The following is a 57,671-nucleotide window of genomic DNA, read 5'->3' on the forward strand; positions in this document are numbered from 1 at the left end:
ATTGATCACGGCCTTCATAGGCCAAAAACTCGACAGCGTTGATCTGCGATGCCTTGAAGTCGGTGAAATACGTTTGAGAAGGAGTGATGACTCGAGCGCGAATGATCGTTTGGTTGTAATCGAGATGATATGCCATAGCGACATCGTCGCCCGACGAGCCAAAGATGGTGATCTTGCCGTTGGCCATGGTGACTCCCGCCATGAGTTGGCGACCTTCAAGCGTTTCGAGTTGCAGGCGGCGGTTGTGGCAATGCATGGCGGCAGTCTTTCGTTGCGAGTGGTGAATACCGGCGAATGGGCCGGGCATACTTACTAACTCAACAAGCGAGACCACGACCCGACAGGCCTTTTCCGAGTTTTTGCAAGTCCTTGTAGCGCAATAGCTTGCGCCCGATATTGACGGGCTTCGCACTGGGCGAGTCGTATTATTGCGTCCCGCCAGTAGGTCGCTTGATTCAAACGGCGCTGCCGAGCACGCGATCGTTGCGATTGTCGCCGTAGACTGAAGTGCAAAACGCTCGAACAACGCGACCTGATAGCTGGCAGTAACATGAGCAACGGGATCGCCGTCAGCTCCACTACCTGCTCGACTTTGCTTCATGGCTTGATGTGGTACGACTTGCGACGCGTCATTTGGCAGGAGAGGGGCATTGTCTGAACGCAGCGCTACATCAAACTAGTCCAGCCTCACTCGGCAGTTGGGAAGTGCCGCGCGAAACGCAGCGAGCCCTTCGGGAGAAACGCGAGTTTTCGTGAGTTCAATTCCTTGCAGCGTTTTGCAACCATAGATCGGCGATAGGTCAGCAACGGGAGTGCCAGCCAGCGTTAAGCCTTCCAAGGGCATTCCTTGCAGTGGCGAGAGGTCGGTTGTCAGCAGTCCATTGCAACTTAGGTTGACGATCGGGATTCCCTTGAGCGGCGCTAGATCGGCGAGCTTCCAGCAATTGTTCAGGCTGAGGCTGGTGAGGGGCATTCCTTGCAGAGGGGAAATATCCGTTACCGGATTCGAGTTAAATATCAGCCTAGTGAGCTTCATCCCTTTGAGCGGCCCCAGGTCCGTAACCCGACTGTACCCAAAACTGAGTTCCGTCAGTTGCATTCCCCGTAAGGGACCAAGGTCCGATAGCTTGCCGTTGACGTACTTGACCGCTCCGCTCCCGCCACATTTCAGCCGCTTCAATCCCGCAAGGGCTCGCACCGGTGAAATGTCGGCAATCTGATCGGTATCGAAGTCGAGAGCGACCACGATTCCATTTTCGATCGTTCCTGTCGGCTGGCCGGTGTAGTCAGGATTCAGTTCGACGAGCTTCTTCTGAACTTCTTCGACCTGCTTCTGCGCGGGCAGTTTGGCAACGTCTTTTAACCACTGCTCGAAGGCTGGATTAAGGGAGCTGCTATTCGGTGGTGCAGCCGGTTTCTCAGGTAGTGGTTGGACATCGATGTGCGTCTTGGGAAGCGCAGCTTTCAGTTGTTCTACGCCCGCGCTGGTGATGCTGGTCCTGTTTAGGCGAAGCCTGCCAAGTTGCTTGAGTTGCGAGATGCCCGGCACGGCGCTGTCGTCTGTTCTTTTCCCGTACATGCCGAGATAGTGCAGCTTTGAGAGTTTCGCCAAATGCTTCCACTGGTCCTCCGTGTAGGTCAACTCGTCGGGAAGGGCCAGACTTTCTAATGTTGGAAATTGGTCGCCAATGACCTGCAGCACATCGCCAGTGAGGCGCCGGTAGCTCCCGCCATGGAACGTAATTTGTGTCAGCCCCTTAAACTTGCTTAGTGCTCCCAAGCCTGAGTTTGACACGTTGAAATTGTTGTTCATCCAGAAGGACTTTAGTGGAAGCGAAGCAGGAACCTGTTTCAGTTCCTCGTCGGTAACTTGTCCGACGAGACCGAGGCCATTCAAACTACTGAACTTGCTCAGGGTCTCAAGGTCGCCGGCCAGTAGCCGACTGGGATTGAAACTAAGGGTGGTGAGATGGGGATGTTGCTTGCCCAATTCCTCCAGGAACGCACGATCCACCAGAATGTCTGATATCAAAGTCTGCAACTGTGGAAACTGAAGTGCGGAACGGATGCCGGTAGCTGTCAGCTTCGTGTCGATGAGTTCCAGGCTACGGACTTTGGGAAGTGTCTTGAGCCGCAGGAACTGATCGTCGGTGAGTGGATGGACGTTGAAGGTCATCCACTCCAGTTCAGGTAGTCCATCAAGGATTGAAAAGTCCATGGGTGGAGTATTAACGCCGACAAACTTGAGGCCGACAAGGCGAAATTCTCCGCTCGGCAAATCGTCAAGCTTGCTGACTGCGATCGATGACGGACCCCCTTGTTTGACAAAGGCCGTTCCCGCGGCGCGAACCACTGCTTCAGCTGCGGCACGGTCACGTGAAAATGAAAGGGGAGTTACGCTGGCCGAGCGAACCCATTCCGCGCCCACGATCTTGCCGTGATGATTGTTGCTGGACGAATCCTTCAGCACGTCGCCAATCCCTTCATCGAAGTGGTACAAGGCAATCGTTTCTGCATCAGGAGTGAAATTAGCGTCCGGCAAGAAGTCGGCTGTGTAGCGGGCCGTCTTGGATATGCGAACTTCGTCGAGGATTCCGGCGAATGGAAACGCGTCTTTGCCGGTGCCATTCTGGCTGCCTAAGCGCGCTACAGCCAATATGGCTCGAACGGCGGGATTAGTGGGAATATTTCGCTTCAGCAACTTGCCATCCACAAACGTGGAAGCCTCGCGACCGTCCCAAACCCCCGCCAGGTGGACCCGCTTGCCAACAATGACGCTGTCGCGGGGCGTGGCATGCTTCATAGTGCCGTTCGTGGCACCCAATTCCATAGCCCAGTCGGCGGAACTTGATTGCCCCAGACTGGCACGCAACCGCCCACCAATGTGAATCATCGTCTGGTACTTAGTATCTCCTTCTCCAAGTCGGGCAGGTGTGACGTACATCTCAATGGTGTACGGGCCATCGTCATCGCGACCGAGCGTTGGAATCTCGACAAAATCATTCTCACCGTCGAATCGCAAAGCGAAGTCATTGTCAGCGTTAGCTACTGGCGGAACCGGGCCGGCTGGCACGCCAACTTTTCGTTTTGGCAGCCCGGACACAATGAACAAATCGCTGTCCTTGACTGCGGGATTCGCATCTCGTGAGAACACCAGCACTCCACGTTGAGGATTGTAGCGGGGGCTTCGACCGCGCAACTGCTCGCCGTCGATGTTCAGCGTTCGATAGGCACCGAAAGGTTCGTCGAGCGTTTTACGTTCGGCAATATACACCTCGGGATTGCGGTCCCCGCCGTGGCAGAAGCTGAGCGACAGTCCGTCCTCGCTGAGGAATGGCCACGTCAAAGCGTCCGTCAGGGTTGCGTCTGTTTTCAGCGGGAGGAGCTGAGGTTCTGACCAGGGCTTGTCGCGTGCGGTACGGCGGCAGATCACGAACTCCGTATCTTTCCCCGGGTAGGTTTCTGCTGTCCTCGCCCGCTGGAAGACCAGCGATAAACCATCGCCGCTTAGTGCCGGACTCTTCATTCCCTTTTGGGTTGCTAAAACGTCGATGAGGCGCGGTTTGCTCCAGGCGTCACTGCTGGTGGGGCGCGACATCTCGTATAGTTGCGAAGCTGGATCGTACTTTCCTGGGAGGACAACCGCATAGGTTTCGTCTAAGGTCGGCATGAAGTGCCGCCCGGCAACAACCGGCTGTTCCGAGTAGAGGTAATCGAAGCCCCGCTTGGTTGCTCGAATGGTCTGCGCGTTCTCCCCTGGCACTTCGCGAGTGAAGTAGAGTGTCAATCCGTCCGGGCTTTCCCAAGGCGCAGCTTCGTCCGAGCCGGCAGTGCTCACGCTTCGGAGCAGCTGCAGTTCTGGTTTTTGTACCCAAGGAAGGGGAACATAACGTTGTGGCGGTGGGATAGGAGTGGGGATATTGCCCAGCGTCCTGACCACGCGCAAGCCAATCATGTTTGTCGCTTGTATTGGATTGCCCTGAACCCGAGCCGCCGATCGCGCAGCCAATTCATGGTAGTACCAGCAGCCGCCACGCATGGCAGGCACGGGACCAGCGTCGACGTTCAGCGGGTTCTGCGTCGGCGCAGTGCGATACCAGTCATAACTGCACAAGTCGGCGCACCACTCGAACAGATTGCCGTGCATGTCGAACAGTCCGAATGGATTGGCGAGCTTGCTGGCCACCGGCAACACCTGCGCTTTGTTGCCAGCGACGCTACCATGCTGATCTATGTCGCGCGAATTATCACCAAAGGAAAAGAGCGTGGTGGTTCCGGCTCGGCAAGCATATTCCCATTCCGCTTCCGTCGGCAGCCGATAGCCATTTGCGGCAGGCTGAATCGACCAAGACGCGACATCACGTATCATGCCTCCGCTGGACTTTTCATACGCGGGCGTCAGTCCTTCTTGTGTACTCAGCCAATTGCAGAACGCCATAGCGTCGAACCAATCGACGCTCGACACCGGGTAGTCTGGTCCGGAGGGGCTTTCTTCCCGCCAGGTTTGGTTCGTGGTCCAATTCCGCTTCTCCTTGGCAGCTGGATCCTTCGCAAACAACTTCTCATCAGCAGTTTGATATTTGGCTGCATCGGCAAACTGGCGGAACTGCTCGTAGGTAACCTCCGTGGCACCGATGGCGAAGGGCCGCGAGATGCTGACCCGACGTTGCGGCAGCTCATTCAAATAATCGTTTGACAAGTCTCGCTGCTGGCGAAGTCCTGCTTGCACCGCCGCTTCCACTTGCTCGGGCGTACTCCCCATCAGGAACTCGCCCGGCGGAATGAGCACCATCTTTGCGCCCAAGGTGTTGGTCGTTTCGACTTTCGTTCCCAGATATCCGGCCCAGGCCGCTTGGTGAGCTTTCGCTTCGGCTGCGTTGAAAGGAGCTTTGGCGATTGCTGGTCGCAATTCAGTGCCGCGGATTTGCGGGATGTCTGCGCGCGGTGGCGGAATCTCCAGATTCCGCACGACTCGAAAGCCATGACCGCTAAAGCGTCCGTATGGCAGGTATTGGTAGCGAAAAGCACTGCGACACTGGGACGCGCTGCCGGCCCAGAGGCCGCCGCGGAGCACACGATTCGAGTCAGGATTGACTCTTTGCGGACCATCGGCACCTGGCGTTTCATACGACTTTTCGTCGTAGAAGTCTTGGCACCACTCGATCAAGTTGCCGTGCATATCGTGCAGGCCGAAGCTATTCGCTGGCTTGGTGCCGACGGCATGGGCTCGGCCGCCGGAGTTCGTGCTGAACCAACCGTATTGTTCCAACAAGGCGACGTCGTCGCCAAACGAATACGTTGTCGCCGTCCCCGCCCGGCACGCGTATTCCCACTCGGCTTCGGAAGGCAGGCGATAGCCGTTCTTGCCCGGCAAGAAATGCCACGTATTCACGTCCTGGCGATAGCAGGGTTCAAGGTTCTCTTGTTCCGAAAGCCAATTGCAGTACGCGACGGCCTCGTTCCAGACGATCTGAGAAACAGGCGAGTCATCGGCCACGGCATAGCCGGGGGCTCTCCAGTTTAGTCCTTTGTTCCCCTGATAAACCTTGTCGGTTAGCACTTTCTCCGTGGAGTTGCCAAAGCCATATTGCTCGGCCTCGGTGACGTACTTGATTGCTTCGACGAACTTGCGGAATTGGCCGATCGTCACTTCGGTCGCACTCAGCAAGAACGGTTTGGTGATGCCGACCTTATGTTGCGGTCGCTCGTTTTTCTGAATGCGATCTTTGGTCGGTTGGTCGGCTTTGATTTCTTCGGCCGCCTTCAATGCCGCTTCGACTTGTTCATCGGTGCTGCCCATCAGAAACTCGCCAGGCGGAATGAGAATCATCTTCGCGCCGACGCTATTGATCGTTTCAACTTTGGTTCCCAGATACTCGGCCCAGGCCGCTTGATGAGCTTTGGCTTCGGCTGCGGTGAAGGGAGCTTGGGCAGGTGGCGGTGCGATTGCGGCCGACGGTGGTGAAAAGCTACGAATCCGGAGATTGCGATACCAGACTGTGCCGTTGAAGCTCTGTAGGACGATGCGACCCTTCAGGACTTTGTCGTAGGTCGGTCGCTTCACGAAGGCGGGCATCTCGGCAATCCGCTGCTTCCACTTGTCGCTTTGCAACTCATAGCTGACGACAAGATTGCCATTCAGAAAGTGCTCAACCTGGTTGCCCCGGGCAACGATCCGGGAACTGTTCCACTCGCCCGCATTGTTGGTGTAATCTCGCAGGGCCGGATAAATGCTGTACAGGCTGCCACAGGCGGTATATTGGCTGCGGCCGTTGCGATGCCCCACGTTATCGACGATTTGATACTCGGCGGCAGCGGGAACCATTCCATCCGGACCTTCGTCACGCTGCTCGCCATTCCAGCGATAAAATACACCTCCGTTGGCGCCATCAGCCACTTTCCAATCGAGTTCCAGGTCGAAATTGTCGTATTCGGCGTCTGTCGCAATGCACGACTTGTTGCCCGGTCCGACAATCGCACCCTCTCCCACTGTCCACTCGGTCGGAACATCTGGCTGGCTTTGCCCGCGCCAGCCTGCGAAGGACTTGCCGTCAAAGAGGGGGACGAAGTCCGTGCCTGGTAACTGTGGCTTGCTGGCTGCACCAACTTTGGTCGGCTGGGGCTCAGGACCGTCGGGTTGCACGGTAACTGAGCCTCCTTCTGGCACCTTGAACCAGCCAGTGATCTTGCCATCTTTGTCCCGGATGATGACCGTTACTCCGAGCGCGATCAGCAGCAGCGCGCCAAAGCCGGCGGCAATCAAGGCGGTGCGAGTGGGCCCGCGGGGCGATCGAGGTTTCGGTTCTGCCTTCTCCTGGACAACGATGCTGGGGGATGATTGATCTCGGCGAAACTCCACCGTCGGCGACGTGAGCTGACTGTTCGTCTCGTGCGTGGCGTTGTTGATGCCATTCGCGTTGCCCGTAGGTATTGCGTGCGGGTCATCGATGGCCAGATCGAGTTTGCGCAGGGCCCTTTCTACCTCCGCCATCTTTTGAAAGCGGTCTTCCGGTTTCTTGGCCACCATCCGGACGAAGATCTGTTCGAGCTCTGGCGGGACGTCGGGCCGAATCGAATGAAGCGACGGGATGGGCTGCTGCTGATGTGCCATCAGCTTTTGCACCATGGTTTCGCCGTCGAACATGCTCTGCGCGGTCAGCAGCCGAAACAGCGTGCAACCCAGGCTGTAGATATCGGCGCGGGTATCGGCACTGCGGGTATTGAGCGCCTGCTCGGGGGCCATGTAATCGACGGTCCCCATCACTTCGCCCGATTGCGTCAGCCCGGCTGCCGTTGGGTCTTCGAACCGCGCGAGCCCCATATCGAGAATCTTGACGACTCCCTCTTTGTTGAGCAGCAAGTTCGCGGGCTTGATGTCGCGATGCACAATGCCCTTGGCATGCGCATAAGCCAAGCCGTGAGCCGCTTGGCGAGTGTATTCCACGGCCTGCGGAATCGAGAGCGAGCCCACTTCATTCACCAGTGAAGCGAGGTCCCGACCATCGACATACTCCATCACCAAAAAATGCGTACCGTCCGCGACATCCGCATCGTAAGCGTGTGCGATGTTGGGATGCGTGAGCTTCGCTGCCGCTTTCACTTCTTGTTGAAAGCGCCGCACCACTTCGGGTGTCTTTGTGATCGCCGGCGAAAGAACTTTGAGCGCCACGATCCGCTCCATTCTCTGATGCTCTGCCTTATAGACGGCTCCCATGCCGCCTTGCCCCAACTTCTCGAGCACGGTGTAGTTGCCGAGAACGCGAGTTTCGCCCTTTGGCGAAGCGGTCGTGCTTGGTGCAAGAGCGGACGAAATGAGTTCGGCGAACTCAGGACCGACGGCCAGATAATCCTCAGCAACCGGTGTTTCGCCTCGCTCGCGCCGATAGTCGCCGTCAAGGCTTATGAGCTCGCTGAAGAGCGCTGAGCGGTCTTCAGCACGTGCGCGAGCGAGATAGTCTCGCACTTCCGGCCGAGACCCAGCCCGCCACCGCTGCTCGAATTCATCGCACAATACGTCGATTCGCTGCTGCGCGGCCAGGGTAAGTTTGGGTTGTAGCTGTTCGGGCATGGCAGGTTCTCTTAATTCAATCTCAACTTTCGAGGTTTGCGCCCGACAGACCATCGAAAATTATTCGAGGGATGAAGGATTTTCGAATTGTGCCCAGAGCTCCCGGATCAAGCTGAGCTTTCGCTCAATCGTCCGGGTGCGCACGTCGAACTTCGCTGCAATCTCGTCGTTCGTATAGCCCTCTAGCTTCGCCAGCGCAATCCGCCGCAGCATGTCGTCGTTTAGACTTGCCAGTAGCTCTTCGAAATCTTCCCCGACCTGCTGGGCAAACTCGGGCGTCGGTTCACCTCCGACCACTTGATCGATCCCCGCCATCGGCTCGTCGTTAGCACCAATAAAAACCGATTCTCCCCGAATCTGTCCGCCGCCCCGCTTCTGCCGCTGATCGTGCTTGGCCTGATTGATCGCTTTGCGAGCGGTGAGCATGACTAAGACTTGCCACAAATCATCGCGGTCGTCGAGTTGCGGGAAGCGGCCGCCATTCACACCGCGGTAGAAGCTATCGAAAGCGTTAAGGACTACATCTTCCTCGTCTGCCATCCGTCGCGGTGCCGAACGGAGTTTTTGCGCGGCGAGACGCACCAGCCGTTCGTAATATCGCTCCCAGATTCGCCCGGCAGCGACAGATTCGCCAGCCTGTAGCTCTTGCAGCCAGAGGGTTACGCTGTTTTCAGTTGGCTGCCCGCTGGTCATCGTGTGAAACGGTCCCCTCGGCCAGACGTTGCCTAGCCAAAACATAAGACGAAAAACCGAGGGAATTGTAGTCTGTCAGAGGGGGGGCTCCAATAAGAAAACGGTTGCAGGTGAGTGACAAGTCCCAGCATGATTACCTAAATCGACGATCTTGTCTGATTGGATGCAGGGCACTTACCCCTCGTTTAGGCACAGTGCCAAACACCTCCTCGGTCCGAGTGACTGAAAGCGCAGACCATCGAATTACACTGGGTTTGACGCAGCGAATGATAGGAGTGCGTTTTTTTTGCACCCCGCCGGGACCGTTGGCCATCTGAAACTACAGTCGACTTCGGATGAGCTGTCGGACGACGTTGCACAATCGCATCCGAGAGCGCAGAGAATGCGCACCGCTGTTAACCGGATGCTCAAAAAGTTCGAAAAGGGTTGCGACCGCTTCGGACACCGATCGGGACTCGGAATCGGCAAGTACCGCTCTCACAATTACTTATGAAAATCGAAAAAGAGAGTACTGTCACGTAGAGGGTTGTGCACAGGGAGCTACTATTTCGGCCCTAACTTGGGCCGACCCAACGGTTAACGCGAAACGCCGGCCAGAGAGTTCTGCCGGCTTTTGTCGTTTACGCGTTGAACTGCAAGGAGTTACGGCGACTGCCGGACTCTCTCGGGCGTCCCTGTCGCGCTCTCTAACTTTGCCCCACGGCCGATTTCGCCGCCACTCTCCCGCTAACTCTCTCCGCTCTCTGTTTTCGCCCGAAATTTGGTTAACAGCCTCGTTCGGTTCGGGGTACTGGTCGGGACTCAGGTACTAACTAGAGAGCGCAGAGGTAACTTCGGAGTGTCGGTCGAATGGCACTTAGTTCTCTCTAACCTGTTTTGCCATAGCAAGTTTCACTTCATGTCTTGGCTTCATCAGCAAGTCGTACTTTTTGTTCCTCCGTTTCCTCAGGCGAGGCTCGAAGCGATCGGGGCGGTCGCCCACGCGTTGTGACACAATGGCATCGAGTAGTTGCTCGACGATACGCTTACGCGCCGCGGTGCTTTGTTGATCAGGTAGCAGCAAGAGAGATTGAAAGGCACTGAGCGTTTGCACTGTGCCCTTAAAACTGATGGTGCGAGGCTCAATTCGGTGCTGAATCGCCGCTTGCGCCATGATCGTTCGAATGAGGTTGTACGCCAGAATATGCGTCCAGATCTCCTTGCGGACCAGTTCTGGCGTCTTGCAGCGCAGGACGTCCATGTGCAGCGTGTCTTTTAGCGAACGCAGGTCGAGCTCGACGTTCCAGCGAGTACGATACAGCTTCCCTAAGTCGTCCGATGTTGTTTGCATCGGATCAAGTAATGTCGTCACGATGACAATCGACTTCGTGCGAAACCCAGGTTGCGCAACACGAATCAGACACTCGCGGATCGTGATAAACTCCGGCAGCGATTGGTAGGTTTCTCGATCCAGCGAGCGGATGGAAGACGGCTTCCTCCAGCTCACGATGTGGTCGTATCGACCCAATCGCTTGCCTCGCCGGAAATCAGCTTTACGGTTTGCTTTGTTCAAGCGAGCGACAAGTTCGAGCCCGCGCTGCTGCATCAAGAAGATGTTCGTCCAGTTGGCCATCAACCGATCCGTTAAGAGAACATCTCCAGGGCAAAGCACGTCCCATAGTTGTCGCAATAAGGTGACTTCACCTTGCCCTTTGCCGGCGTAGCGGCAGATGCCAAGCTCGATTACGGCGCCCGTTGCCAACGAGAAGAAGGCCGCAATGCGAGCGATGGGAAAACCAATGCCAGGCTGCTGCGTAGTGTTCTGTGGATAAGCCTTTTGATTCTCTGGAGTGTCCGGCATCGAAACGGTGGAACCGTCAAAGAGGTAGACACGACGCCCCTTCCAGTGCCACGAAGGATCGACACTGGCATCCAAGGCTGCACCTGCTCCACGCGCGAGTGTCGAGAAGAACTTTTCCGGTAGCCGCTTTCTCGCCTGGCAATAGGCGCCGGTTTCTGCCGAACACGGTCGCTCTCCTCGACAAACGCGATGCGCAATCAAACGAGCTACGGCCGCTCGGCAGGAGTGGTCAGCACTTAGCACTTGTGTCAGAAAGACCCAGAGTGTTACCAACGGCGGATATACGCGATCCAGCCAAACTCCCTGAATCGCTGTCAACGCTTGCGTTACGCTCTCATCGGAAAGCAACTTGCCGATTGGCAAATCCGGATCTTGGACAAATTGGTGACAAAGGAACTTTGCTTGCTGGCGAAACCTTCCGTGCCGGAACGAAACCATGATGGCCACCTTGCCAAGAGGAAGAGATAATAAACTCTTCTACGACGGCAGCAGGACTTTGGCTTATAGCTTTTCAGCGAAAAGACTTAGGGAAAAACTAAGTGCCATTCGAGTGTCGGTCCGAAGCGTCCGAGTTTAGGAAGTCACCCCTCAAATCTGTCTCGCTCTCTGCAAAGTGCATCAGCGATTTAATTCCCACTGTTTCAGCTGTTGCCGCTGTTCCAAACGGGCCGAGCCGGCGTCGACGCACTTCCCTTGCGACGACTTTTGTCTGGTGCTCGTGTGACTTGTGATCGAGTGCATGAAGAACCATGGCGGGCTACCCAAACGAGTAGCCCGCAGAGCCGGTCGTTGGCTATTTGCCGGGGCCTTTGCTCGCCGCTTCGGCCTGGGCCATCCGTTTGGCCATCTCCGCCTTCACAGCGTCGAGGTTGAAACTCGCGCCACGCTGCATCGGTGGGTAGTCAACGAAGGTCTGAAGTTCCTTGCCCATGACATCCTGAACAAAGACGAATCGCCAGAATTGGAACTTGAACCAATCGAAGTACTGCTGTGCGCCTTCCTTGGTTCCATTGTTGGGCCAGCCCAAGCGTTCGAAAGGATCAAGACGCAGATTCGTAATGTACGGTACGTCGGGATGGGTCTTCTCACCAAGCCAGCCGTGGGGCTGATCGATGAAGCGGTACTTGTAGTCATCAATACGCACCGCGCCGACAGTGCTCTCGCCGAGGTAGAAAATCTCGTGGCGATTCGACGGTCCTTTGCCGGTCAGTAAATTTGTTTGGTTGTAGCCGTCCAAATGGTTCTTGTAACTTCGGTCACCGATCTTTACTCCCTTCAATAGGTCGTCGGTGATAGCGGTGTTACCGGCAGCAGCGAGAAAAGTGGGGAACCAATCCAAGCCAGACATGAGGCCATTTTGCACTGTGTTGGGCGGAATCTTGCCGGGCCAACGGGCGATGCACGGTACGCGGAATCCGCCTTCCATCACCGTCCCTTTGCACTGGGCGAACGGTGTCGTGCCACCATCAGGCCAAGTGAAGCTTTCGGTGCCGTTGTCAGTAGTGAATACGACGATGGTGTTGTCTTCTTCGCCCATGTCCTTGAGCTTTTGCAGCACCAAACCGATATCGTTGTCGAGTTGGGCCATGCCTGCTTCCTGTTCGGACCAGCCATTCTCCGAGTTGCGCGTGGCTTCCCACTTCGGCGAAAGGTGCGTAACAATGTGCATGCGCGTGGGGTTAAGCCAGACGAAAAACGGCTTGTTCGCCGCCTTGGCCTTGTCCATGAAGTTAATTGCGAGGTCGCGGATCTCGTCGTCGACCGTTTCCATGCGCTTGGGATAAAGCGTTCCGGCGTCCTCAATCTTTTGTTTTCCGACCTTGCCCCAGCGAGGCATTTCGGTCGGGTCGTCCGTCTCCGTCGCCCAGCTGTGGACCATGTTGCGAGGTCCGACTTTGCTTAGCAGTGCTTGAGGGTAGTTGGGGTGGGCTGGGTCTTCCATCGCGTCCAAGTGATACAGATACCCGAAGAACTCGTCGAAGCCGTGGACAGTAGGTAAATACTCATTTCGATCACCAAGGTGATTCTTGCCAAATTGACCCGTGGCGTAACCTTGTGCTTTTAGCGCTGTGGCAATCGTGCATGCCTCGGCGGGAAGTCCAACCTTAGCTCCCGCTTGACCAACCGTTGTTAGACCGGTGCGGATCGGCAGTTGGCCAGTGATGAAGTTCGCGCGGCCGGCTGTGCAACTTGCTTCCGCGTAGTAATCAGTAAAGAGCATCCCTTGCTTGGCTAAGTTGTCGAGATTCGGCGTGCGTCCAGCCATCAAGCCGCGATGGTAGGCTCCAATGTTCCACATGCCGATATCATCACCCATGATAAAAAGGATGTTCGGCCTCTTGCTTGACGCAGATTGCTGAACTGGCCTGATGACCTGCGCGACTGCATCCGTAAATGCGCGATCCAACCGTGGTGATTCAACCGCGGGGCTAGACGCATATTGCGCCGCTTGGGCCTGCGGATTAGGCCGAAAATTCATCGACGCGGCTCCATAACCGAGCAGCCCACCGGCTGCCAGAATCAGGAGCAGCCACATACTCTTTGCTCTTAACATGGTTCTTTTTCTCCAATGAGGATGCAGAGCTAGGCGCGAGAATAGCTCTCTACAGGGAACGAGCTCCACTACTTCTCGAACGCAAACACACGCTTCCAATCCGCTTTCATGCTGATCACAGTCCAATTGCGTTCGTTTGCTTTGGCCAGCACGTCGGGCGAAAACGTACCAACTTTCGTGTCGGGCAATCCGCGCGCGGGTCCGTAGGCAAATTCGCGCAGTGCATCGTCGTGGAGCACGAGCAACTCGAATCGCGCGCCGCTGCCTCCTTGCGTGTATTCCAGCATCTCTTGATCGCCGCGAGAGTTGCCGAAGGCGGCGATCGGACGACGCCCAATGTGCCGGTTGATGCCTACCGGCTTGCCCCCTTGGTCGTCATTGAAATTCAGTTCCGGCAGGCGGACCAACACCGGCTTGCCGTCGCGCATCTCAAACTTCGTTTTGATGCTGCTGCCAACGACCTGCTCGGGTGCGATACCGTAGACCTGCTCCGTCCATGTACGCATGAATTCGATGCCGCCGCCAGAGACGATGAAGGTCTTGAAGCCATTTGCCCGCAGGTAGTCCAGCAATTCGAGCATCGGCTGATAAACCATTTCGGTGTAGGGCTTGCCAGTCTTCGGATGCTTCGCGGTGGCGATCCACTCCTTCACGATCTGCTCAAATTCAACGGTGGTCATGCCGGAATGTGTCGCCATGAGGAGTTCCAGAACCGCCCGTTCCCCGCCGGCTGCAGCGGTTTTCAATTCACCTTTGAGCAGCGAGGCGAATGGTTCCTGGGTCTTCCACTCGGGGTGCTGCGGCGCGAGCATCTTCACGCGGTCGAGCGCGAAATACAGTTGCACGGGCAACGGCTGTTCGCACCAAAGCGTTCCGTCGTTGTCGAACACAGCGATGCGTTCAGGAACAGGTACAAAATCGGGCGAGCCGGGTGTGGTGACTTTCTCGACGAACTCAACAATCGAGTGCTTTGCCTTGCCATCGTTCCAAGAGCGTAACGGATCGATGTTCGCGCCAATATCGCCCCCCGAAATAACGAGGACGTTGGGAAGTTTGCTTTGAGCCTCCGCTGCCGATGACAGGAGAACCAATCCAAAGGCCAAAACAAAATACCCAAATCTCATTCCGAGTTCCTCTCGTTCGAACAGGAGATGCGCCTTCACCGGCGTTAACAGGCGTCCGGAGGTAGCACATTGTGTACCGTTCTTAGCCGGTCGTCGCGAGCTGCAAAGAGAGCATGTTTGATGGCACGGCCCATGAAAAAAAGCTTGCTCGTGCTGGACATTCCGCACACCCACTGACCGATTCCGCACACTTTACTCAGATGTGAACGTGCGTCACTGCACGTCGGTCACATCCGTCGACGCACCTTGGCGAGCGTTGCTCGATCATAACTTTCTGCGTTAATCCCGAACTTCACGAATTCGGTCGCGTCATCCAATAGGTTGAAGATATGGGCGAACTCGATAATACGCTGATCATCTACATCGTCGGTGACATCGGTACCAGCCCCGAACGGCAAGATCAACAAGCTGACCGTCAAACTTGGTCCGTCGCAGTCAGCGCCGAAGGATCAGAAGGCCGTTCAAGAGAAAGCCGCCCGGGCCAACGACTAGTGCGGGGGCGGGTTCTCGGTCAAATGCGGTTGCCGCGTTGAAAATGGCTCGCGGCAACCGCCTTCTGTCGTGTCGTGAGCCTGCGAAGATGTGCTTTTGCAGAGCACACTTACTCTTGCGCATAGCAGGCATCGGGCATCTGCATGGCACCGCACGCGCCGGTTCCGAACTTCCACGTCAGTCCGACGCCAATCCAGTAACTGGCGATCGATGTGGTCGTGAAGTTTCCAAGTTGTTCCGAATCGCGGAACATGCCGCCAGCCATCACGTCGAGGTCGATCCCCGGTAAGGCATCCACCTTGCCGACGCCTGCCGAGATTCGGTGCTGACTGGTGACCGCGAGCAAGCCTTGGGTATAGCGAACCGCTGCAAGGTCGCCAGGCTGAACCACTCCGCCGATATTTGGTCCCGGCGTATTATCGATCGGATTCTGCGCCCACACATAACCGGCCCGCAGTCGGTATTGACCACTCGTGTACTGCGTCCCGACTTGTACCACCCATTGATTGTCGTAGACGGCATCGAACAGCGCGGCTTCGTCATACAATTTGTAAATGACGTCGATTCCCACCAGCAGACACCCACCCATGAGTCCGTTGTTTGCGATGCCAAAGGCCACGTTCTGAGGTAGGTCCATCCGAACGTTGAATGGCGTCTGTCCCGGCCCAGGATTTAGCAGCACCGCGTTATCGAATTGGAACGACTGCTCGGTTTGGTAGTACGCACCCAGGAAAGTGGTCTCGTTGAGCAGATAGTTTGCACCCACGGTGCCACGCAGGGCATAGTCGGGTGTCATGCCACTCGCACCGACAAAGGGACCATCGAAGAACGCGATTCCCAAGCCTAGGCTGGCCCCCACAGAAAGTCGATCGGTCAGGTCGATACCAATCACCGCGGGCATGTTGAAAACTACGATGCCGGAGTTCGTTCCATGACTTTCGGGAACTTGGCGAAAGTCGACCATGCCACCAGCGGAGCTGACAAATCCCAGTCCAAACGTACCAGGCAAGCCAAGTTCGCTGAGGTCTTGTGTGACGCCAATGTTGGCCGCTGGCGTGCCCGGAGCGGTTGACTTAGCCGAGAAGGGTTCGATCAGCGGGTCGGGCCCAGCCACCGGAATGTCACTGGTTTGAGTCAAGTTAAATGTTGGTTCTGCCCAAGCGCCCCCAAAGAGAAACTGCGTTCCTTTGAACTGACTAAGCGTTGCAGGATTGCCATTTAATGCGCTTGTTAAATCTTGCGGACGAGCAATGCTCACTCCACCCATCGCACCCGATGCTGGCATCAGCGTGTTGTGAAGTTCAACACCAAACGACTGACCACTAGCGGTCGCGGTGACTCCCACACAGAGGAGGATCGCCACAAATGCTGAAGTTTTCATTGCCCGCCCGTCTCACTGGCAGAAGTGGACTATTGCTAGCGTGCACAGAGATGCTACTCAGCCCGCCTACTCAAGGGCATCGGCATAATCCCTAAAATCCTTTCACATTTCCACCGTCGAAAAAACTTGCAGTCGCTGCTCAATCAAAGGTCGGAGGCAACCAATGCGGAAGTTCAGAACTCGTTCACTCTGGTGCGCGTCTCGGTGTGGTAGCGACTGCCGCTGATTGTGAACAAAAGATTATTGCCGACGGGTTGGGCTTCCTTTGCCGGGCTCAACATCGAGCCATGCGAGGGCCTCAAGCTCGGTGGTAAAGACGTTGTTTACAAGCCCACGGTTGAAGGCGACGGTGACCCCAAATTTCTGCGCGTGGATCATTTCCCCTAGAGCAACCATCGCCAAGCGTATCCGCCCACTTGCCTCTTCCGCCCACTCCACGGCCATCAAAAACCGTTGGAAGGTGCCGGGCGAGGGAAACCCGCGCAGCGCCGTCGTATCGACTAGCAGATCCTTGACTTGATGTCGCATGGCGGCCGCGATTCCGGCGCGCACCAGCGTGACCGCTTCATCGAACGAAACAGTCCATAGCGGCCGATACAGGGCCCGGTCCTGCTCGATCACGAAACCCTCTGGCACGTCCAAATTAAACCTTTCACTGACGGATGCTGCGTTTGAATTGGTAACGACGCCGGAATAAACGTGCGGGCAGCTTACCAAAAAATGCCAATGTCGTTTTAGGTTCGAGTTAGAGCTGCTCAACGCCCTAACGCTACAGAAACCGGCCCAGCCGCTCCGAGCAACGGATCTCGTTTATCGTCGCTCCAATTTGGGCTCTACCCAAACGCCCCAATCAGCGCGAGTTCCATCCCCGCCATCCTCGACGGCGAGATCGAGCTGTTTCACGCCCGCGACATCAACCTTGAACAATGGCAGGCTTGTGTCCCGGATCTTGCTCGACCGCCACAACTCCTTGCCATCCCCGTAGATCACGAAGACGACGGAGCCGTCATGCCCGTCCGCTAGGCCTACGTTACCGTTGAGTACATTCCACTTTCCGCCGAGGTCGCTCTCTCCGGCCGAGCGTCAAACGCGCTCTGGGAATCGGCAGGCGGATGAGTGTGATCGATCAAGCGAGTGCATCTGAAAATTAGAACTGATAGAATTGCGGTTTTCGCTGAAAGCCTGAGGGAGAAGAATTCGATGCGACGATCACAGCATTGGACAACGACGCTAACGCTGTTGCTTGCCGTGGCTACTCTGGCGGGTGCTTCAGGCTGCTCACAGCCCTCCGCTGACGCTCCTGCGACGCAGGCCAAAGCGGCTGAAGAACCCGCAACTCCACTGCAAGATGCAACTGCAAACCCGCCACTGGCTGTCGCACCGTTGGGCAGTCCTAGCGCTACCACGTCGATTCCCGGCAATCAGCTTCCTCCGCCGGACCCGAAGTTCGGCGGCGTGATCAACCTGAAGGCGTCTGACTCGAAGCCTTCGTGGCCGGCACGCGTTGTGCCGCCCAAGGGGGCGCCGAACGTGCTCCTCATCATGACAGACGACTGCGGGTTCGGATCGCCGAGCACATTCGGCGGTGTAATCCCCACGCCAGCCCTGGATCGCGTCGCAAAGAGCGGACTTCGATATACACAATTCCACTCCACGTCGCTTTGCTCGCCGACACGCGCGGCACTGATCACCGGTCGCAATCATCACGTGGCCGGCTTCGGCGTCGTGGGCGAGGCGGCTACTGGGTATCCCGGCTATGACTCCGTGATTCGCAGGGAGTGCGGCACCGTTGGCGAGATCCTCAAGCAGAACGGCTACGCTACGTCATGGTTCGGCAAGAACCACAACACACCCTTTTATCAAGCGTCGGTTGCCGGCCCGTTCGAGCAATGGCCCAGCGGAATGGGCTTCGAGTACTTCTACGGCTTCGTCGGCGGCGACACGAGCCAATGGACGCCGAACTTGTTCCGCAATACTACGGCAATCTATCCCTTCCAAGGTAACCCCGATTGGAATCTGACGACGGCGATGGCCGACGAGGCAATTGACCACATGAAGGGACTCCATGAAGTTGCGCCCGATAAACCATTTTTTGTGTATTACGTGCCCGGCGGAGTCCACGCTCCGCATCATCCGACGAACGAATGGATCAAGACGATCAGCGACATGCACTTGTTCGATGAGGGTTGGAACAAGTTGCGTGAAACCATCTTTGCCAACCAAAAGAAACAGGGCATCATCCCTCAAGACACAAAACTGACTGCCTGGCCCAAGGAACTGCCCGAATGGGAATCGCTCGACGTGGCGCAGAAGGAGCTTTTTATCAAACAGGCCGACGTCTTCGCCGCATACCTTGCCTATACCGACCATGAAATCGGTCGCGTCATTCAGGCGGTTGAAGATATGGGTGAACTCGATAACACGCTGATCGTCTACATCAGCGGCGACAACGGAGCGAGCCCCGAGGGAACGATCAATGGCACGCCGAACGAGTTCACGTTTTTCAACGGTGTGACGGTGCCGGTGAAAGACCAGTACCTGTTCTACGAGTTCTGGGGATCGGATGAAACTTTCCCGCACTACTCGGCCGGTTGGGCTTGGGCGTTTGACACCCCGTTTCAATGGTGCAAGCAGGTGGCTTCGCACTTCGGCGGCACCCGACAGGGCATGTGCATGTCGTGGCCGGGGCATATCAAAGACGAAGGGGGCATCCGCACGCAGTTCCATCACATGATCGACATCGCACCGACGATCCTGGACGTGGCCGGCGTTCCTATGCCCGACACGATCAATGGCATCAAGCAGCGTCCGATGGATGGCGTGAGCATGGCTTACTCATGGGACAAGTCGAACGCGAACTCACAGTCTAAGCGCACGACGCAGTACTTCGAAATGCTCGGCAACCGGGCCATCTATCACGAGGGATGGGTTGCCTGCACAACTCCCGTGAGCACGCCTTGGGATTTAGGTCTGAAGCCGTCCCCGGATGTGATCACGGGATACAAATGGGAGCTATACCACGTCGACAAGGATTTCTCGCAGGCGACCGATCTCGCCTCCGAAATGCCCGACAAGCTCAAGGAGCTGCAAGATATCTTCTATGCGGAAGCGAAGAAGAATGATGTGCTGCCGCTAGACAACTCGACGCTGGCACGGTTTATGACGCCGCGCCCCAGCCCGACAGCGGGACGCACCAGCTTCACCTATACCGGCGAGTTAAGCGGGGTTCCTCCAGCGTGCGCTCCGAGCATTCTAGGACGCTCGTACAAGATTGAGGCGGAGGTCGAGATACCCGAAGGGGGCGCGGAAGGGATGATCGTTACCGAAGGCGGGCGCTTTGGCGGTTACGGCTTGTTCTTAAACAAAGGCGAACTCGACATCGGCCGGGGCAAGGTCGTCTTTCTCTATAATCTGCTGGGGAAGCGCATTGCCTGGGAAGGACCAAAGTTGGAAGCCGGCAAACATACGATCGTTTTTGACTTCAAGTACGATGGACCGGGCTTCGGCAAAGGGGGCACCGGAACGCTCACGGTGGATGGCAAGGAAGTTGCGAAAAAGACGCTGGAGCACACCGTGCCTATCACGTTTCCGGAGGATGAGACATTTGACGTGGGCATGGACACACGCACGCCCGTCTCGCTCATCGAGTTTCACTACGATTGCCCGTTCAAATTCACGGGCAAGATCAATCGATTGACTTACAGCCTTGGCCCGCACGAATATGTTGCCGAACCGAAAGAAGAGACGCCGAAGTAAAACGGCGCGTCACGAGCCATTTGCATGAACAAGCTGCTTGCCTTCTCAGCGCTGGCCGAAGCCGCCACGGGCGTGGCGCTGATCGTCGTCCCATCACTTGTCGCGCGACTGTTGCTTGGTACGGAACTCTCCGGCGTCGCCCTTGCCGTGGGCCGCGTGGCTGGTATCAGCCTGTTGTCACTCGGCATTGCTTGCTGGCCGGGCAAAGCGCCGTCGCGTGCGGCGTTTTGGGGAATGACGACCTACGGCCTCTTCGTTACCCTTTACCTCTTATACCTCGGCATTCGCGGCGAGTGGGTGGGCCCACTCTTGTGGCCAGCCGTCGCGTTGCACGCCTTGCTGACGGTGCTGCTGGCACGCGAGTGGTTCAATGCACAAAGAGCATAAGGGCTTGTGTTGGTCACATTGCCCAGAATTTCTAAGCAGTTCCGGCCAGCTCATTCCACACAGTTCAGCTCTAAGGTTCCGGTGGTAACCAGCGTTTCGGAAAACCCTGTCCAATCCAGCCGAGGAGAGTCTCAGGTGCGACGATCGTCGTAAGTTTGCGCAAGACTTTGGCGATCAGCATCTGCGCAGTTCGTTCCTTGGCGTGATCGTGATGCGTTTGGGCAACCTCGACCGCAGAATCTGGTTCTCGACCTTCAGGTATTTGACCTGGCGGGCAAGTTCGTTCTCCGTCGCGCCGGCGATCACGAGCAGCAGAGACTGAAAGAAGTTGGGCATCGAATTACACTGGATTTGACGCAGCGAATGATGGGTGTGCGTTCTTTTTTGCACCCCGCCGGGCCCGTCGGCCATCTGAAACGTATCTCGCCTTCGGTGACTGTGCCGAGACGACGTTGCTCAATCGCATCCGAGAGCGCTGAGAATTCTCTACTCTGTTGACCGGATGCTCTAAAAGTTCGAAGAGGGTTGCGACCGATTCGGGCACCGATCGGGACTCGGAATCGGCAAGTGCTGCTCTCAAAACCACTTATGAAAATCGCAAAAGAGAGTACTATCACGTAGAGGGTTGTGCACAGGGAGATGGGAACACAAGCCGAAGGTGGAAGTCGCCGCCAAGCAGCCGGTCGACATCACCGACCCGGCCGAGTTGATCCAGCAGTCGCGACTGATGTACGAACTGGCTCGCCTGGCGCTCGAGACCGATTCAACCCGGCTCGTCACGATCATGATTGACCAGGCTAACAACAACAAACTCAATGTCGACGGCGTCATGGCGGGCACCCACTCGCTGACCCACCAAAGCGGTTCGCCGGATAAACGAGCTCAACTCAAACTGGTCGAAGAAGCGCAGTTCCGCGAACTAGCGACGCTGCTGGGGGGAATGAAGCAAACCGGCGATGCAGGGCGAACGCTGCTCGACCGGACAATGGTGCTATACGGCTCGCAACTCGGCAACGCTGGGCTGCATACCAACACGAACATGCCGATGCTGCTTTTCGGCGGCGGATGGAAGCATGGTCGGCATCTGGCGTTCGATCAAAAGAACAACTATCCGCTCTGCAATCTCTACGTCAGCATGTTGCAACGAATGGGCATCGAAACAGATCAATTCGCGTCGAGCACAGGAACCATGCAAGGACTGTAATCTTTGTAACGGCTCGGATTCACGCCTGTTTTGTAAAAACCATACTCGACATCGCGATATTGAGCGGTTGCGACTTGTCGCCGCCCCACGCGCTGATGGCGTCCACAAGTTGGTCGCGTGTGACCAGGCCAAACTGCAGGGCCAGAACGCCTAGAAGAAGATTGCGATCGCTGATGGGATTGGACATGCGAGGACCGAGGGATGCTAGAGAACGTGTTCGTCGGCAGGCGAACATTCTAGTCATTCCGAGCGGGGCGTTCACGTCAGATATGCACGTATCGTAATCAACTCGTGTGTGAAGTGCAGATTAGTTCGGCTGCCATCCGCGCGAGGAACTATCCACATTCCATCTGCGTTTAAAAACAGAGATCCGACAATCCCTCACCTTCGCCTTCGTCGCCGCGAGTCGGCGTGCCAGGGATTTGCTGCTCGACAAACTCGATCGTCTTATCAGCAACGAGAAGCGCAACACGGATCCATTTGATAAACAGAACAACCAATTGTGGTTTGCGCCTCAGGGTGCAATAGAGCGCGAGGGTTAGATTGTTTTTAGGCCGACTGTATTGATCGAACATGTTACGAATCGGATTGAAGCTTACCTCACCCGCGCGATCGCCTGCATCAAGCCGTGGCCGTGCATCGGCTTGTCGACGTACATCGTGTGACAGCAGGGCGCATCAAATCCCGTCAGCCACATGTCACGGACGATCACGATGTGCAGCGGGTCCTTCGAGTCCTTGAATCGCTTATCCAGCCGCTTCTTCTGCGCCTTAATGAAGAAGTGCGTCTGGAGTTCCGTCCGGTCCGTCGCGTTGCCGGTCATGGTACAAATTAGCTAGAGATTGGGTAAGGGTCGAATTGCACCGGCTCCGAACCATGCCGCAAGAGTTGCCAAAGCACCTGGCGTCAGCTCTTGCGTAAACAGTAGAGCCAATCGTTTCTTTGGACGTGAGCAGGCGACGTAGAACAGATTGCGACTCCTCTCATAAGTGTCGGTTTTGCCGGATGGAATTCCTGACGCACCAGACCACTCCAGGAACTGAGCAAAGTTGTATAGATTCCAACCGCGTCCGAAAACCACCAGAACATTTTCGAACTCTAGCCCCTTCACGCCGTGTTTGGTGGAAAACGGGGTTTTCTCTTCGATGAACTGCCTTAACGCGGCAACCTGCTTGTAGGGCACGGCGCGCAGTTGCCGTAAGCGTGTGATCTCCTCGGCTTCATCTGGGACGGGCGCAGCACCCAGTTTCTTTAGTGCGCGCTCTTTTCGCTCAACGGCATCGGGCACTGGGAAAAGGTGTCGATTGCAAACATGGTCAACGACCGTGCCGATGGTCTCAGATTCCCGAAGCTTCACAAGGGAAGCGAGGTGTTCAGACCACGCCGCCTTATCACCGTGCGATCCGATCACCTGTAACTTTGCGCCAAAAACCGCGAACATCTCGCCATACCGTTTCCTCGCGAACGCTCCGCATACCGGCTCAACTGTGTCCACAAGGAAAGCGATGTGTGGGTCTTCCTTCTTGATGAAGGATTCCGTTCGCGGAAGTGCATCGGCAAGTTGCCGATACCCCTGTTCTGCGGCGAGGACGTTATGGGTGAGCATGAGTATCTTGCTGGTTTCTGGCGCAAGATTCCACCCTGCTTCCGCCAAATTCTCGAGAACCGCTTGGAGATATGAATGGGCAACTGTGTCGGGAAGATCTCCCTTCCATTGCGCTCCAGTTTGGCGCTCACCTTTCCATTCGTTTGTGTGGAATACCACCACCTCGCCGACGGCACTCGGGTCTTCCACAGCTTGAGGAAGTTCCCGGCGCAGCCGATTCAGGCAGTCCACTATCGCCGGCACAGAGCGGAAATTCGCCTTCTTCCCAATTGGCTTCAGCATGGGGTGTTCGATCCTCCCACAACCTGTGCCGTAAATCTTCTGCCAGTGGTCGCCAAAGAACCCGATTAAGGGGCTGCCGTCCTTTCCAATGACATACGCCTTCAGCGCGTTGAAGATCACGTTGTCGGTGTCTTGGTATTCGTCGATGAAAACTACGGGGAAACGACTCACTAAGACGCGACGGAACTTCTCGTTCCCCAATAGTTTAGCGGCTAAGACCAAAACATCGTTGTGCCCCAGCGATATGGTGGTCTTGTCCGCTCTCGAATGCCCGAGGCTGTATTCGACATTCCGAGTTCCAACAGACTCTAGCTTTATCCGATCCTGCACCAAGGACATTTCAATAGCGGCGATTTGGTCTGCGTCTGCCCGCACCATCGCCTCAACACGCTCTTTGAGCATCCGGTCCACAGCTCGCTTCGCCGATTCCTTGAGCCGCTCTGGCCAGTCCTTAATGTTCGGAATCTCATTTCTGAGGAATGGCTGGAATCCCTGGATCAGCGTCCAGCAGAACGAGTGAATCGTTGACGAATAGATGGCCGGGTGTTGGTCCGTTCGTGTCTCAATTTCCTTCGTCGCGACATTGGTGTAGGTGATGCAGGCAACTTGCTGGCGGTTTCGGATGAGTTCAACTCCGTCCCGCTTGATGAGGTAACGCAGGGCTTCGATGAGAGAGTAGGTTTTCCCTGCACCCGCTCCTGCCTCGAAAATAAAGCTGTGGCGCTGGTCTAGGCACGCCTGCAACTGCGTCCATGCCTCTTGTGAAGCCAACTGTGCAGGATTGGGAGCGACGTCAGACATGTTTTGCTCCTTGCGCTGGTTGAACTGGGGCTGCGGGGGCGACCGGAGCTGCCGCCGCAGGCAGCGCCTGCTGTGGCTGGTTTAATTGTGCAAGCCACCGCACACCCTCAGCGATATAGCGTGGCACAGTCCAGCCGGTCTTCTTGATTGCGTATGTGAGCGCAAAATCCGACTTCCCTTCTTCTCCAGCCAACTTCCAGGCCTCATCTTCAGAAGGTGCGGCGAGCCCAAACATGGCCGAGTTGGCCAGAATGAAAGCATCCTCAAAACTTCTACCGCAGTGCACACTGCCTGTTTCAGGCACTTCGTAAGCAATTCGCAAATTGCCATCGGTTTTCTCTGTATCGGTCTTAGTAATGAGGGCAGCGGGTTCGATATCTGGTTGTCTAAACCAGTCCTTGATACACGCGTTGCTCGTGCGCTGACCTTCCGAGACTTTGCACTTAACCCAAGACTGTGTGCCATTCTTGTTCGTCGCTGCTTTCGTGGCGTCAAGATCGGTAATGACAAGCGTTGGCAACTCCAACAGTTTCACCAGCGGAAAGAAAAGATGTGCATACGCACCTCCCACCTCGACGACCGAAACATACTGGCTCGACAGTTTCGGCGCTGCCGAGTTCGCTTCCTCAAGCACCTGATTCATCTTCGGCAAGAGCAGACGTTCGGATGTGCCTTCGATGAGGACTGCTTTGTCCGCGAACAGAAGGTCGCAGCGTGTCAGCGTCATGTATTTATGAAGAAACTCTAGGTTCTCCACTGGCGTGCCTTCAAGGCCAGTCCGCAGGTCTTTCACGACGGTTGAACGCGGATTCGCGGCGCTTCCATCGCCTCTCACAAGGCAGTATCGCATCGCCACAAACTCGGCCTTGTTGGCCATGTGAGACGAGTGCGTTGTGACCACAAACTGCACAGGCCATTTGCGTCCCTTGCCGATAGTTGTCTCGAACTCGGCGGCGATTCGGCTCAGTTGAGCGATGAACACCTCCTGCATCTGGGGGTGCAAGTGAACTTCTGGTTCTTCGATGAAAATAAGATGCACGCCCGGAGTGGTCCTTTGAATCAGAAAGGCTTTGTAGAATTCCAGCAGCTTAAGCAGGATGAAAATTAAATTCCGCGCGCCGAGGCCGTTGTATGCCTCCGGGAGATTTATTCCGTTCACTCCGGCGTAATGAACTTTGGTGTGATTGGTAAGAAGCCGTTCAACATCGAGCGTCGTTTCGGTGCGTAGGGATGGATCGGCAAAGCCGGGATAGCCGAACAGGTTGAATGCAGGAAGTAGTTGCTGGAGTTGGTCGTTGAAGCCTGTGTCGATGGTCGTCTGGATGCCCTGAACAGCGGTCGCCAACTGCTTCGCCACGCCTTGGTCCTTTTCATCTGCGGATTCCGACTTTGCGCACTTGAACAACGCCTCCAACACCTTGCCGAGAACGTCCCGTTCTTTGCTTGTAACGTCGTCGAGGCCGCGTTGGGCATTGATGAATCCACTGGCAAGCACTGTGCGGAGAGTTGGCCAGTCCAAAGCTCTCGTATTCGTCGCATCACCTGGGTCAACGGCCTGGACTGAGCATGAATAAAATTTCGAAACACGGTCGCGAATGGCGCGGCAGAAGACTGTTCTTTGCTCAGCCTCGGGTTTCGCCGCATCGACCTTAATGTCTGCGAAAATTGCGGAAATCGCACCCTCGCGCAATGCGTATCGGATATGCACAACCGCTTGTTCGCAGTTTGGATCAAGGTCGATGATGCAGTCGCCTAGAACGCCGAGGTTTGCTGCGGCTTTGTCGTAAGCGATGGTCAGCTTGACCTCGATGAATGGAAACAGCGCGCGAATCTGGTCGTCGGTTTGTTCTTGCTCCTTAGCTTGGAAAGCCCTCCAAAAGCCTTCATGCGCCGAGAGTGAGAAATCCTCCAAGCGAAAACTCGGCGTCGAATCGCCGAGCAAGCGGCGAAACAGCTCAGTCAACGAGGTCTTGCCACTGTTGTTGCGGCCAACAATCACTGTGGATTTTGCCTCCAGCAGCAGTTCAACTTTGGTGAGCAATCGGAAGTTCTGAATCTCGATTTTGTGGAGACGCACAGTTCAATTCCTTCCAAGGTTGACCCGCGACGACGGAAGCTGCTGCGGTAGGTCGGACGTTCGGCAAAGGTTGCCGCGGAAGCTGTTGGCGGGTTCTTTGCCGTTGTTGAAATCGATGCCGCGGATGGCGTCGAGCGCGTCGTCGATGAGCTTGCCGACCGAGCTGATTATGTAGGTCGTCGTTTTGCCGTTCTTGACGGTGATCTCGGTGCCTTGGGAGAGCTTGGCGCTGTCCAGCAAGAGCTGCCAGCGGGCGAGCGCGGGGGCCCAGAAGTCGTTTTTCTCGACGTAGTAGTCGCGGTCTTCGAGTTCGGCATGGACGGCGGATTCGTACTCGCCGGGCTCTTTGTAGTCGGCGGGGGCGAGGAAGTAGTAGCTGTTCGGATTGCGCAGATGCTTTTCGATCTCGTTCTGACGGACCGTGAAGGCGTCGGAGACGCACTTGAGGATGATCAGCCCGATGACGGTGTGCTTGTAGACGGCGGCGTCAAGGCTCGACCGAAGCTTGTCCGCCGCGGCCCAAAGATTGCGGTCGAGTTCACATAGGAATTCTTGCGACGAAGGGGCAGGCATCAAACACAAACTCCTGAACTTTGCGCGTCAATGCGCGTTTTGGTAAGGGAAGGATTGTACCCGCTTGGGATGGCAGAGAAAGTGATGATTGCGGCCCTCGTCAATAGTCGGCCATTCCATCTAACCTTGCGACCGTCAATTTCAGAGCAATGGAATAAAGGAAAAAACGACTTTTAATTCTTCCACGACGAAAGGTGGCACACACTTCCTGCTCGGATTAATCTGTGGCGAGTTTGCAATCAAAATCAATGTCTCAAACGATTTGAGTGGCAGCATGGGCCAGTGGGTCTTCGATGAGCTTCGTGCGACTGCTGTAAGAAGGCAGCCCAATGAGACCGAGTTGTTTAAAACCGAGCAGACAGGTGAAGGTGAGTATGCGGGCAACGACGCGCTTGTTCGCGAGGTGCTGCAGAACTCGATCGATGCCGCAACCGGTGAGGGGCCTGTGAGGGTGAGGCTCGCGATTCATGAAGCAGTCGAAGCTCCTGTTCCGGTACGCCTGGGTCACTATTTTCGGCGGCTACGCGAGCCGTTGCAGAAACGGCAAGTGAATTACAACTCGCACGATTACCCTGTAGAACCGTGTCGCTTCTTGGTCTGCGAAGATTTTGCCACGAAAGGCCTTGAAGGAAACACTTTGCTGTTTCAGGATCCCCCCACAGGACATCCTGAATATTTTTACTGGTTCTGGAGGAACATCGGCCGCAGCGGCAAAACCGGCGTGGAGCTTGGTCGCTGGGGTCTAGGCAAAACGGTCTACCGTGCTGCGAGCCGTGTCGGCTGCATGTTTGGTTTAACCGTGCGCAGTTCCGATCGACGCGAATTGTTAATGGGGCAGGCAGTATCGCAAATCCATCGACACGAGGGAAAAGAGTTTGTGCCGGAAGGGTTCTGGTGTTCGACGCAAGCAGCGGATGGTCTGCCATTGCCGATTGAACAAGCCGAAGAGTTAGCCGCCTTTCGACGGGAGTGGAAGCTGACTCGGCGGCAAGAGCCAGGATTGTCGGTTGTCGCGCCCTACATTCCGGCGGAAATCAAGGCCGAGCGATTGGTTCAGGCAGTGGCCGTACACTTCTTTACTCGCATTGTGCGTGGCGAATTAATCGTCGAAGTTGCCGGCGACGGGAAAACGATAACGCTAGACGCTGCGGGAATTGAGTCTGCATGCAGGCAGATCGTCTGGAACGGTCCACGGCGGACGAAACGCCACGTTGCACCGCCAATCTCCTTTGCTCGCAAATGTTTTCATTTGCCACGACTCACGCCCACGGAGGTTCTGGGAAAGGACCGACTACCGGAACTTTCCGAAGCTGCTTTCTCAGCAGAGACACTCACTCAACTGCGCCGCCAATTCTCCGCTGGTGAACTCGTCGGAGTTTGTGTGCGATTTTGGCTGCCGAAGAAGGTGGGCGGTGAACAAGGAGCTTGCGATGTTTTTGTGCAGAGAGGTTTGGAGACAGAGCGCGGCGACACTTACTATGTTCGGGAAGGAATGACGATCACCAAAATCAATTCGCGGGCTGCCAGCAAGGGAATCCGTGGGTTACTTCTCGTGGACCGCGGGCCGCTTGCGGTGTTGCTGGGCGATACGGAAGGGCCGGCTCATGAGGATTGGGATAGTTCTGCCGAACGTCCAGACCTCACTTGGAAGGTATGGAAGGGGCGCGTCAAGTTTGTCCGTGGCCTTGTCGACTCGCTTGTCGAATTGTTGACACCGCCTAATACGGAACCAGACTTCGATTTGCTGAGCGACTTCTTTTCAGTCGAATTGCCGAAAGGGAGTCAACGTAAACGATCATCTGGTGAAGATGCGACTGAATCGCCCAAGTTCGAACCGCCAGTCGTGACGCCCAAGTGGTATCGCGTCACAGATCGCGCAGGAGGTTTCACTGTCAGTCGGACACCAAACGTACTGCTACCGGAAAAAGGAAACCTCTTGCTTTCCGTTGCCTACGATTTGCCCCGTGGCGATCCGCTGAAAAATTGGAGCAAGTTTGATTTCAGCCTTGGCGAGCAATCGGGCGAGTTGAAACCGACGGGCCGAGGCCTCAAGGTAACGCGAGTTCAGGGAAATCAATTGTTGCTGCATGATTTTCAAGCAAACTTCACGTTGGCAATCGACGGGTTCGATCGGCATCGGGATTTGTACGTCCGAATTGACGAGCCGCCAAATGACGAACCTCAGGGCGACGCGAAACCTGCGGAGACTCAGGCATGATTAAACGAGTGAACTTCACGGGGCGGAGACGAATTCCTCGCAGCAAGATTGACCTGCAGCTATTTGATGGTACACCGCGACGGTTCTCCGCGAACATTCAATTCGAGGAAGGGGTGTTCACGTCGGATGCTGAAGTCGTGCTGGAAGCAACTTCAGCTGGGTCTAGCATCGTCGAACGCATAGCGTGCGGTACGGTCGGGCAACTGCAGCAGCCCCAGTTGCGAGAATTAAAGCATATCGAGCAAGAAAATGTTCTCTTCACACTCAAGGTTATCGACCGGAGCGAGCAAATCGGACGTCTTCTCGGTGTGGCTGATCAACTTCGTCCCGAAAGATCTGGCGAGCCTAGTTCTGGAGGGCGGCGCGGGATCTTGCCAATTGAACTAGCCGATTTGGGGCAGGAAGTTTGGCGGCTAGAGTTCACTGATCATGATGTGCTACTACAGGTGAATGAAAGGTTGACCGACCTCAAGGATCGCGTGCGATCCGACGCGATGCTCTACGCGATTATCTATCCGGATGTGATTCGCCGCGTACTGCGAGCCGCGATCGCGGAAAACGTCGAAATAGACGAGGATAGCGATCGCTGGTCAGTGTTGTGGCTGCGTTTTGGAAGGGACTTGCATCCATTGCAAACGAAACCTCCCGCTACCGTAGACACGTCTGAGCTAATTGACGAGTGGATCGACGAAGTCGCCACTGCATTCTGCAATCAGCACCGTCTGTTTGACGAATATCAGAACACGCTCACTCGCATGACCGGAGGAGAGCCATGATAGCGCGTCAGTTCAACGCGGCCGGACTAGCGGCCTTTCGCGGGTATCTGGCAGAGTGCAGGATCGAACCCGCTAGGGCGGTACCGCAGACGCTGCTCGTCGATCCAGCATTTTCTGATCCGACGACATCGCCAGTGCATGTTGAGCCACGGCAATTTAGGACTCGGCAAGTCGCAGCAGAGTACTTACATCAAGTCCTCAGCCCGATTTCGGATCACGACTTGCTCGCCAATGCAGGACTTTGGAGTTGGCTGTCGCTCTATTACTTCGATCAAGTGTGCCCGATAGTAATGGGAATTCGTCAAGTCACAAACGACTACTCATATGTCTTCGAACCGAAGAATCCACGGCATTTCTATCGTCACTTGCTGTTCATTGCGTGGAGAGTCAAAAACATGGCGCCGGAACACTGCCGACTGTTTCTAACTCCGGCGGTTTCCACTTTAGACCACGTAACCACGGAGGTACTAAAACGCTTGTACCTAACTCGCATTCCTTGCATCTTTGAAGTCCTGGATCGACTTTATTGGGATTCGTCCCGAGGAAGAGCACGAGCGGGGATTGTGGGTACTAAAGTCAAGGCGGGTGATTTGGTTCACCGACTGCCTATCCGAATTCGCCAACTCGAAGTTACTTATGATCTGAACAGCTTATCTGCTGATCAACTCGTTAGTTTGTTGGGAACCGAGTTTCAGCAGGCTTGATGGTTGAAGCTCAGCGGCTCGAATTACGCGAAATGCTGCTTTTTAGTAGTCGTTGTTTCGACCATTCTGCCGCCGCAACCAACCTGCGGACGTGACGTTCGGTGAACATGCCTTCGACCGAAGCCACGAACAACAACTCCTCCTGAATCTCCGGGGCCAGATTCAACAGATTCATAATCTGTGTCACCCGTGCCCGCGAGACATGCCCAAGTTCCGCAATCTCCGCCTGGTCCCGCACCTTGCCCTCGCGGATCAACTGATCGAAGTGAATTGCTAGCGCCATGAGCTTCGCGATACGTGGTACGCGGACTGTCGGGGCCTGCGATCCCGCCGCCAATTTCTTCTTCCCCTTGGCTCCGCGCTTAAACTTCACCTTCATTTCGACTTTCATGCCATTGCATCCTCGGTAACCGTACTGAATGAAATCGACAGATTGCCATCACGCCCGTCGTGCGAGACCGTCTCGACCAAAAGCTCCATGACGCGTGCCTGTTCCCGCGTGCTGAGCGTGCCCCAGAGGCGGGTGAAGTCGGCAAGGGCATCGCGGATCTGGCTGGCGTTGACCTTACGGGCAGAGACCACGGAAAGCTCACTTTCGGTCCGTTCGATGGAGCACCTTATCTCCGCCACTTTCTCGTTGGCAACAGTGAGTGAATCGCCCTCCGCCCGTCGCATGACCTGCTCGGCGCTGACGTGTTTGCGGTTCAGGGAGCGGACTTCGTCCTGCAATCGCTTCTCTTCGGTCGCCTGAGCCAGCTTCGCTGCCTTCAGGGTCGCATCCAGCAGTTCTGGCGAATCAGCCAGTGCCTTAAGTTGTTCGACGACGAACCCCTCGATCTCTCCGGCAGGAAGGGAAGGTGCCGCACACGTATCCCAGCCATCACGCTGAGCCTTAGCACAGACGTAGTATCGATACCGCTTCGTTCCCTTTTGCGTGAACACGTGGTGCATGGGCGCGTCGCAACAGCCGCAACGAAGAAGACCACGGAGTAGTGCACCGTGCCGATTCCGGTTCCCGGCACCGCCATTGTCCTTGTTCCGAGTCAGCGCCGCCTGAACTCTCAGAAACAGGCCCTCGTCCACGATTGCCTTGTGCTCGCCGGGATGAACCTCGTCCTTATACTTCACCTTGCCGATGTACGCCGGGTTCGTGAGCATTTGCCAAAGGCGGCCCTTGGTAAATAGGTGCCCGCCAATGATTCGACCCGTCTTGGTCTTCCACTTCTTCGTCCGCCAACCGCGTTCGTTCAGTTGACGTGCGGTTTTTGTCATCGCTTGGTTCTCGGCGTAGAGGCCGAAGATCTCGCGGACTTGCTCGGCCTCGGGTTCGTTCACTACGAGCCTCGAATGCTCGACGTTGAAACCTAGTAGTGGCATGCCACCCACCCATTTGCCTTTACGCCGTGCGGCAGCGATCTTGTCGCGTGTTCGTTCCGAGATCATCTCTCGTTCGAACTGTGCGAAGGAGAGTAGCACGTTCAGGACGAGGCGTCCCATAGAACTCGCGGTGTTGAACTGCTGTGTCACCGATACGAAGGCGACCTTCTTCTTGTCGAACACCTCCATCATGCGGGCGAAGTCGAGCAGCGAGCGGGACAGGCGATCCACTTTGTAAACGATTACGCAGTCGATCTTTCCCGCTTCGATATCCGCCATCAGCCGCTTGAGCGCTGGTCGGTCCATGTTGCCGCCTGTGAAACCACCGTCGTTATATCTGTCCGGCACCAGCATCCAGCCTTCGTGCTGTTGGCTCTTGATGAATGCTTCGCCCGAGTCGCGTTGGGCATCGAGCGAGTTGAAGTCCTGGTCGAGACCTTCCTCGGTACTCTTGCGGGTGTAGACCGCACAGCGAACAACGGTTGGCTTGTTGGTTTTCTTCATCACTTCGCTCCCTTACCGAGACCGAAGAAGACGTAGCCATTCCAATGCTGTCCGGTTACGGACTTGGCGATCGCCGTCAGAGAGGCAAATGTTTGGCCCTCGAATTCGAAACCTTCGTGCCTAACAGTCACGAGCAACGTTTGGCCTTTGTACTCGCGTTTGATCACCGATCCCGGTGGCGGAAGACGAGCATCGACCGGGCAGGCAACCACCTTGGTCGTGGTGCCGGGCGACGTCCCTGGCTTCCGAGGTGCCATGATTCGCAGGTCGGCTTCGTTGGCGAGTTCTTTCGCCCGGGCCAGCGCCCGTTCGGACAAGCCGCCTTCGAGATTTGCCTGCATGCGCCAAGCGATCCTCTTCACCAACCAGTCCTTGTGCCGGCTGTTGGTTGGCTCGCCGAAGACCTCGATGAACCGGTTGCGCAGTTCGCCGACGGTCAGCAGCGGCAGCTTGGCCAGTTCCGCCTCAATTCCTCGTAATCGATCAGACATGTTGTTCTCCTTAATCGGGTTCGGCGGAAACTCTCCGCCCGTTAACCACGTCACACACTGAGCCTCGATTTCCCGGGCAGTTCAAGGGGCTCGGTTCAAGATTCCTCGGGCTCGATGAGATCGAGTTCGGCGAGGCGCAGGATGCCGCGGGCGAAGATGGCGGCGATGATCTGCAGCCGCTGCTCGGGCGAAAGTTCGTGGGGCGGGTCAAGGAAAAGCATGTGGCCTCCGTGCTGAATCCGGACTAGTCGGGATTTCACCCCGGCTAACCATTGCCGTGACAGGTGACCCTCTGGTTAACTAAGTACTGCGGCGAGAGGAAAAGTGTGCCAAGGTCGATGGAGCGATTCAGTGCCCGGAAGAATCTTTCACTTCGAAACAATCCCGATCCTGTTGCCCAACCACACTTTCGTAACCCTGCATGAGCATGCAACGTCACGGTGGGTATCGGGCCTCGTTAGCCAGTATGAGTTGATCGGACGCTACTTCGGCATAATTCATGAGCTAGGCAGCGACCGATACGTCTATTCGAAATACCAAGTCCATGAATGGCTAGTCGACGAGAATGACACCGAGGTTGGTCACGGTGAATTCATCGAGCGGACTCACAATATTCCGACGCTCGGCGCTGCAAAGTTGATTTACGACTGGCAACTTCCACTTCCCGAACATCTTCAGGTGGTGTTGGCTGACGCGATGCGGCCAGAACCGCCTCCTGCACCTCGTCCAGTGGAGTATTGGGCTTCACGCATTCAACTAGGTAATGTGCGATCGCGTGTCGACGATTCAGGACAACCGCTCCATATCGAGAAGTTACTCGGCGAACTGCTCCAATCGAGTATTGAGTTGGTTCACGTAATACGGCGAGGAGTTACCGCCGCCGGAAATGATTTACTTCGACTTAAGTACGTCGGACACCGACTCCATGATCGGTTTAAGGTCGATTCAAAAGCCTGGGTCGGGCCACGTGATGCTGTCCCTCCGGCCGACTTCGGTTGGTGCGATTTGCCAGAACTTTCCGATGCACCTGGTGTGAGAAATGCAATCGACGAACTTGCCAAGTTGCTTCGGCCTTACTCGGCCAAGCTAGATGCATTCATGTGGCCCCTGCAGCACCCTGACCGGGCTACATGGGAGGAACAGCAGTTACTTCCGCAAGAGTTAAAGGAGATTCTGCCTGAGCTAGAAGATGCAGTCGGACTACTAAAGTTGTCGCTTTCGACTTGGTGTGAAGGAAAAGCAGAAGGAGAAAATACTCCAGAAACACCTGCCCAGCTCAAAATGCCCTCCAAAGAAGATTTCATTGCTCACAGAATTTTTGTTGCGACAGGATACGACCAGCAAGAGATTGCCGATCTGCTTTTGAGGCAGTACTCGATCTCCCGTCACCGAGGAACGGTTTCTCGAATGATCGAGCGAGCGGCAAAGTGGATCGAAGCGGGAAATGCGCTGCCTGACCTTCCAAAACCAACCAATCGGCCACTAACGATGGATCCGGAACGGCTGAATTTGGGCAAGAATGAGGAAGGCAGGACACCACGGCAAGGGAAGCTAGAGAGGTCAGCGGAATGACTGCAGTGTGCGCGTTTTAAGTCCTTATAGGTCAACGGTGTGCGCTTGATTTCAACGTGCCTGCGCGCACGTGCGCCGGGAATAAGAAAGGTCTCTCTTTCTTTCCCGGAGCTGCTCGGATGCACGCATTGGCTGGTTGGTTTCCAACTCTCCCCCTCAACGACACAGACGCCGTTCTCCTCCGGCGACACTTCATTCAGAGGAAGGTCCAGACGCAGTGCCGCAACTGGCCGCCACCGGTCGACGAGGAGGGCATTATCCAAGATGTCCTTGCGCACGTTGTTCCTCGTCTGCAACTCTATGATGCATCCCGCGGTCCAGCAGGTCTCTTCATCTGTCGCGTGGTGGACCGATTTCTCATCACGCTCTATCGCAAACATCTAAAGCGCCGTGACCGGGCTCGTGGTGGCCACTGTGACGAGCGCCCCGAAGCTCTGATCGCGGCCAACCGCAGTAACCCCGATCTGGGCGTCGATCTGCGGATCTTTCTCGACTCGCTCAGCCCTGAGAATCGCGATCTGTGCGAGCGTCTTTCGGAACGACCTGTTGCCACGGTTGCGCAGGAAATGGAAATCTCCCGCAGCACGATCTACCGACGCATTCGAGAACTTGAAGATCAAGCTCTGGATGCCGGGCTGCAAATTTACCTCGATTAGTGTGGCACACTTTTTCGTGGGCCGGCGTACTTAGTAATTACGAACCATTTTCTTCTTTGCAGGGATCAAGCATGAATGCGCATGTCTACCGCTATGAATTTGGGCCCGATGTCGCCAACGACGACATCGAAGTTGCGATTGTGATGGCGATCATGGCCGCCGAGTCATTGTACGGCGAAGCCGAGGTGCGACTAAACGCTCGCTACTTCTTCGACGCGGAACGGCACGCCTGTGTCATCGACGTCGCCACTGAGCTTGGCGCGAGTTTCAACAAGCTCTTCATGGGCTTTCTCTCTCGTGAGTGTGGCCCTGACTCGTTCAAGGTTCATCCACTCGCCGAACGAAAGGCTGCGGCGTAGGAATCGCCAGGAAGGTTCATGGATGTCCGCTCCTCCCAAATCCCGACTAGTCGGAATTCTCCGTCCGCTCGATGAATTGCATCCTGCGCCCGAGAACGATTTGCTGTACAAACCGGTGGATCCCAACGATGCCGATGTGCGTGCCCTGGCTGCCAGCATTCGACTGCACGGCGTCAAAGAACCGCTCGTCGTTTCTAAGGACGGCTTCCTGCTCAGCGGGCATCGTCGTCACGTCGCTGCGAAGTTAGCCGGTTTGACGCACGTTCCTTGCCGGGTCGAGCCGATCAGTCGCGAGCACGATCGAGATCAGTTCGTGATCCTACTACGTGAATACAATCGGCAGCGAAATAAATCGTTCGCCGAAAAGCTCCGCGAGGAGCTCGTAGGCATCGACGCCAAGACCGCCCACCAGTCATTAATCACACAACGTGCTGAGCGTGCCGCCGTTCGACTGGATGCAATGCACCTGGTCACGGGAGCAGGACGGGCGCAGATTTCGGCAGCGAAGATGCCATTCCTCAACGCCGTGCTCAAGATATTGCGTGAGCGGCGAGAGTATTGGCCACTCTCAGATCGCCAGATCCATTACGCATTGTTGAACGCGCCACCATTGCGGCATGCCTCCAAGCCTAAGTCGCGCTACACGAACACCAAGCAGGCCTACGGCGATCTTACCGATCTGCTGACTCGGTCCCGAATTGAAGGCAGGATTCCCTTCCACGCCATCGGCGACGAGACCCGTCCGGTCCTAGTGTGGAATGGATACCAAGAGCCATCGAGCTTTCTGCGCCAGGAAATGCGCTCGCTGTTGCACGGCTACTACCGCAACCTGTTGCAGTCACAGCCCAATCATATCGAGGTCGTTGCCGAGAAGAACACGATCTCACCGCTCTGCCGCAAGGTGTGCGAGCGGTACTGCGTCCCTCTTACCACCGGTCGTGGTTACTGCTCGTTGCCACCGCGGCATGCAATGGCCGAGCGCTATCGTCGTAGCGGCAAGGACAAACTGATCCTGCTGATGGTTTCGGACTTCGATCCGGACGGCGAAGAGATCGCGCACAGCTTCGCTCGATCGATGCGAGACGATTTCGGAATCGGATCTGTCCACGCCATCAAAGTCGCGCTCAACTCCGATCAGGTCCGACAGTTCAATCTGCCGCCAATCATGGAGGCCAAGGGGGACTCGACCAAGCGAAACAAGTTCGTGGCGATGCACGGCAAGCATGTTTGGGAAGTCGAAGCGCTGATGCCCGATCAACTAATCGCGATTCTCGACGAAGCGGTGCGCAGCGTCTTGGATATGGAAGCCTGGAATCAAGAAGTCGACGCGGAAGCCGAGGATGCACGCCAGATCGAAGGGGTGCGCCGCTCGATTCTGACTCTGCTTCGTGAATCTCCGCTCGAAGGATTCGAGTTGGAGGACGACGATGAGTGAGCCCCTTACCTCCAAATCGGATGCCGTTCGGTTTCTGACGACGCTGTTCGAGCCACAGGACATTGTTCTCTACCGCCCCCTCGAAACTTGGGAAGAAGAAAACGGTAAGAAGTGCTCCAAGCCACTCTACAATTACACGTATCATCGCGTCGCCACGCCGGACCTGGTGGAATTCACCGTTGAGCAGCTGCTTGCGGTTTCCGAAACCGAGAATGCCAATGTGTTCTTCGGTGTCGCACCGCGGTTCGGCGATAAGGGTCGGTACGATCTGGCGTGGCAAGTCCGGACCGTCCGCGCAATCTGGACCGACATCGACAAGATCACCGCCGAGGAACTCGCGGAGCGATTGGCGAACTCAGAGCTGCCGCCGCCTTCCATCACCGTTGCCAGTGGCCACGGGTTCCATGTGTATTGGCTCCTTGATGAGCCATACCGGATCGATGACGTTGGCGATCCCACGCCCGTTGAAACCGAGTGGATCAAGAAGGACGGCAAGAACAAGCCAAACAAGTACATCGTCGATGGAAATGGCGAGCGGATTGAACTAACCAATCGTGCCCTGCTGCCCAAGCTGAGCCCCAAAGCACTCCATCTACAAGACATGATGAAGGGGCTAGCGGCCAAACTTGGCGGCGATCACACGCATGACTTATCTCGAATCCTGCGGGTGCCGGGCACGCTCAATCGGAAGAACCAGCGGAACGGCGCTGTACCAGTTCCATGCCGGTTGGTGGAACTGCATCCAGACCGCCGCTATCCACTGACCGAGTTCGAACATCTAGCAGCGTGCAGTCCCGACCGTGAAAAGCGGGATACGGTCGCCAAGATGCCTCTCCCCGCGAAACGTAATCTCTCGGCATCGAAGCAGGACGAACTTGCCGCGGCCGTCGCACGGGCCCGACTTGCGAAGAAGGGGGACCGGAGTGCAGCGGACTTCTCCGTCTGCTGCGAAGCGATTCGCAATGGCGTTCCCAAGGAAGAGTTCTGGCCCCAGATTGCCGAGGTCAGCAAGTTCCAGGAACGGGGCCGAGACTATTTCGAGCAGACCTGGGAAGCAGCGGCCGACGAGATTCGCTTGGGGTTATACGAGGAACTGAACGGGAGCGACGACGAGTCCGAGGAAGACGGCGACAACGGTGTCGTTCCGAAGTTGACGGCGCAAATCTGCGAAGAAAATCACTTCGCCCAAGACCAGGGCATGAAGCTGTATCGCTTCGACCACGGTGTCTATCGTCCCAAAGCTGAAGAATACGTTCGCCGGCAGGTAAAACGCGTGCTGCAGGATTGGGGTAAGTCACAGCTGTGGTCCCCAACCCTGTCAGAGCAGGTGATCGAATACATTCGTGTGGATTCACCCATTCTCTGGGAAAGTCCGCCACTCGATGTACTCAACGTGCAGAACGGCCTTCTCGACATCGCCACGCGCCAGCTCAAGCAACATCAGCCGACATTCTTATCGCCGGTGCAATTGCCAGTTCGATTTGATCCGGCCGCCACTTGCCCCAATATCGAAGCTTTCGTCAGTCAAGTGTTCCCAGCGGATGCACAGGATCTGGCCTGGGAAGTACCGGCGTTCATCATGCGTCCCGACGACTCGATCCAGAAAGCTGTTCTCGCCATCGGTGGTGGTGGTAACGGCAAGTCCACCTATCTGGCGATGGTCACGGCCTTCATCGGCAAGCAGAACACGACCAGCCTCACTTTGCACAAATTGGAATCGGACAGATTCGCTGCGGCGCGGGTGATGGGCAAATTGGCGAATGTGTGCGCCGACTTGCCCAGCGAACACCTCGTTGGCACGAGCGTCTTCAAGGCGATTACTGGCGGGGATCCAATTACCGGCGAGCACAAGTTTAAGGACAGCTTTGATTTCAAGCCGTTCTGCCGGTTGGTGTTCTCGGCCAATTCCCCACCAAGATCATCCGATGCGTCGGACGGCTTCTTCGACCGCTGGTTGGTGATTCCGTTCGACCGCGCTTTCCGTGGGACCGGTGAAGAAATCCCCCGTGCCGTCCTCGATGCAAGACTTTCGACACCCGCGGAATTGTCCGGCTTGCTGAACAAGGCGCTCGACGCGCTCGATCGGATGGCAAAACAGCGCGGATTCACACAGACCGAAAGCACACGAGCCGCCTGGAATGACTTTCATTCCACGACAGATCCGCTCGCGGGTTGGCTCGATCGGGCGACCGTCGAAATGCCAGAAGCTTACGTGGTGAAGAAGGCGCTGCGATTTGCCTACAACGATCACCTGAGCGACCGAGGAGTGCCGCCGATGAGCGACAAAGCGTTTGCGAATGCCTTCGGGAAGCTTCGTCCGAAGGCAGAAACGAGACAAAAGAGCGTAAGCGGCGTGATGCAATGGTGTTACGTCGGAATTGGCCTTTCCGCGGTTCAAAAAACGAACTCACAGAACTCACAGGATTAACAGGATACCCCTTACTTGTTACTAATCACGCGACCCTCTGAATTGAAGGAAGTAGAGGAAGGGGCCAGTACAAGAACAAGTAGGGCCTATCCTGTGAATCCTGTGAGTCCTGTTAGTCAAGCGATTGCTCACCAGCGCCCAGCCACGGCATGGTCGAGCCAACCAACAGTGTGGCGACGGAGTACTGAAATGACTGCTTTGAATGCCTTACTCGAACGGACCGGCTGTGCGGAAGAACTCGCGGCCAAGCCGAGCACCTGGGAGCAACTGATGACCGCGGTGGCGGCGGGAGCCATCGATTGCGATTCCGTAGCCGAAGTGACCATCGAGTGCACTGCGTTTGCCAGCTTGGCCGAGCCGAACGGCGATTGGGAACACCGTGTTACCGAAGCGCTCTTCGCCTCGGACGGTGACACGACCAGCGAAGCGTCTCAGACCTTGATGGAGTGTGGACGTGTTGCCGATACGTGGGTGCAGTACGGGTTGAACTAACTAACAAAGCGTTGTGCGCCGGATCGCGGTTTGGTCCGGCGCGGAAGGAGCGAACGATGGGACTGCAGACGGAAGCGAAGAAGGGCACAGTGATCGAGGTGAACGGCGTGCGCATTGAGGTCTTGCGTGGCTCACCACGGCTGGAGATTACGGCACCACCCGATGCTAAGATAACCCAACTGTCCGGTAACTCTGCAGGTCGTGTAAACCACCAGGCGCGTGAGATGACGATAAGCATTCGCAAAATGAACCGGCAGGACATGGTCGAGGTCGACCGCATCCAACGCGAAGCGTATGCCCCAACCATCTGGGAGAGAATCGCAGTCTTCGAAGAGAAGTTGAACTATTTCCCGGACGGGTGCTGGCTGTGTGAGATCGATGCAGTCGCGGCTGGTTATCTGTTCTCACATCCGGGCAAACTTTCGGAACCGCCAGCTCTAAATGCGTTCTTTGCAACGACCACCGCGGACGTTGACTGCTACTTCATTCACGACGTCGCAGTTCGTCCCGCATTCAGAGGAACTGGCGTTGGTGGTCGACTGGCCGAACAGGCTTTACGAATTGCCTCGGAGCAGGGTTTCACGAATGTTGCGCTGGTGTCCATCCAGAATTCGCAGGCTTATTGGCAACGACACGGGTTTGAACCCTCACTCGATCTGAATGCAAGTCGTTCGGTTCGGTCGACGTATGGCGAGGCTGCGTGCTTCATGCATCGCAAGCTTGCCTAGCTGCCTTCAACATCGACTCGTGTGACAAGTCGGAACGGTTTCCATATAATTGTGTTCACCTGGCAGGAGCTGGGCGCATACGCAGAACAACACTGCGGTCGCGCTTGGCTCCTGTTTTCATTGGTGCCCAAGCCCTCCGCAGACCAAGACAAGCGGAGGAAGATGTGCCCACTCAACGGCTACTTACGGAACACGCGGATCGTCAGCTCCATCCGATCCGTCTGCTCAACTGCACTACCTTCCGTCAGGTAGTCGTGCTCCAGGTCAACGCGATCGCAGGCGGTCAGCAATCGTCTGGCTGCATCACGGGCCGTTGCGCCACCGTAGCCAGTCTCGGGTTCGTCGCTAAAGCTCGCCGACCACTCATCGTGCATCTTCAACGCCACGATCTGCAGCTCTCTGTGTTTCATGCGGTGCCTCGGTCAGGAAGTAAACCGAACACGCGCATTGAATCAGCGAGCGAGTGCCATGAACAGTCGATAGGCGATCGCGCTCGCAAAGTAGCGCAAAGGTTGCGGAGAGGTGCTGAGGTACAGCGGCAGACATTGTGCGGAACTGCTCAACCAGAACGCCAGAAACACACCGCACCAGAACGCACAGGACGCGCGCTAGAGCGTCGTGGCGAAAATGGCCAGAACCTAGCAACTCGCCGCCCGGACGCTACCCCGCCGGTCATAGGTACTTCCCCGGGCTTTTTATGATGTTTTGGCGACGGGAAAAATGACGGGTGACGGCACAGTTTGTTTTGCTGTCCGGTCCTGTCCGACCTCTATCTCGAAAGGATGCAAACTCAATGGACGTAAAGCTTTGGGACATTTCCGATGTGAAGCCCTATCCCCACAATCCGCGGCAGAACGACGAGGCCGTTGACGTGGTTGCCGGCTCGCTAAAAGAGTACGGCTGGCGGCAACCAATCGTGGTCGATCAGGAGGGTGTGATCATCGTTGGTCACACGCGCTGGAAGGCGGCCAAGAAACTCGGTTACACCCAGGTTCCGGTACATGTTGCCACCGATCTTTCGCCCGAGCAGATCAAGGCGTACCGCATCGCTGATAACCAGACCGCGACCATCGCTGATTGGGATCGACAACTGCTCCCCATCGAACTGGCTGATCTTCAAGCAGTGAACTACGACCTCAGCTTACTTGGCTTCGATGCCGACGCCTTACAGAAGCTACTGGGGACCGATGTAGCAGAAGGCCTGTGTGATCCAGACGATGTTCCCGCGCCACCGGATGAAGCGATCACGAAACCTGGTGACCTGTGGATCCTTGGCAATCATCGACTGCTCTGTGGGGATAGCAGCAAGCCGGAGCAGCTCGATCGATTGCTCGATGGCGCACCGATTCATTTGGTGAACAGCGACCCACCTTATAACGTCAAGGTGGAGCCTCGCAGCAACAATGCGATCGCTGCTGGGCTTAGTTCATTCGCTGGTCCGAAGCATCACCAGTCGCTGGATGTGGCTCGACATCCGGGCAAGGCCAAGCCCACGCAGAAGAAGCTCCGCGCGAAGGATCGTCCCCTCGCCAACGACTTCGTGACCGACGAAGCGTTCGATGATCTGCTCGATGCCTGGTTCGGCAACTTCTCACGCGTGCTGTTACCCGGCCGCAGCTTCTACATCTGGGGCGGCTACGCCAACCTCGGTAACTACCCGCCGTTCCTCAAGAGGCACGAGCTGTACTTCAGCCAGGGCATCATCTGGGATAAGCAGCACCCGGTCCTGACGCGCAAGGACTTCATGGGCGCGTTCGAGATCGCGTTCTACGGGTGGAAGGAAGGTGCGGGGCACACCTTCCTCGGCCCGAACAACGCGACCGATCTGTGGCACGTGAAGAAGGTCAACCCGCAATCGATGGTGCATCTGACCGAGAAGCCGGTCGAGCTTGCCGCACGGGCCATGCAGTATTCATCACGACCCGGCGAGAACGTGCTCGATCTATTCGGTGGCAGCGGTTCCACGCTGATCGGAGCGGAGCAGACAGGACGCAACGCGTACCTGATGGAACTCGACGTTCTCTATTGTGACGTCATAGTCCAACGCTGGGAAAAGTTCACAGGACGGAAGGCCGAGCTATGTTGCTCGGTCAATTCGATGGTGGGCGATCGTTCACAGGAGGCTGGCGAACGATTGCTATCGAAAGCTTAGCAAGAATCGCCCGCATGACGAGAAAGGAAAGGACAGTGATGCCGATCATGACCAAGCCAAAAACTAACGCTGGCCCAGAATCATGCCGGATCTTGCCGACGACCGATCGATATGCCGCCAGCGCCACTATCAGCCCAAGAAGTAACGAGGTGAAACTCGTTAGCCAGCCAGCTACGGTGAAGCGGCTGAAGTCGATGTCGAGCTCGTTTATTAATCGTCCGACACGTTCGGGCAGCGAGGACACACAGTTCTCCTTAAATGCAGGAGTCGGTATTCTGCTGCGTGCGGCTGGCACCTGCAAGTCGCCGAGCGCGCTTCACCGCCTCCGCAGCCGACATCTGATTGTGCCAGTGCTGCAGTTGGATCTCGTCGGCGGTCGGGGGCCGGATGGTGCGGATACTGATCGTGACCTGTTTGCCCAAGCGTGCCGCGTACAAGGCCTGCAGGGCGGCTTGCCCGAGGCTGGTTGCTTCGGTTTCATCGGCTGCTTCGACCAAGACATATTGAGCGCGGGTGGCGACGTAGGGGGTGGTCATCGTGAAACTCCGGGCGTAAGCGGTTGCGATAACACCCATAAGCCAGCAATCGTTGCGCAGTTCAATAGCCAACATCAAGAATTAAAAAGCATATCGCCGACGCGCCACGTGGCCCGACGTGGCGTAGATCTCCAGTGGTCCGCCTCCTGGGCCAAGAAACGCAAAACGCCCCAACGTGGCGAACGTGGGGCGTCGTGGGGCCAAGTCTGGCGGGGTGGGCTATCCGTTGAACGCAAAGTTACCCCGGTCGGTCTTCTTGAACCGGGCTTCCTTCCCCTTGGTCGTGATCTCCCGCAAGATGGCGCTGTAGAGCGTGGCGTGCGGCGTCTTGCCACCGGGGCTCGTCCAGTACCCCTTCGCGGCGATGGTTTCGATCATCGCTTTGGTATTCATCGGTTCCTTCGTCTCTTCGAGGAGCTTGGCTGCGGCATCGAGCGCCGACATCTTCTTATCGACGGCGGGCTTGGTCCTCTTGGCCTTCTTGCCCTTGGCGGGCTTGGCCTTCGAACCCTGCGGCTCTTTGCACTTGGTGCAGAACTTCTCGTCACCTTCCTCGGTCCATTCGTGCGAGCCACCCTTGGGGCATTCGCCGGTGGCCTCGACCACAGCGTCCGGGCGGGCCGCTGCTTTCTTGGTGGGCGCCTTCTTCGCTGGCTTGGCCTTCACGGTCTTCGTGGCTGGCTTCTTCGTGCTGGTTTTCTTGGACATCGTCGTTCTCCGAATTCGCAATGGATTGGCTGCCATCGTCAGGCCCGGCGAACCACCGCCGAGCTACGCCTGCGAAGGCGTTTCGGCTTAGAAACCAAGTTCGTCCATCTGCTGATTGAAAGTCTTCACCCCGATCATCTCGAGCAGCGTGTTGCGGAACCACAGCACCTGCTGCACCGCTTGCTCGCCTTCCGGTGTAGTAGCCCGGATCGAACCCGCGGGTTGCAGCGCCATCACCAGCGCCGCCACTCCCTCCGGCGAGAGGTTGTCGCGAATCACCTTCTCGAAGGCCTCTTGGTCCACCGCGCCGCTCGTTCGTTCTTCGCTCATCGTTCGTTCTCCGGTTCGTGGGTAATCCATCTGCCGACAGACACACATGAGCCAGCTTTCGCGAACAACATCAAGCGCAGCAGCGAACAGTTGGAGCAGAATTCCGCAGCTTTCCCTGAACGATTGAGGGCGGCCTAAAACATGCCCAGTGACGGATCACGACCGACCATTAATCCCACCGCGATGAGCCTGGCCGATGCTGCGCGGGTTCTGTCGAAGGTCGGCAGCCCCACCGTCACCGAATCGATGCTGCAGGAAGATGTCGAGGCTGGCGCGCCCACAAACGCCGACGGCACACTCAATCTGGTGCATTACGCCGCATGGCTGGTAAAGGAGCTGGCCAGTGGTAGCTGACCCACGCAAACTCCGCCCCGGCGAACTCTGCCGCCTGCTCAACTCCACCACCCTCGGTGAAGTGATCAGCGAACGACAGCTCCTGCGCCATCGCAACCGCGCAGGCCTGCGGATCGGTGACGGTCAGCACGTCGATCTGCTCCGCTACGTCGGCTGGCTCGTCGAACAAACGCACGTTCCCAAACCCGAGATCGAGGTCGATCCCTACGAGGAACTGAAAGACCGAGCCCGAGCACGTAACGCCGCACTCTCCCTCGCTGGTCGCGATATCGGTGAACTACCTGAAGTTGCGAATCCTCAGCGGAAGGCTCGCGCTCAGGACGATTTTCAATTCTTCTGTGAAGAGTACTTTCACACCACGTTTCACCACCCTTGGTCGGACGACCACCTGAAAGTCATTCGCAAGATCCAGAAGGCGGTCATCGAAGGTGGTCTGTTCGCGATGGCCATGCCCCGTGGCTCCGGCAAGAGCAGTCTGTGCGAAGTCGCCTGCATCTGGGCGCTCCTCTTCGGTCACCGGCAGTTCGTCTGTCTCATCGGCTCGGACGAAGGTCACGCGGCCGAGATGCTGGAGTCGATCAAGACCGAACTCGAAGGGAACGATCTGCTCCTCGAAGACTACCCCGAAGTCGTCTATCCGATCCGCGCGCTGGATGGAATCGCCAACCGGTGCAGCGGTCAGCTGTACCAGGGTGAACGCACCCACATCAGTTGGACGGCCAAGGAGATTATCCTTCCCACGATGCCCGCTAGTCCTGCCAGCGCCGCGGTGATCAAGGTGGCGGGGCTCACCGGCCGCATCCGTGGCATGAAGCACAAGCGTTCTGATGGTCAGACGGTTCGTCCGTCGCTGGTAGTTCTCGATGACCCGCAGACCGATGAATCGGCTCGCTCTCTCAGCCAGTGTGCGCAGCGCGAGAGCATCCTCGCTGGCGCAGTCCTTGGCCTGGCTGGTCCCGGCCAGAAGATCTCGGGGATCATGCCCTGCACGGTGATTCGTCCCGGTGACATGGCGGATCGCATTCTCGATCGGGACAAGCATCCGCAGTGGCAAGGTGAACGAACAAAGATGATCTACTCGTTCCCCACCAACGAGAAACTGTGGGAAGAGTACGCTCAGCTGCGGGCAGATGGCCTACGAGCCGAGGTGGGGCTCTACGATGCAACCGCCTTCTACATCGAGCATCAAACGGAGATGGACGCCGGTGCACGGATCGCCTGGCCAGCCCGGTTCAACGAGGACGAAGCGTCCGCCATTCAGCATGCGATGAACCTCAGGCTGCAGAACGAAGCAGCCTTCTTCGCGGAGTACCAGAATGAGCCGCTCCCCGAAGCGGTTCCGTTCTCCACACTTCTCTCTGCCGAAGAGATCGCCGCCAAGCTTAACCGGATGCCGCGGGCCACGGTCCCGAGCAACTACACGCAGCTTACCGCCTACATCGACGTCCAAGGCAACCTGCTTTACTACCTCGTGTGCGCGTGGACTGAAGACTTCTCGGGTTACGTCATCGACTACGGCTGCTATCCGGACCAACGTCGCGATTACTTCACCCTGCGAGACGCCAACCCCACGCTACTGTCCGTGGCACCCGGCACCGCTCAGGAAGGAGCGATCTTCGCCGGACTGCAAGGACTGACGGCAGACCTGCTCGGCCGCGAATGGCAGCAAGAAGGTGGTGGCATCCTCAGGATCGGAGCCTGCCTGATCGATGCGAACTGGGGCGCTTCGACGGATACGGTGTATGAATTCTGCCGCCGCTCCACCTTCGGCGGTGTGCTGATGCCGAGTCACGGGCGGTACGTCGGCGCCGCGAGCGTTCCCTTCGCCGAGTACAAACGTCAACCGGGTGAACGCGTGGGCCACAACTGGCGGATCCCAAGCACCTACGGCAAACGCGCCTGCCGCCATGTGACCTACGACACCAACTACTGGAAGACGTTTGTCTTCGCGCGGCTGGCAGTAGCCATGGGCGACCGCAGTTGTCTGTCGATCTTCGGGACTGAGCCTAACCGACACCGACTATTGTCTGAGCATCTCACCGCAGAGTATCCAGTCACCACGCAAGGCCGGGGACGGACGGTGGAAGAATGGAAAGTTCGCCCCAACCACCCCGACAATCACTGGTTCGATTGTCTCGTGGGAAATGCAGTGGCTGCGTCCATGCTCGGCGTGCATTTGGAAACGGGGACCAAGATCGAGCGGAAGCGAATCTCCCTGCGGGAATTGGCTGAGCGACCGACGGCGCGGCAACTAGCGGAGCAGACCGCACGGAAACAAGTGACCATCCCCGAGCACATGCGGCGACGGTGAAATCTAGACTAGTGGTCACAGCTAAGATACTACGTGGGGAATCGAGGAGGGATCGAGGTTGCGCGCAACCGGTGACCGCAACAATACTCACGCCTAAGAGTGCCAGTTGAAGAAGCGAATGTGCATTTTCATCTCGCTGATGTGAAGTTTTCGTCGTCTCAGGTGCAGGGTAACTTGGCGCCCACTTAGCGTGCGGTGTGCGAATTCGCACATGCTCTCCAGAATGAATTTGAAGTTTTGCACCGCGTCGCGATACACGGACTCCGAAAAACGTGGATTGATGTCGTTTAAATTCTCTGCGATTACTAGTCGGCAATTTCGGCATAGCGGTTGCTGATCGTACCGCTACCGGACAACGCACGTTTTCCAAATTGCGAAACAAGTGTTCATTGGCACACAGTCCTCGAATCAGCACAGATCCCCACCAGATTCACGAAATCATGACTGCGTGTGTCATCACGGCGACGGAGGATCGAATGGTGGAGGGCTTAGTGCAACAAATGGTGACGCGAAACATGTATCTCATGCCGATAGTGTGCGACACTGAGGCCGTGGGGATCGTCACTCGTTACGAGCTGTTGCGACTGATGATTCGCTAGATGCGATACCTGCCTTTCCGTGTTAAGTGTTGAACTGCTAGTGGGACAAGGGCGAACTGATGATCAAGAGAATTTTAGTGGGGCTGAATGGTACACAGGCCAGCGACTCCGCCGCCCGGCAGGCGCTGCTATTCGCAGCCGAATTTAGTGCCCAGTTGATCGGAGTCGGAGTCGTCGACCGCGAACAGGTCTGTCCGCACGAGTCGGTGCCGCTTGGTGCCGGCGAATTTAAGCGAGAGCGCGACACTAAGCTGCTGCAAGTGGCGCACGACCGAATCGCTGCTCTGCTGCAAGAATTCGAACAGCAGAGCCGGGAGGCGGGAGTTGTAGTGCAGACAAAGAAGCTCGAAGGCGAACCAGCTGACGTGCTCTGTATGGAGGCGCAGTGCGTTGATTTGCTGATCGTTGGCAAGAAACACACACGCGAGGAAGAAGGAGACACTTCGCCCGCCACACTGCAGGCAATTTTGCATCAGTCGCCGCGACCGGTCCTGTGCGTTCCCGCGGTGGCGGACCAACGTCGGCCCATTTTGATTGCCTACGATGGTTCGCTGTCCGCCAACCGTGCTGTGCAACTTTTTATTGCAAGTGGGCTGAGCAACAATCGCGTTGTGCATTTGTTAACGGTGGGCGATCATGCGGCCGCCATCGCCGAACCTTGTACTCAACTTTTGGCGGCGCATGGAGTTCACGTCGAGCCGCATCTGGCCGCAGCAGCACCGCCCGCAGAAGTAATTCTGGAATTGACGGCGCGGCTGGATGTGGGCCTGCTGGCGATGGGCGCGTATGGACAGTCGCGGTTCCGGGAGTTTTTCTTTGGTTCTGTTACCAAAACTATATTGAAGCGCGCTACGGCACCGGTGTTCCTGTATCATTAGCCGCGAACATTCGGCGGAAATACAGCGCTCTCACCGGACAATATCTCACTATGCTTGCCGCCTGTCTGCAGTTTTTGGTTTGTGCCGTCGTCATTATTGCTGCCGGGACATTTTTGACGAAATATGCCGATGCAATCGCAGAAATCACGCGATTGGGGCGGCTGCTAATCGGAAGTATCTTGCTCGCCGGAACGACCTCGTTGCCGGAACTGACGGTCGACATTTCAGCCGTGCGGCAGGGAGATGCCGATCTGGCAGTGGGAGACTTGCTTGGCAGCAGCCTGATGAATCTGCTGATTCTGGCGCTGCTCGATTTTTCGGTTTACTCGCGAGGGAAGATGCTTTCTAAACAGGCCGCTGCCCACGCCTTGTCGGGTTCACTTAGCGTAGCCCTGACCGCATTGGCGGGCATTGGATTGTTTACCGGCTCCGCCTTCGTAGACTATTCGCCTTGGGGAATCAGTCCTGCAGTGCTAATCATCGGTGCAGCCTACGCATTTGGCGTGCGAGTGATTTATCTCGATCAGCGCATAGCCGCCCAGAGCGAAATGATAGCCGAGACTCCCCCGGCCGATTCCGCTCCCCTACTGTCGCTGCGACACGCGCTGCTGGGATTCTCCATCTGCGCGATCGCAATTGTGATCGCCGGTCCTTACTTAGCAGACGCCGCGGGGCAGATCGCCAAGTTAAGCGGACTCGGCAGTACGTTTGTAGGAACGACGCTGGTGGCCTTCAGCACTTCGTTGCCCGAGCTGGTTTCGATGCTCGCTGCATTGCGGATCGGGGCGGTCGATCTCGCCATCGGCAATGTCTTTGGAAGTAATGCGTTCAACATGGTCCTGCTGCTCCCGCTGGATTTATTCGATGCCCGACCGCTGCTGGCAATTGTTTCGCACGGCCACATCGTCACCTGCCTCGCCACCATCCTGGCATCCCAAGTTGTCATCATGGGACAACTCTACCGCGTTGAGTCGCGAATGCGTTTCATCGAACCCGATGCCTGGCTCGTCATTGCGATTGTCATCGGTGCGCTGGGGCTCGTTTACTACTTATCATGATTGGCGAGGAGCTTGGTGTGCAGCTCGAAACCGGTACCGAGATCGTCCGTCACCACGCTGCGGTAGACGGCTGAGTGTCCCACAGTAAGGCAATTGGCAGCGCAGACCGTACGAAAACAAGCGACCATTCCCGAGCACATGCGGCGCCGGTGAAATCCGGACTAGTCGGGATTTTGCTAGTTCGTCCCTCACAGTAGCGGGTCGTGCCTCTCTCACTACACCGACTAATGCAACACGACCGGGCGGATTGGAGTGACATTTGCCTTTACCGTTTTAAAGAAATAAAGAGCTTTGTGCGACATCAGCAGTTCGCCGCCAAAAAAGCTGGACCAGACAAAGTCCTCACCGGCATAATCACCGCGTCTGATTCGCCCCGGACCGAAGTAGATTTTGAACTGGGGCCAGCCGCAAAAAGCACATTGCCCTTGATAGTCAATTGTCTCAGACGGCTGGATGACTTGCTCGAGCAAGTCCCGGGTGGCTGAAATCTGAAACAACGATTGCGAATCGTCTACTGGGACCAGTTTATAGCCCGTCAGGTCACTCTTGGTGAGCACCGCGGCTAAAGTGCTATTTACAACAAATGCCTCTCCATTCAAGACGAAGCAAGGCTGACTCGATTTCAGGCTATTGATCGTACCAACGAGTTGGCGAGGTTTGATTCGCTTGTGGCATATCTGACATTGGCGAGTTTGTTTCGTAAGCTCAGGGGCATACTCATCAGGAGCTGAAACCATTGCCAACTCGGCTTGTTGAAAATCAACCGGCTCGAAATTCGGCGACACGGAGTAATAGACCTTCGGCTGCCATTGCAACTCCGTTAGAGTTGCTTCTAACAGTGGCAATAGGCTTACGCCAGGCGAATATTCTGCCTCGAAGATAATGAGTTCGTCACTCGCTGCCGTAAAATGCCATCCTCGGTTCGCCAATTCGGAGCACATAGTGCTAGACAGCGGCTCTGCCGAGCGAAACTTGATTGTCTCAGAAGGTCGCATTTTGTATTTCGATTGGAGCTTCTGCCCCTCGTCACACGTTGCTTCGGATGCAACAAGTATCTTCGGCTTCGGCCGTACCGGCAAACAGATTCGACAGAGATCAGAGAAGGCTATCAACGAGCAGCAAGTCGGCCACCTGCGATGGATCGGCGATCGACTTTCATCTAGGTTGCCATTCAGATGCATGACAGGATAGCCGTCCATCCTGCATAACCATGATGTCGCAGCGAATCATTTTATTTTGCGGCCCTTCTCCCATCCAGCACCTTGAGCAGCGAACTCCGCGCATAAACCGCCTGCAGCGCTCGCCCGGTTCGCTTGGCAACGACGACCGCCGGCAATGTTCGAAGCAACCTGATTTCTTTCGCTGACCACGGAACCCCGGCAGCTGGCGGCAAGTTACCACGTGCACACCGGGCCTTTTGCGAAGCTGACATCTTGGCGCGACTGACTTCTGTGTGCCGCTTGTCGACATTGGCTTGCCGAAGTATCTCCACAACGTGAGTCGGCCGCGGCTAGCCTTTCTTGGCTGCTACAATCTTTGCCCTTCGCTCTGGAGACCTGGCAGTCGGTGCGGTCGCTTTCACGAAGGCTGCCACGCGTTCCGGTGTCTTCAGACGATTGCCTTCGGTATCTACAACGCCGAGAGCTCGTCGCCATTTCCAGACAGCGCTTGTGCCGACGTCCCACCAATGTTTGGTTGCCGGGACTGCCTCTTGTCGCACTGCCCGGGCCAAGTCACCAGTGAGCACGAGCGACAACGCCGAGCCCTTCTTACCGCTAAAGTCTTCGTCGATGCTACTTACGAAGGTGAATCCTACGAGTTCTGTTGCCCGCCCTGCATCTCGGAATTCGTCCGTGATGCAAAGGACGAGCCTGACAAGATCCAAACCGATGATCGCTACTTGGCCAAGTGACGATTAGCCGGCCAAGCAGTTTCGCTGTCGGCAACTTGGAGATACACACCTGACTCAAAAGCTGTACAGCGATTTTCGAAATGGCAGGCGAAAGGAATTGGATCTCATGAGCGCTCGCAGCGATCACCCGAACACTGACGGCAGATTCGGATTCACACGTGACAGCATCGCCATCTCCACTCGGCGCGCAATCTCCACGCTCGCAGAAGGTGAAGTTGCGGCTGGTGGGCCTTGATATGGATGCCCCTTCGACTTCCTGGCAACCATTGGCAGTATGCGGTTATGCAAGTAAAATCACAGGACTGTTTATGCTCTGAAACCGTCGTGACGTTCTGTGACCAATGTTAAGACAAATTAGCACCAAGCTGCTCACCCTGCGGGCGAATGAGCAGATTCTATGAACCACGTTCTGGTCGTTGACGATTCCACCACGATGCGGCGGATGGTGATGGCTTCGCTGCGAGGCTTGCCTGACGTCAGTTTTCAGGAAGCGGCGAATGGCTTGGAGGCGATCGAGCGACTGGCGATCAGCACCGTGAACATCATGGTGCTGGATCTGAATATGCCAGATATGCATGGGCTGGAAGTGGTCGCGTTTGTGAGAAAACATGCCACTTTCCGCGACATTCCAATTATAGTGCTAACTACCCGCGGAGATGACGAGAGTCGGACCTTGGCCATTGCCGCAGGTGCTTCGTTGTATCTGACCAAGCCATTCGATCCGGCCGTCCTGGCTGAACGTGCAGGACGTTTACTGAACCTCGATGTCCACTGATCCAATTGCCGACACCGACCGATCGAGGTTCGCGGAGTTTCTCGCCGATTACTTCGTCGAGTGCGACGAACATCTGGCACTTGCTCGCCGGGCATTGCTTGGACTCGAGAGTTTGCTGCCGCAAGAGCGAATCGATAAGTCGCTGGTTGACGAGCTGTTTCGCAGCTTTCATTCGCTCAAGGGCCTCTCGGCCATGGTAGGCTTTCAGGAGCCCGAGCAACTGGCTCATCATCTGGAAAGTTTCCTGGGTGCAGTCCGTCGCAATCAAACGCAGCTCACACTGACCGGACTCGAAACGCTGGTGAGCGGCGTCGTGGCGCTTGAGCAAGTGATTGCAGCCCGCCGCGATCAATCACAACTTCCTGAACTAGCACCACTCCTGACACGCATCGCCGCATTGTTGCCAGTCGCCGGTACCGCAGTAGCCGGCGAAACGCGAAGGACAGCGCCTAGTTCGTCGCTTGGCGAGAAAGGCGTGCTGATTGCCGAGAAGATTCGCACTGGCCAGCGGGCCTGGGAAATCGTCTTCCGGCCGTCGGCTGAGCTTTCCCAGCGCGGCATCGATGTGAATGCGGTTCGCAAGCAACTGCAGGGCCTTGGAGAGATTGTTCATTCATCTCCCGTGATCGCACCCACCGGAGGAATCGAGTTTTCCTTTATCCTGCTAACTGCACCGGACGTCGAGGCAACTACTTGCATCCAGGGCGAGGGACTTATCTGCCGTCAGTTTGAACTGCCGGCGCCCGCAGCGGCCCCCGTTGAAGCAATCGTCGCGCAATCTGCGGAAGAAGGAAGTTCAACGCACCTCACTCCAGCGAATGTGGTGCGAGTCGATCTGGATCGGCTCGATGAACTGATGCGACTCGTTGGCGAACTCGTATTAAGTCGCGCACGACTAGACGAAGGGCTCTCCCATTTACGATCCGCACCCACCGCTCAATTGCGCGGGCTGCGAGAGACCGCCTCGACCATCGAACGCCAACTGCGTGACCTGCGCGAAGGTGTGATGCGGGTCCGAATGGTGCCAATTCGCGAAGTCTTTGTGCGAATGCAGTTCGTGATTCGCGACTTAGTGCGCGAGGCCGGCAAGCAGGTCTCGTTGCGTCTTACTGGGGAAGATACACAGATCGACAAGTACGTTGTCGAGCGGATCATGGATCCGCTGTTGCACCTGGTGCGAAACGCGGTCAGCCATGGCCTGGAATCCCCCGAGCAACGCGTGGCGAACGGCAAGCAGCCTGAAGGTTTAATTCATCTGCGAGCTAAGACGCTGGGGGAAACGGTAGTTATCGAAGTCGAAGACGATGGTCGTGGCATTGATGCTGATCAGGTGCTCAAACTGGCTCGCGCGAGAGGGATTCCCTTAGCACTGGATCGAATGGACGATTCCCAGTTGCTCGATGTTCTGTGCGTTCCCGGGTTTTCCACTCGCCAAACCGTTGATCGGGTCAGTGGCCGTGGCATCGGCATGGATGTGGTCCGGCAGACGGTTGAAGAGTTGGGCGGGCAACTTACTCTGAGTACGGCAGTTGGCCGCGGGAGCCGGTTTGAAATTCAGTTGCCGCTGACGGTTTCGATCACCGAAGCACTCATTGTGCAGGTTGGTGAGCAGCGTTACGCGGTCCCGCAAGTTAGTATTCGCGAGATCATCAAGCTGGAAACTGCAGAACTCACGGTCATGGAGCAGAACGATCTCCTGCGATATCGCGAGGGGGCTCTGCCGATTCTCTGGCTCTCACGCTTTTTCGGAAGCAGTGTCGCGCGCGATCGACAGCACTTTGCGCTCGTTGTCGGTGAAGGATCGCAGGCAGCGGGAATTGCCGTCGACCGGGTGCTCGGGCTGCAGGAAATTGTGGTGCGGCCGCTCACCGATGCCCTCGTGCAAGTGCCCGGCATCTCAGGAGCGACCGAGCTCGGAGATGGACGCGTGGTGTTGATTCTGGATACCTCGCGTCTGGTTCGCGGCGGCCGTAAGAACGCACCTGGTCCGCAACTGAATATCCCCGCCAATCGTGCAGCACATGCCACAGGAGCCCCGCATGGCGTCTGAAAAAGGAAGCGGAACGAGCCAATCGTTCATCCTGTTCGAGTTGGCTAACACGGCCTACGCGCTAAAGAGCGACGTGGTGCAGCAAATGGAGATGGTGGAGCAAATTACTCCTGTCCCCAATTCGCCTTCGTTCGTCGATGGAGTGGTGTTCGTGCGTGGACAGGTAGTGCCTGTCGTAAACCTGCGAGCTCGCTTTGGGTTTGATCGCACCGTGCGAGACTTGCGGACGCGCTTGATGGTGGTTACTCACGCGGGAAGAACGGTGGGCCTGTTGGTCGACTCCGCGCGCGAGTTCATCACGGTCAGCACCGAGGCCATCAATCAACCTCCTGAAACAATCACTGCCCTGAGTGGCAGATACTTGGCTGGGATTGCCAGCATCGGCGAACGACTGGTTCTGATTCTCGATGTCGCTGAAGTACTGAATTTTCAAGAAATCGCTGCTCCTACACCTTGACCGATCTCGGAGTCTATTCTCATGCCTCTTCGTTCCAATCGACGCGCGACCCCCAGCGACTCTCCGATGGGTCAAACCGATACGATGCAGATCACGTCTGCAGCGGTGGAACTGACTCGCATTACCGACGAGTTACAACGCGGCATCGAAACGCAAAAGACATCGCTAGACAAAGTTGTTACCCAGACCAAGGCGACCGCAACTTCGTTAAAAGAGACCGCTACGCAAGCAATGTCCGTCGCGGGGTCAGCGGAGCAACTCGTCTCGACGGTCAACGAAATGGCTGCCTCTACGGAGCAGGTGAACGGTAATACCCAGCGATTGAATGAATCGTTGACCGAAATTGCGGCCGCGGCGGAAGAGACTACGCGTTCGATCCACAGTGTCAATGGCAAAGTCCAGGAAATCTCGTCGTCGACGACTCAAGTGGGAACTTCGTCTGCTGCGATGGCGAGTTCCATTCGTCGCATTAGCGAGGATACTGAGAACCTCGTCACCGGCATGAACGAGACGGCGGCCACAGTGGAAGAAATGGCCCGCTCGATTCAGGGTGTCAAAAAGAACAGCGACGAGTTGGCGACTGCCGCTGATAGCACGGCTTCGTCCATCAATGAGATGGCTTCGTCAATCGAAGAAGTCGGCGCGACTTCCGAAAGTTTGTCGGCGGAAGTTGAACGTGTGGCCACCGCGGTGGAGGAAATGGCCCGTTCGGTGGCTGGAGTAGCGCAAAACGCTGAGAAGATTACTGACGTTGCCAGCGGAGCCGCCACTAGTGCCACGCAGCTTGACCGCTCGATTCATTCGGTGGCGGGACTGGCGAAGCAGGCTGACGAAACAACTCGCCAGCTGGCAAAGGAGGCTGACGAGGGGGGAAGTGCTGTCCAGAAATCCATTCAGGGCCTGACGCGTGTCCGCGATGTGATGACGCAGTCTGCGTCGGTCGTAAAGGAGATGGGCAAGCAGGCAGCTGAGATCGGCGGCATCATCAACACCATCAACTTAATTGCCGAGCGCACGAACCTCCTCTCACTCAACGCTTCGATCGAAGCGGCCCGCGCGGGAGATGCAGGTCGCGGATTTGCTGTGGTCGCCGAAGAGATTCGCAATCTGGCGAATCGGGCTGCGCAAGCGACATCGGATATCAGCTCGATTGTCAAAGCCTTGCAGGAGGTGGTGCAGGAAGCCGTGACATCTGCCAACGACGGCGTGAAAGTAGCCAACGAAAGCAGCGTGCTGGCCGAGGAAGGAATGTCCGGCCTGAAAAAGATTCTCAGCGGAATTCGACAGGCCACACAAATTACGTCGCAAATCTCGCGCGCGGCCGAAGAGCAGATTACCGCCGGACAGCATGTCGTATCGGCGATTACGACCACTGTTAACCAATCGAGGCAAGTTGCAGTTGCCACCGCCGAGCAGACAAAAACCGCACAGGACGTGTCGCAATCGACGGCTCAAATGCGCAAAATCGCGCAGCAAGTGTCTCAAGCGATGGCCGAACAAGGGCGGGCTGCGCGCGACATCATTAAGGCAGGACAAGCAACTCGTTCGTTGTCGGAGCAGCTTCGCAAGGCGACGACGGAGCAGGCCACGGGTGCCAATCAAATTTCCCAGGCGCTCGCGACAATGCGGACTGCGATCGCGTCCACGGCGAAAGCGGTCAGCGAGCAAACTCGTGGTGGCGAAGAAGTTGCCAAGGCGATGACGGCACTCAATCGCTCGGTCGCTGATGTCGCTCATGCGATGGCCGAGCAAGTAACAAGCACGGCCCAGATTGCTCGATCCGTCGATGGCATTCGTAAACAGTCGGGCCAAGTCAGCCAGGCCATGAACGAACAGACACGAGCGACGCGGGATGCCGCTGGAGCGGCTGAGAATGTCACCCGGCAAGTCAGGCTGATCACCGGCGCTAATAGCGAGCACTCGGCCGCTGCTGAGAGTATATTGGCCTCGATTGCGGAGATTCGCACGATTACCGATCGTAACAATCAATCGGCAACTTCCGCTCGCGATGTGATTGAGTCACTGAAAAAACAGGCTAACGAAATGACGAACGTAGCCAAGACTCGTCAAGCCAAACCGGCTGCTCCTGCCAAGCCCAAGTCCGCACTACGCAGGAAAACGAAATGACCCAGCCGCAACCGGAGGATGCCGGTCGCCAATTGCACATGGACAAGTTGCTCGCCGCTTTAGGAGACAAAAGCTGGCGCGCACGAAAGCGCGCCGTTAGTGAACTGACTGCGAGCAGTTCCGCTGATTTGGTTCGGCAAGTGCTGACCATCTTTCGCGACGAGAACAAAAATTTAGCGCGGGTCAATTCTGCCATCCGAGTACTGGTAGCAATCCCTACAGACGTTGTTCCGGCACTGATCGAATTGCTGAACTCGGAAAGCGCGGACGTCCGCACCTACACGGCGCTCACCTTGGGGGAACGAGGAGATCCGCGCGCTATTCCACCCCTGCTGGCCGTCCTTCACGACCCCGATACGAATGTGCGCGTGCAGGCCATTGAAAGCCTAGGCCATCTGCAAGCCGGCGAGGCTGTTGACGATCTTGTTCAATTTGTTGAATCGCGAGAGTTCGAACTGGCGTTTCCCGCGATCGATGCACTCAGCAAAATCGGAGATGGCCGAGTTGCCTATCAATTGGAGACCCTGCTGCTCGATCCGCTCTTTCAAGGCACCGTGATTGACGCGCTGGGCGCGCTGGGTGATGAAAACAGCTTGCTCGCCCTCTTACCTCTGGCCGAAGAACCAACAACTCCTCTGATTCAATTGGCGAAGGCGATTACACAAGTCCACGATCGCCAGGCTGAGCGATACGGTAGCGCGCAGGATGTCGTAGCAATGCTGCAAAGCGGCCCCCTCAGTTCGGCATGGATGGCTCGAGTGGAATCGGTAGTCGCCACAGGGAGGCCTGCGGATATTGAACCGCTAGTGAGGCTCGTCGGTTGGCTTCCGGCTGGTGAAGCAGACG

48 protein-coding genes, 1 other RNA gene and 2 pseudogenes (2 of these 51 running past the window's edge) are annotated in these 57,671 nt (G+C 56.6%); 24 read left to right on the forward strand and 27 right to left on the reverse strand.

Features of this window, described 5'->3' with window-relative positions; translation table 11 throughout:
• The 6 genes from ETAA8_RS35725 to ETAA8_RS19110 form a co-directional block, all read right to left on the reverse strand.
• Positions 1-307, reverse strand: partial view of a calcium-binding protein gene (locus ETAA8_RS35725; RefSeq protein ID WP_315851574.1) — the 5' end (the start) only. Its footprint begins 782 nt before the window's first position; only the first 307 of its 1,089 coding nucleotides appear in the window; it begins with the start codon at positions 305-307; its stop codon lies off the left edge, out of view.
• Positions 308-676: 369 nt separating this feature from the next.
• Positions 677-8,068 (reverse strand): SUMF1/EgtB/PvdO family nonheme iron enzyme, encoded by a 7,392-nt coding sequence (locus ETAA8_RS19090; protein ID WP_202921087.1) that lies wholly within the window; start codon positions 8,066-8,068, stop codon positions 677-679.
• 60 nt (positions 8,069-8,128) lie between these two features.
• Positions 8,129-8,806: an ECF-type sigma factor gene (locus tag ETAA8_RS19095; protein ID WP_202921088.1), complete on the reverse strand. Its 678-nt coding sequence runs from the start codon at positions 8,804-8,806 to the stop codon at positions 8,129-8,131.
• A gap of 811 nt (positions 8,807-9,617) precedes the next feature.
• Positions 9,618-11,039 carry an IS4 family transposase gene (locus ETAA8_RS19100; RefSeq protein WP_145086486.1) on the reverse strand — a complete coding sequence of 474 codons (1,422 nt, stop codon included), beginning with the start codon at positions 11,037-11,039 and terminating at the stop codon, positions 9,618-9,620.
• 355 nt (positions 11,040-11,394) lie between these two features.
• Positions 11,395-13,137 carry an arylsulfatase gene (locus ETAA8_RS19105; protein ID WP_202921089.1) on the reverse strand — a complete coding sequence of 581 codons (1,743 nt, stop codon included), beginning with the start codon at positions 13,135-13,137 and terminating at the stop codon, positions 11,395-11,397.
• Positions 13,138-13,223: 86 nt separating this feature from the next.
• Positions 13,224-14,279 carry an HAD family hydrolase gene (locus ETAA8_RS19110; protein WP_145091865.1) on the reverse strand — a complete coding sequence of 352 codons (1,056 nt, stop codon included), beginning with the start codon at positions 14,277-14,279 and terminating at the stop codon, positions 13,224-13,226.
• Between the two features lie 369 nt (positions 14,280-14,648).
• Between ETAA8_RS19110 and ETAA8_RS35630 the strand changes: the two genes are divergently transcribed.
• On the forward strand, positions 14,649-14,771 hold the full coding sequence (locus ETAA8_RS35630) for a hypothetical protein (protein ID WP_261343567.1): 123 nt from the start codon (positions 14,649-14,651) through the stop codon (positions 14,769-14,771).
• 109 nt (positions 14,772-14,880) lie between these two features.
• Here the strand turns inward: ETAA8_RS35630 and ETAA8_RS19115 are convergent, their stop codons facing one another.
• From ETAA8_RS19115 to ETAA8_RS19125, 3 genes and pseudogenes are all read right to left on the reverse strand, one after another.
• Positions 14,881-16,152, reverse strand: coding sequence for an OmpP1/FadL family transporter (locus ETAA8_RS19115; RefSeq protein ID WP_145091868.1), 1,272 nt, complete (start codon positions 16,150-16,152; stop codon positions 14,881-14,883).
• Positions 16,153-16,392: 240 nt separating this feature from the next.
• Positions 16,393-16,773 carry a hypothetical protein gene (locus ETAA8_RS19120; RefSeq protein WP_145091871.1) on the reverse strand — a complete coding sequence of 127 codons (381 nt, stop codon included), beginning with the start codon at positions 16,771-16,773 and terminating at the stop codon, positions 16,393-16,395.
• A 189-nt stretch (positions 16,774-16,962) separates the two neighbouring features.
• A pseudogene (locus ETAA8_RS19125) lies at positions 16,963-17,211 on the reverse strand (NPCBM/NEW2 domain-containing protein); the annotation flags it as partial.
• A 141-nt stretch (positions 17,212-17,352) separates the two neighbouring features.
• Here ETAA8_RS19125 and ETAA8_RS19130 point away from each other — a divergent pair.
• Together ETAA8_RS19130 and ETAA8_RS19135 are read left to right on the forward strand one after the other, a co-directional pair.
• Positions 17,353-19,908 (forward strand): arylsulfatase, encoded by a 2,556-nt coding sequence (locus ETAA8_RS19130; protein WP_145091873.1) that lies wholly within the window; start codon positions 17,353-17,355, stop codon positions 19,906-19,908.
• Between the two features lie 24 nt (positions 19,909-19,932).
• The gene (locus ETAA8_RS19135) at positions 19,933-20,295 is read left to right on the forward strand and encodes a hypothetical protein (protein WP_145091876.1); all 363 of its coding nucleotides are present in this window, start codon (positions 19,933-19,935) and stop codon (positions 20,293-20,295) included.
• 174 nt (positions 20,296-20,469) lie between these two features.
• On the opposite strand, the gene ETAA8_RS34735 is transcribed toward ETAA8_RS19135, so the two are convergent.
• A complete protein-coding gene (locus ETAA8_RS34735) occupies positions 20,470-20,631 on the reverse strand; it encodes a hypothetical protein (protein WP_202921090.1) in 162 nt (53 codons plus the stop codon).
• A 289-nt stretch (positions 20,632-20,920) separates the two neighbouring features.
• Here ETAA8_RS34735 and ETAA8_RS19140 point away from each other — a divergent pair, with 289 nt between their 5' ends.
• Positions 20,921-21,499: a DUF1552 domain-containing protein gene (locus ETAA8_RS19140; protein ID WP_145091879.1), complete on the forward strand. Its 579-nt coding sequence runs from the start codon at positions 20,921-20,923 to the stop codon at positions 21,497-21,499.
• Between the two features lie 19 nt (positions 21,500-21,518).
• Here ETAA8_RS19140 and ETAA8_RS34740 read toward each other — a convergent pair whose 3' ends face one another.
• From ETAA8_RS34740 to ETAA8_RS19165, 6 genes and pseudogenes are all read right to left on the reverse strand, one after another.
• Positions 21,519-21,686, reverse strand: coding sequence for a hypothetical protein (locus ETAA8_RS34740; protein WP_202921092.1), 168 nt, complete (start codon positions 21,684-21,686; stop codon positions 21,519-21,521).
• A gap of 169 nt (positions 21,687-21,855) precedes the next feature.
• Complete coding sequence (locus tag ETAA8_RS19145) at positions 21,856-22,074, reverse strand: hypothetical protein (RefSeq protein ID WP_145091882.1); 219 nt, start codon at positions 22,072-22,074, stop codon at positions 21,856-21,858.
• Positions 22,075-22,100: 26 nt separating this feature from the next.
• A pseudogene (locus ETAA8_RS19150) lies at positions 22,101-22,322 on the reverse strand (type I restriction enzyme subunit R domain-containing protein); the annotation flags it as partial.
• 12 nt (positions 22,323-22,334) lie between these two features.
• Positions 22,335-24,188 (reverse strand): UvrD-helicase domain-containing protein, encoded by a 1,854-nt coding sequence (locus tag ETAA8_RS19155; RefSeq protein WP_145091885.1) that lies wholly within the window; start codon positions 24,186-24,188, stop codon positions 22,335-22,337.
• Positions 24,181-26,265, reverse strand: a complete 2,085-nt coding sequence (locus ETAA8_RS19160; protein WP_145091888.1) for an ATP-dependent nuclease — start codon at positions 26,263-26,265, stop codon at positions 24,181-24,183. Before ETAA8_RS19160 ends, ETAA8_RS19155 begins: the two co-directional genes overlap by 8 nt.
• Before the next feature lie 3 nt (positions 26,266-26,268).
• The gene (locus ETAA8_RS19165; RefSeq protein WP_145091891.1) at positions 26,269-26,838 is read right to left on the reverse strand and encodes a type I restriction-modification system subunit M N-terminal domain-containing protein; all 570 of its coding nucleotides are present in this window, start codon (positions 26,836-26,838) and stop codon (positions 26,269-26,271) included.
• Positions 26,839-27,112: 274 nt separating this feature from the next.
• On the opposite strand from ETAA8_RS19165, the gene ETAA8_RS19170 reads away from it, so the two are divergent.
• Together ETAA8_RS19170 and ETAA8_RS19175 are read left to right on the forward strand one after the other, a co-directional pair.
• Positions 27,113-29,056 carry a hypothetical protein gene (locus tag ETAA8_RS19170; protein ID WP_145091894.1) on the forward strand — a complete coding sequence of 648 codons (1,944 nt, stop codon included), beginning with the start codon at positions 27,113-27,115 and terminating at the stop codon, positions 29,054-29,056.
• Positions 29,053-29,832 carry a hypothetical protein gene (locus ETAA8_RS19175; RefSeq protein WP_145091897.1) on the forward strand — a complete coding sequence of 260 codons (780 nt, stop codon included), beginning with the start codon at positions 29,053-29,055 and terminating at the stop codon, positions 29,830-29,832. Before ETAA8_RS19170 ends, ETAA8_RS19175 begins: the two co-directional genes overlap by 4 nt.
• Positions 29,833-30,546: 714 nt before the next feature.
• On the opposite strand, the gene ETAA8_RS19180 is transcribed toward ETAA8_RS19175, so the two are convergent.
• The 4 genes from ETAA8_RS19180 to ETAA8_RS35635 form a co-directional block, all read right to left on the reverse strand.
• Positions 30,547-30,927: a hypothetical protein gene (locus ETAA8_RS19180; RefSeq protein WP_145091900.1), complete on the reverse strand. Its 381-nt coding sequence runs from the start codon at positions 30,925-30,927 to the stop codon at positions 30,547-30,549.
• Positions 30,924-32,417: a recombinase family protein gene (locus ETAA8_RS19185; protein WP_145091904.1), complete on the reverse strand. Its 1,494-nt coding sequence runs from the start codon at positions 32,415-32,417 to the stop codon at positions 30,924-30,926. Before ETAA8_RS19185 ends, ETAA8_RS19180 begins: the two co-directional genes overlap by 4 nt.
• Positions 32,417-32,908: a DUF2924 domain-containing protein gene (locus ETAA8_RS19190; protein ID WP_145091907.1), complete on the reverse strand. Its 492-nt coding sequence runs from the start codon at positions 32,906-32,908 to the stop codon at positions 32,417-32,419. Before ETAA8_RS19190 ends, ETAA8_RS19185 begins: the two co-directional genes overlap by 1 nt.
• A 95-nt stretch (positions 32,909-33,003) precedes the next feature.
• Positions 33,004-33,129 (reverse strand): hypothetical protein, encoded by a 126-nt coding sequence (locus ETAA8_RS35635; protein WP_261343568.1) that lies wholly within the window; start codon positions 33,127-33,129, stop codon positions 33,004-33,006.
• A gap of 130 nt (positions 33,130-33,259) precedes the next feature.
• Here ETAA8_RS35635 and ETAA8_RS19195 point away from each other — a divergent pair, with 130 nt between their 5' ends.
• The 7 genes from ETAA8_RS19195 to ETAA8_RS19225 all read left to right on the forward strand — a co-directional run bounded on the left by ETAA8_RS19195 (position 33,260) and on the right by ETAA8_RS19225 (position 40,578).
• Positions 33,260-34,480: a hypothetical protein gene (locus ETAA8_RS19195; protein ID WP_145091910.1), complete on the forward strand. Its 1,221-nt coding sequence runs from the start codon at positions 33,260-33,262 to the stop codon at positions 34,478-34,480.
• A gap of 119 nt (positions 34,481-34,599) precedes the next feature.
• Positions 34,600-35,136 (forward strand): sigma-70 RNA polymerase sigma factor region 4 domain-containing protein, encoded by a 537-nt coding sequence (locus ETAA8_RS19200; protein WP_145091913.1) that lies wholly within the window; start codon positions 34,600-34,602, stop codon positions 35,134-35,136.
• 71 nt (positions 35,137-35,207) lie between these two features.
• A complete protein-coding gene (locus ETAA8_RS19205; protein WP_145091916.1) occupies positions 35,208-35,495 on the forward strand; it encodes a hypothetical protein in 288 nt (95 codons plus the stop codon).
• Between the two features lie 22 nt (positions 35,496-35,517).
• On the forward strand, positions 35,518-36,930 hold the full coding sequence (locus tag ETAA8_RS19210) for a ParB N-terminal domain-containing protein (RefSeq protein WP_145091919.1): 1,413 nt from the start codon (positions 35,518-35,520) through the stop codon (positions 36,928-36,930).
• Complete coding sequence (locus ETAA8_RS19215; protein WP_145091922.1) at positions 36,923-39,358, forward strand: phage/plasmid primase, P4 family; 2,436 nt, start codon at positions 36,923-36,925, stop codon at positions 39,356-39,358. The genes ETAA8_RS19210 and ETAA8_RS19215 overlap by 8 nt, the downstream gene beginning before the upstream one ends.
• Positions 39,359-39,547: 189 nt before the next feature.
• The gene (locus ETAA8_RS19220) at positions 39,548-39,850 is read left to right on the forward strand and encodes a hypothetical protein (RefSeq protein ID WP_145091925.1); all 303 of its coding nucleotides are present in this window, start codon (positions 39,548-39,550) and stop codon (positions 39,848-39,850) included.
• A gap of 56 nt (positions 39,851-39,906) precedes the next feature.
• On the forward strand, positions 39,907-40,578 hold the full coding sequence (locus ETAA8_RS19225) for a GNAT family N-acetyltransferase (RefSeq protein ID WP_145091928.1): 672 nt from the start codon (positions 39,907-39,909) through the stop codon (positions 40,576-40,578).
• 179 nt (positions 40,579-40,757) lie between these two features.
• Here ETAA8_RS19225 and ETAA8_RS19230 read toward each other — a convergent pair whose 3' ends face one another.
• The gene (locus ETAA8_RS19230; RefSeq protein ID WP_145091932.1) at positions 40,758-40,988 is read right to left on the reverse strand and encodes a hypothetical protein; all 231 of its coding nucleotides are present in this window, start codon (positions 40,986-40,988) and stop codon (positions 40,758-40,760) included.
• A 383-nt stretch (positions 40,989-41,371) separates the two neighbouring features.
• Between ETAA8_RS19230 and ETAA8_RS19235 the strand changes: the two genes are divergently transcribed.
• Positions 41,372-42,730 (forward strand): DNA modification methylase, encoded by a 1,359-nt coding sequence (locus ETAA8_RS19235; protein WP_145091935.1) that lies wholly within the window; start codon positions 41,372-41,374, stop codon positions 42,728-42,730.
• A gap of 254 nt (positions 42,731-42,984) precedes the next feature.
• Here the strand turns inward: ETAA8_RS19235 and ETAA8_RS19240 are convergent, their stop codons facing one another.
• The 4 genes from ETAA8_RS19240 to ETAA8_RS19255 all read right to left on the reverse strand — a co-directional run bounded on the left by ETAA8_RS19240 (position 42,985) and on the right by ETAA8_RS19255 (position 44,304).
• Positions 42,985-43,266, reverse strand: coding sequence for a hypothetical protein (locus ETAA8_RS19240; RefSeq protein WP_145091938.1), 282 nt, complete (start codon positions 43,264-43,266; stop codon positions 42,985-42,987).
• 219 nt (positions 43,267-43,485) lie between these two features.
• Positions 43,486-43,974, reverse strand: a complete 489-nt coding sequence (locus tag ETAA8_RS19245; protein WP_202921094.1) for a winged helix-turn-helix domain-containing protein — start codon at positions 43,972-43,974, stop codon at positions 43,486-43,488.
• Between the two features lie 23 nt (positions 43,975-43,997).
• An RNA gene (locus tag ETAA8_RS19250) (hammerhead ribozyme type II) lies at positions 43,998-44,062 on the reverse strand.
• On the reverse strand, positions 44,062-44,304 hold the full coding sequence (locus ETAA8_RS19255; protein WP_145091944.1) for a hypothetical protein: 243 nt from the start codon (positions 44,302-44,304) through the stop codon (positions 44,062-44,064). Before ETAA8_RS19255 ends, ETAA8_RS19250 begins: the two co-directional genes overlap by 1 nt.
• A 141-nt stretch (positions 44,305-44,445) precedes the next feature.
• Here ETAA8_RS19255 and ETAA8_RS19260 point away from each other — a divergent pair, with 141 nt between their 5' ends.
• From ETAA8_RS19260 to ETAA8_RS19275, 5 genes are all read left to right on the forward strand, one after another.
• Positions 44,446-44,658 carry a hypothetical protein gene (locus tag ETAA8_RS19260; protein ID WP_145091948.1) on the forward strand — a complete coding sequence of 71 codons (213 nt, stop codon included), beginning with the start codon at positions 44,446-44,448 and terminating at the stop codon, positions 44,656-44,658.
• Complete coding sequence (locus ETAA8_RS19265) at positions 44,648-46,969, forward strand: terminase gpA endonuclease subunit (RefSeq protein WP_145091951.1); 2,322 nt, start codon at positions 44,648-44,650, stop codon at positions 46,967-46,969. The genes ETAA8_RS19260 and ETAA8_RS19265 overlap by 11 nt, the downstream gene beginning before the upstream one ends.
• A 440-nt stretch (positions 46,970-47,409) precedes the next feature.
• Complete coding sequence (locus ETAA8_RS35930) at positions 47,410-47,568, forward strand: CBS domain-containing protein (protein WP_391484794.1); 159 nt, start codon at positions 47,410-47,412, stop codon at positions 47,566-47,568.
• A 59-nt stretch (positions 47,569-47,627) separates the two neighbouring features.
• Positions 47,628-48,446, forward strand: coding sequence for a universal stress protein (locus ETAA8_RS19270; protein WP_145091954.1), 819 nt, complete (start codon positions 47,628-47,630; stop codon positions 48,444-48,446).
• Between the two features lie 50 nt (positions 48,447-48,496).
• A complete protein-coding gene (locus ETAA8_RS19275) occupies positions 48,497-49,504 on the forward strand; it encodes a sodium:calcium antiporter (protein WP_145091957.1) in 1,008 nt (335 codons plus the stop codon).
• 224 nt (positions 49,505-49,728) lie between these two features.
• Here ETAA8_RS19275 and ETAA8_RS19280 read toward each other — a convergent pair whose 3' ends face one another.
• On the reverse strand, positions 49,729-50,499 hold the full coding sequence (locus ETAA8_RS19280) for a hypothetical protein (RefSeq protein ID WP_145091961.1): 771 nt from the start codon (positions 50,497-50,499) through the stop codon (positions 49,729-49,731).
• Between the two features lie 515 nt (positions 50,500-51,014).
• Complete coding sequence (locus ETAA8_RS19285; RefSeq protein ID WP_145091964.1) at positions 51,015-51,389, reverse strand: hypothetical protein; 375 nt, start codon at positions 51,387-51,389, stop codon at positions 51,015-51,017.
• Positions 51,390-51,813: 424 nt separating this feature from the next.
• Here ETAA8_RS19285 and ETAA8_RS19290 point away from each other — a divergent pair, with 424 nt between their 5' ends.
• The 5 genes in view from ETAA8_RS19290 to ETAA8_RS19310 are tightly spaced (at most 21 nt apart) and all read left to right on the forward strand, a layout consistent with a single transcriptional unit that may run on beyond the window.
• Entirely contained in the window at positions 51,814-52,191 is a 378-nt protein-coding gene (locus ETAA8_RS19290; protein WP_145091967.1) for a response regulator, read from the forward strand.
• Positions 52,181-54,241, forward strand: coding sequence for a chemotaxis protein CheA (locus tag ETAA8_RS19295; RefSeq protein ID WP_145091970.1), 2,061 nt, complete (start codon positions 52,181-52,183; stop codon positions 54,239-54,241). Before ETAA8_RS19290 ends, ETAA8_RS19295 begins: the two co-directional genes overlap by 11 nt.
• A complete protein-coding gene (locus ETAA8_RS19300) occupies positions 54,231-54,698 on the forward strand; it encodes a chemotaxis protein CheW (protein ID WP_145091973.1) in 468 nt (155 codons plus the stop codon). Before ETAA8_RS19295 ends, ETAA8_RS19300 begins: the two co-directional genes overlap by 11 nt.
• A gap of 21 nt (positions 54,699-54,719) precedes the next feature.
• Positions 54,720-56,825, forward strand: a complete 2,106-nt coding sequence (locus tag ETAA8_RS19305; protein ID WP_145091975.1) for a methyl-accepting chemotaxis protein — start codon at positions 54,720-54,722, stop codon at positions 56,823-56,825.
• Positions 56,822-57,671: the start of a HEAT repeat domain-containing protein gene (locus ETAA8_RS19310; RefSeq protein ID WP_145091978.1), read on the forward strand. Its footprint extends 1,412 nt past the window's final position; 850 of the gene's 2,262 nt are visible here — the first part of the coding sequence; it begins with the start codon at positions 56,822-56,824; its stop codon lies beyond the right edge, outside the window. The genes ETAA8_RS19305 and ETAA8_RS19310 overlap by 4 nt, the downstream gene beginning before the upstream one ends.

The sequence above is a fragment of the Anatilimnocola aggregata genome (assembly GCF_007747655.1).
Classification (GTDB): domain Bacteria; phylum Planctomycetota; class Planctomycetia; order Pirellulales; family Pirellulaceae; genus Anatilimnocola; species Anatilimnocola aggregata.

What these genes read in the sequence shown, in the direction of transcription:
- ETAA8_RS19090 (WP_202921087.1), bottom strand. Translation starts at nt 8,068, where the DNA reads ATGCCCGAACAGCTACAACCCAAACTTACCCTGGCCGCGCAGCAGCGA.
- ETAA8_RS19205 (WP_145091916.1), top strand. Translation starts at nt 35,208, where the DNA reads ATGAATGCGCATGTCTACCGCTATGAATTTGGGCCCGATGTCGCCAAC.
- ETAA8_RS19300 (WP_145091973.1), top strand. Translation starts at nt 54,231, where the DNA reads ATGGCGTCTGAAAAAGGAAGCGGAACGAGCCAATCGTTCATCCTGTTC.
- ETAA8_RS19190 (WP_145091907.1), bottom strand. Translation starts at nt 32,908, where the DNA reads ATGTCTGATCGATTACGAGGAATTGAGGCGGAACTGGCCAAGCTGCCG.
- ETAA8_RS19275 (WP_145091957.1), top strand. Translation starts at nt 48,497, where the DNA reads ATGCTTGCCGCCTGTCTGCAGTTTTTGGTTTGTGCCGTCGTCATTATT.
- ETAA8_RS19280 (WP_145091961.1), bottom strand. Translation starts at nt 50,499, where the DNA reads ATGCGACCTTCTGAGACAATCAAGTTTCGCTCGGCAGAGCCGCTGTCT.
- ETAA8_RS19175 (WP_145091897.1), top strand. Translation starts at nt 29,053, where the DNA reads ATGATTAAACGAGTGAACTTCACGGGGCGGAGACGAATTCCTCGCAGC.
- ETAA8_RS19210 (WP_145091919.1), top strand. Translation starts at nt 35,518, where the DNA reads ATGTCCGCTCCTCCCAAATCCCGACTAGTCGGAATTCTCCGTCCGCTC.
- ETAA8_RS19245 (WP_202921094.1), bottom strand. Translation starts at nt 43,974, where the DNA reads ATGTCCAAGAAAACCAGCACGAAGAAGCCAGCCACGAAGACCGTGAAG.
- ETAA8_RS19295 (WP_145091970.1), top strand. Translation starts at nt 52,181, where the DNA reads ATGTCCACTGATCCAATTGCCGACACCGACCGATCGAGGTTCGCGGAG.
- ETAA8_RS35635 (WP_261343568.1), bottom strand. Translation starts at nt 33,129, where the DNA reads ATGCTTTTCCTTGACCCGCCCCACGAACTTTCGCCCGAGCAGCGGCTG.
- ETAA8_RS19290 (WP_145091967.1), top strand. Translation starts at nt 51,814, where the DNA reads ATGAACCACGTTCTGGTCGTTGACGATTCCACCACGATGCGGCGGATG.
- ETAA8_RS19235 (WP_145091935.1), top strand. Translation starts at nt 41,372, where the DNA reads ATGGACGTAAAGCTTTGGGACATTTCCGATGTGAAGCCCTATCCCCAC.
- ETAA8_RS19105 (WP_202921089.1), bottom strand. Translation starts at nt 13,137, where the DNA reads ATGTGGCTGCTCCTGATTCTGGCAGCCGGTGGGCTGCTCGGTTATGGA.
- ETAA8_RS19165 (WP_145091891.1), bottom strand. Translation starts at nt 26,838, where the DNA reads ATGCCTGCCCCTTCGTCGCAAGAATTCCTATGTGAACTCGACCGCAAT.
- ETAA8_RS19220 (WP_145091925.1), top strand. Translation starts at nt 39,548, where the DNA reads ATGACTGCTTTGAATGCCTTACTCGAACGGACCGGCTGTGCGGAAGAA.
- ETAA8_RS19200 (WP_145091913.1), top strand. Translation starts at nt 34,600, where the DNA reads ATGCACGCATTGGCTGGTTGGTTTCCAACTCTCCCCCTCAACGACACA.
- ETAA8_RS19270 (WP_145091954.1), top strand. Translation starts at nt 47,628, where the DNA reads ATGATCAAGAGAATTTTAGTGGGGCTGAATGGTACACAGGCCAGCGAC.
- ETAA8_RS19305 (WP_145091975.1), top strand. Translation starts at nt 54,720, where the DNA reads ATGCCTCTTCGTTCCAATCGACGCGCGACCCCCAGCGACTCTCCGATG.
- ETAA8_RS19155 (WP_145091885.1), bottom strand. Translation starts at nt 24,188, where the DNA reads ATGTCTGACGTCGCTCCCAATCCTGCACAGTTGGCTTCACAAGAGGCA.
- ETAA8_RS34735 (WP_202921090.1), bottom strand. Translation starts at nt 20,631, where the DNA reads ATGCCCAACTTCTTTCAGTCTCTGCTGCTCGTGATCGCCGGCGCGACG.
- ETAA8_RS19110 (WP_145091865.1), bottom strand. Translation starts at nt 14,279, where the DNA reads ATGAGATTTGGGTATTTTGTTTTGGCCTTTGGATTGGTTCTCCTGTCA.
- ETAA8_RS35930 (WP_391484794.1), top strand. Translation starts at nt 47,410, where the DNA reads ATGACTGCGTGTGTCATCACGGCGACGGAGGATCGAATGGTGGAGGGC.
- ETAA8_RS19215 (WP_145091922.1), top strand. Translation starts at nt 36,923, where the DNA reads ATGAGTGAGCCCCTTACCTCCAAATCGGATGCCGTTCGGTTTCTGACG.
- ETAA8_RS19115 (WP_145091868.1), bottom strand. Translation starts at nt 16,152, where the DNA reads ATGAAAACTTCAGCATTTGTGGCGATCCTCCTCTGTGTGGGAGTCACC.
- ETAA8_RS19095 (WP_202921088.1), bottom strand. Translation starts at nt 8,806, where the DNA reads ATGTTTTGGCTAGGCAACGTCTGGCCGAGGGGACCGTTTCACACGATG.
- ETAA8_RS19145 (WP_145091882.1), bottom strand. Translation starts at nt 22,074, where the DNA reads ATGTTCGATCAATACAGTCGGCCTAAAAACAATCTAACCCTCGCGCTC.
- ETAA8_RS19135 (WP_145091876.1), top strand. Translation starts at nt 19,933, where the DNA reads ATGAACAAGCTGCTTGCCTTCTCAGCGCTGGCCGAAGCCGCCACGGGC.
- ETAA8_RS19100 (WP_145086486.1), bottom strand. Translation starts at nt 11,039, where the DNA reads ATGGTTTCGTTCCGGCACGGAAGGTTTCGCCAGCAAGCAAAGTTCCTT.
- ETAA8_RS19170 (WP_145091894.1), top strand. Translation starts at nt 27,113, where the DNA reads ATGGGCCAGTGGGTCTTCGATGAGCTTCGTGCGACTGCTGTAAGAAGG.
- ETAA8_RS19130 (WP_145091873.1), top strand. Translation starts at nt 17,353, where the DNA reads ATGCGACGATCACAGCATTGGACAACGACGCTAACGCTGTTGCTTGCC.
- ETAA8_RS19260 (WP_145091948.1), top strand. Translation starts at nt 44,446, where the DNA reads ATGCCCAGTGACGGATCACGACCGACCATTAATCCCACCGCGATGAGC.
- ETAA8_RS19230 (WP_145091932.1), bottom strand. Translation starts at nt 40,988, where the DNA reads ATGAAACACAGAGAGCTGCAGATCGTGGCGTTGAAGATGCACGATGAG.
- ETAA8_RS34740 (WP_202921092.1), bottom strand. Translation starts at nt 21,686, where the DNA reads ATGTCCAATCCCATCAGCGATCGCAATCTTCTTCTAGGCGTTCTGGCC.
- ETAA8_RS19225 (WP_145091928.1), top strand. Translation starts at nt 39,907, where the DNA reads ATGGGACTGCAGACGGAAGCGAAGAAGGGCACAGTGATCGAGGTGAAC.
- ETAA8_RS19240 (WP_145091938.1), bottom strand. Translation starts at nt 43,266, where the DNA reads ATGACCACCCCCTACGTCGCCACCCGCGCTCAATATGTCTTGGTCGAA.
- ETAA8_RS19185 (WP_145091904.1), bottom strand. Translation starts at nt 32,417, where the DNA reads ATGAAGAAAACCAACAAGCCAACCGTTGTTCGCTGTGCGGTCTACACC.
- ETAA8_RS19255 (WP_145091944.1), bottom strand. Translation starts at nt 44,304, where the DNA reads ATGAGCGAAGAACGAACGAGCGGCGCGGTGGACCAAGAGGCCTTCGAG.
- ETAA8_RS19180 (WP_145091900.1), bottom strand. Translation starts at nt 30,927, where the DNA reads ATGAAAGTCGAAATGAAGGTGAAGTTTAAGCGCGGAGCCAAGGGGAAG.